General features: G+C 72.1%; 54 protein-coding genes and 1 pseudogene (1 of these 55 cut by a window edge). 21 read left to right on the plus strand and 34 right to left on the minus strand.

Annotated features, from left to right (window positions below; translation table 11 throughout):
- The 6 genes and pseudogenes from ACWIF2_RS19145 to ACWIF2_RS19170 form a co-directional block, all read right to left on the minus strand.
- Positions 1-1,771: pseudogene (locus ACWIF2_RS19145) on the minus strand (SGNH/GDSL hydrolase family protein); the annotation flags it as partial.
- A gap of 82 nt (positions 1,772-1,853) precedes the next feature.
- Positions 1,854-3,122, minus strand: a complete 1,269-nt coding sequence (locus ACWIF2_RS19150) for an ABC transporter permease (protein ID WP_454361688.1) — start codon at positions 3,120-3,122, stop codon at positions 1,854-1,856.
- Entirely contained in the window at positions 3,119-3,889 is a 771-nt protein-coding gene (locus ACWIF2_RS19155; protein WP_454361689.1) for an ABC transporter ATP-binding protein, read from the minus strand. Before ACWIF2_RS19155 ends, ACWIF2_RS19150 begins: the two co-directional genes overlap by 4 nt.
- On the minus strand, positions 3,886-5,199 hold the full coding sequence (locus ACWIF2_RS19160) for a peptidoglycan-binding protein (protein WP_454361690.1): 1,314 nt from the start codon (positions 5,197-5,199) through the stop codon (positions 3,886-3,888). Before ACWIF2_RS19160 ends, ACWIF2_RS19155 begins: the two co-directional genes overlap by 4 nt.
- Positions 5,200-5,254: 55 nt before the next feature.
- Positions 5,255-6,208, minus strand: coding sequence for a hypothetical protein (locus ACWIF2_RS19165; protein WP_454361691.1), 954 nt, complete (start codon positions 6,206-6,208; stop codon positions 5,255-5,257).
- A 43-nt stretch (positions 6,209-6,251) separates the two neighbouring features.
- Positions 6,252-6,785, minus strand: coding sequence for a hypothetical protein (locus ACWIF2_RS19170; RefSeq protein WP_454361692.1), 534 nt, complete (start codon positions 6,783-6,785; stop codon positions 6,252-6,254).
- A gap of 295 nt (positions 6,786-7,080) precedes the next feature.
- Here ACWIF2_RS19170 and ACWIF2_RS19175 point away from each other — a divergent pair, with 295 nt between their 5' ends.
- The 12 genes from ACWIF2_RS19175 (at position 7,081) to ACWIF2_RS19230 (ending at position 17,194) form a co-directional block, all read left to right on the plus strand.
- Complete coding sequence (locus ACWIF2_RS19175; RefSeq protein WP_454361693.1) at positions 7,081-7,653, plus strand: GNAT family N-acetyltransferase; 573 nt, start codon at positions 7,081-7,083, stop codon at positions 7,651-7,653.
- Between the two features lie 126 nt (positions 7,654-7,779).
- Positions 7,780-7,863: a putative leader peptide gene (locus ACWIF2_RS19180; RefSeq protein WP_310591794.1), complete on the plus strand. Its 84-nt coding sequence runs from the start codon at positions 7,780-7,782 to the stop codon at positions 7,861-7,863.
- 129 nt (positions 7,864-7,992) lie between these two features.
- Positions 7,993-9,690: a nitrite/sulfite reductase gene (locus ACWIF2_RS19185; protein ID WP_454361694.1), complete on the plus strand. Its 1,698-nt coding sequence runs from the start codon at positions 7,993-7,995 to the stop codon at positions 9,688-9,690.
- Positions 9,687-9,866 carry a hypothetical protein gene (locus tag ACWIF2_RS19190; protein WP_382496263.1) on the plus strand — a complete coding sequence of 60 codons (180 nt, stop codon included), beginning with the start codon at positions 9,687-9,689 and terminating at the stop codon, positions 9,864-9,866. Before ACWIF2_RS19185 ends, ACWIF2_RS19190 begins: the two co-directional genes overlap by 4 nt.
- Entirely contained in the window at positions 9,863-10,573 is a 711-nt protein-coding gene (locus tag ACWIF2_RS19195; RefSeq protein WP_454361695.1) for a phosphoadenylyl-sulfate reductase, read from the plus strand. Before ACWIF2_RS19190 ends, ACWIF2_RS19195 begins: the two co-directional genes overlap by 4 nt.
- A gap of 23 nt (positions 10,574-10,596) precedes the next feature.
- Positions 10,597-11,133: an adenylyl-sulfate kinase gene (gene cysC, locus ACWIF2_RS19200; RefSeq protein WP_454361736.1), complete on the plus strand. Its 537-nt coding sequence runs from the start codon at positions 10,597-10,599 to the stop codon at positions 11,131-11,133.
- Positions 11,130-12,065, plus strand: a complete 936-nt coding sequence (gene cysD / locus ACWIF2_RS19205) for a sulfate adenylyltransferase subunit CysD (RefSeq protein ID WP_454361696.1) — start codon at positions 11,130-11,132, stop codon at positions 12,063-12,065. Before cysC ends, cysD begins: the two co-directional genes overlap by 4 nt.
- A 2-nt stretch (positions 12,066-12,067) precedes the next feature.
- Entirely contained in the window at positions 12,068-13,402 is a 1,335-nt protein-coding gene (locus ACWIF2_RS19210) for a sulfate adenylyltransferase subunit 1 (RefSeq protein ID WP_454361697.1), read from the plus strand.
- Positions 13,403-13,624: 222 nt separating this feature from the next.
- Positions 13,625-14,728, plus strand: a complete 1,104-nt coding sequence (locus ACWIF2_RS19215) for an ABC transporter substrate-binding protein (RefSeq protein WP_454361698.1) — start codon at positions 13,625-13,627, stop codon at positions 14,726-14,728.
- A 35-nt stretch (positions 14,729-14,763) separates the two neighbouring features.
- Positions 14,764-15,552 (plus strand): ABC transporter ATP-binding protein, encoded by a 789-nt coding sequence (locus ACWIF2_RS19220; RefSeq protein ID WP_454361699.1) that lies wholly within the window; start codon positions 14,764-14,766, stop codon positions 15,550-15,552.
- On the plus strand, positions 15,539-16,435 hold the full coding sequence (locus ACWIF2_RS19225; protein ID WP_454361700.1) for an ABC transporter permease: 897 nt from the start codon (positions 15,539-15,541) through the stop codon (positions 16,433-16,435). The genes ACWIF2_RS19220 and ACWIF2_RS19225 overlap by 14 nt, the downstream gene beginning before the upstream one ends.
- A 6-nt stretch (positions 16,436-16,441) precedes the next feature.
- Positions 16,442-17,194 (plus strand): sirohydrochlorin chelatase, encoded by a 753-nt coding sequence (locus ACWIF2_RS19230; RefSeq protein WP_454361701.1) that lies wholly within the window; start codon positions 16,442-16,444, stop codon positions 17,192-17,194.
- Positions 17,195-17,207: 13 nt separating this feature from the next.
- Here the strand turns inward: ACWIF2_RS19230 and ACWIF2_RS19235 are convergent, their stop codons facing one another.
- The 9 genes from ACWIF2_RS19235 to ACWIF2_RS19275 form a co-directional block, all read right to left on the minus strand.
- Positions 17,208-17,492, minus strand: coding sequence for a gas vesicle protein K (locus ACWIF2_RS19235; RefSeq protein WP_454361702.1), 285 nt, complete (start codon positions 17,490-17,492; stop codon positions 17,208-17,210).
- 251 nt (positions 17,493-17,743) lie between these two features.
- Complete coding sequence (gvpJ, locus tag ACWIF2_RS19240) at positions 17,744-17,848, minus strand: gas vesicle protein GvpJ (RefSeq protein ID WP_454361703.1); 105 nt, start codon at positions 17,846-17,848, stop codon at positions 17,744-17,746.
- Positions 17,845-18,666: a GvpL/GvpF family gas vesicle protein gene (locus tag ACWIF2_RS19245; protein WP_454361704.1), complete on the minus strand. Its 822-nt coding sequence runs from the start codon at positions 18,664-18,666 to the stop codon at positions 17,845-17,847. Before ACWIF2_RS19245 ends, gvpJ begins: the two co-directional genes overlap by 4 nt.
- On the minus strand, positions 18,663-19,025 hold the full coding sequence (locus tag ACWIF2_RS19250) for a gas vesicle protein (RefSeq protein ID WP_454361705.1): 363 nt from the start codon (positions 19,023-19,025) through the stop codon (positions 18,663-18,665). Before ACWIF2_RS19250 ends, ACWIF2_RS19245 begins: the two co-directional genes overlap by 4 nt.
- Positions 19,022-19,273 carry a gas vesicle protein GvpG gene (locus tag ACWIF2_RS19255; protein WP_454361737.1) on the minus strand — a complete coding sequence of 84 codons (252 nt, stop codon included), beginning with the start codon at positions 19,271-19,273 and terminating at the stop codon, positions 19,022-19,024. The genes ACWIF2_RS19250 and ACWIF2_RS19255 overlap by 4 nt, the downstream gene beginning before the upstream one ends.
- An 11-nt stretch (positions 19,274-19,284) precedes the next feature.
- The gene (locus tag ACWIF2_RS19260) at positions 19,285-20,004 is read right to left on the minus strand and encodes a GvpL/GvpF family gas vesicle protein (protein WP_454361706.1); all 720 of its coding nucleotides are present in this window, start codon (positions 20,002-20,004) and stop codon (positions 19,285-19,287) included.
- Entirely contained in the window at positions 20,001-20,393 is a 393-nt protein-coding gene (locus ACWIF2_RS19265; RefSeq protein ID WP_184589132.1) for a gas vesicle structural protein GvpA, read from the minus strand. The genes ACWIF2_RS19260 and ACWIF2_RS19265 overlap by 4 nt, the downstream gene beginning before the upstream one ends.
- 125 nt (positions 20,394-20,518) lie before the next feature.
- Positions 20,519-20,815 carry a gas vesicle protein GvpO gene (locus ACWIF2_RS19270; RefSeq protein WP_454361707.1) on the minus strand — a complete coding sequence of 99 codons (297 nt, stop codon included), beginning with the start codon at positions 20,813-20,815 and terminating at the stop codon, positions 20,519-20,521.
- A gap of 209 nt (positions 20,816-21,024) precedes the next feature.
- The gene (locus tag ACWIF2_RS19275) at positions 21,025-21,573 is read right to left on the minus strand and encodes a DUF1697 domain-containing protein (protein WP_454361708.1); all 549 of its coding nucleotides are present in this window, start codon (positions 21,571-21,573) and stop codon (positions 21,025-21,027) included.
- Between the two features lie 316 nt (positions 21,574-21,889).
- Between ACWIF2_RS19275 and ACWIF2_RS19280 the strand changes: the two genes are divergently transcribed.
- Positions 21,890-24,142, plus strand: a complete 2,253-nt coding sequence (locus ACWIF2_RS19280) for an MMPL family transporter (protein WP_454361709.1) — start codon at positions 21,890-21,892, stop codon at positions 24,140-24,142.
- Between the two features lie 104 nt (positions 24,143-24,246).
- Here the strand turns inward: ACWIF2_RS19280 and mgt are convergent, their stop codons facing one another.
- The 3 genes from mgt to ACWIF2_RS19295 are packed head-to-tail and all read right to left on the minus strand — an operon-like array spanning position 24,247 to position 26,269.
- A complete protein-coding gene (mgt, locus tag ACWIF2_RS19285; RefSeq protein WP_454361710.1) occupies positions 24,247-25,512 on the minus strand; it encodes a macrolide-inactivating glycosyltransferase in 1,266 nt (421 codons plus the stop codon).
- Positions 25,509-25,643 (minus strand): hypothetical protein, encoded by a 135-nt coding sequence (locus ACWIF2_RS19290; protein WP_454361711.1) that lies wholly within the window; start codon positions 25,641-25,643, stop codon positions 25,509-25,511. The genes mgt and ACWIF2_RS19290 overlap by 4 nt, the downstream gene beginning before the upstream one ends.
- The gene (locus ACWIF2_RS19295; RefSeq protein ID WP_454361712.1) at positions 25,640-26,269 is read right to left on the minus strand and encodes a response regulator transcription factor; all 630 of its coding nucleotides are present in this window, start codon (positions 26,267-26,269) and stop codon (positions 25,640-25,642) included. Before ACWIF2_RS19295 ends, ACWIF2_RS19290 begins: the two co-directional genes overlap by 4 nt.
- Positions 26,270-26,408: 139 nt before the next feature.
- Here ACWIF2_RS19295 and ACWIF2_RS19300 point away from each other — a divergent pair, with 139 nt between their 5' ends.
- A complete protein-coding gene (locus ACWIF2_RS19300) occupies positions 26,409-27,287 on the plus strand; it encodes a DUF3152 domain-containing protein (protein ID WP_454361713.1) in 879 nt (292 codons plus the stop codon).
- A 23-nt stretch (positions 27,288-27,310) separates the two neighbouring features.
- Here the strand turns inward: ACWIF2_RS19300 and ACWIF2_RS19305 are convergent, their stop codons facing one another.
- The 3 genes from ACWIF2_RS19305 to ACWIF2_RS19315 are packed head-to-tail and all read right to left on the minus strand — an operon-like array spanning position 27,311 to position 30,356.
- Complete coding sequence (locus ACWIF2_RS19305) at positions 27,311-28,591, minus strand: ABC transporter substrate-binding protein (RefSeq protein WP_454361714.1); 1,281 nt, start codon at positions 28,589-28,591, stop codon at positions 27,311-27,313.
- Positions 28,591-29,424: a carbohydrate ABC transporter permease gene (locus ACWIF2_RS19310; protein ID WP_454361715.1), complete on the minus strand. Its 834-nt coding sequence runs from the start codon at positions 29,422-29,424 to the stop codon at positions 28,591-28,593. Before ACWIF2_RS19310 ends, ACWIF2_RS19305 begins: the two co-directional genes overlap by 1 nt.
- Entirely contained in the window at positions 29,421-30,356 is a 936-nt protein-coding gene (locus tag ACWIF2_RS19315; RefSeq protein ID WP_454361716.1) for a carbohydrate ABC transporter permease, read from the minus strand. The genes ACWIF2_RS19310 and ACWIF2_RS19315 overlap by 4 nt, the downstream gene beginning before the upstream one ends.
- Positions 30,357-30,524: 168 nt before the next feature.
- On the opposite strand from ACWIF2_RS19315, the gene ACWIF2_RS19320 reads away from it, so the two are divergent.
- Positions 30,525-31,388 carry a phosphotransferase enzyme family protein gene (locus ACWIF2_RS19320; RefSeq protein ID WP_454361717.1) on the plus strand — a complete coding sequence of 288 codons (864 nt, stop codon included), beginning with the start codon at positions 30,525-30,527 and terminating at the stop codon, positions 31,386-31,388.
- A gap of 19 nt (positions 31,389-31,407) precedes the next feature.
- Here ACWIF2_RS19320 and ACWIF2_RS19325 read toward each other — a convergent pair whose 3' ends face one another.
- From ACWIF2_RS19325 to ACWIF2_RS19340, 4 genes are all read right to left on the minus strand, one after another.
- Positions 31,408-32,130, minus strand: coding sequence for an exonuclease domain-containing protein (locus tag ACWIF2_RS19325; RefSeq protein WP_454361718.1), 723 nt, complete (start codon positions 32,128-32,130; stop codon positions 31,408-31,410).
- A gap of 152 nt (positions 32,131-32,282) precedes the next feature.
- Positions 32,283-33,524, minus strand: a complete 1,242-nt coding sequence (locus tag ACWIF2_RS19330) for an SAV2148 family HEPN domain-containing protein (RefSeq protein WP_454361719.1) — start codon at positions 33,522-33,524, stop codon at positions 32,283-32,285.
- Positions 33,525-33,638: 114 nt separating this feature from the next.
- Entirely contained in the window at positions 33,639-34,964 is a 1,326-nt protein-coding gene (locus ACWIF2_RS19335) for a copper amine oxidase (RefSeq protein WP_454361720.1), read from the minus strand.
- 46 nt (positions 34,965-35,010) lie between these two features.
- The gene (locus ACWIF2_RS19340) at positions 35,011-35,823 is read right to left on the minus strand and encodes a Tat pathway signal sequence domain protein (protein WP_454361721.1); all 813 of its coding nucleotides are present in this window, start codon (positions 35,821-35,823) and stop codon (positions 35,011-35,013) included.
- A 182-nt stretch (positions 35,824-36,005) separates the two neighbouring features.
- On the opposite strand from ACWIF2_RS19340, the gene glgX reads away from it, so the two are divergent.
- The gene (glgX, locus tag ACWIF2_RS19345; protein ID WP_454361722.1) at positions 36,006-38,135 is read left to right on the plus strand and encodes a glycogen debranching protein GlgX; all 2,130 of its coding nucleotides are present in this window, start codon (positions 36,006-36,008) and stop codon (positions 38,133-38,135) included.
- 126 nt (positions 38,136-38,261) lie between these two features.
- Entirely contained in the window at positions 38,262-40,631 is a 2,370-nt protein-coding gene (gene treY / locus ACWIF2_RS19350) for a malto-oligosyltrehalose synthase (RefSeq protein ID WP_454361723.1), read from the plus strand.
- Positions 40,632-40,682: 51 nt separating this feature from the next.
- Here treY and ACWIF2_RS19355 read toward each other — a convergent pair whose 3' ends face one another.
- Positions 40,683-41,633 (minus strand): LysR family transcriptional regulator, encoded by a 951-nt coding sequence (locus ACWIF2_RS19355; RefSeq protein WP_454361724.1) that lies wholly within the window; start codon positions 41,631-41,633, stop codon positions 40,683-40,685.
- Between the two features lie 83 nt (positions 41,634-41,716).
- Between ACWIF2_RS19355 and lpdA the strand changes: the two genes are divergently transcribed.
- Complete coding sequence (gene lpdA / locus ACWIF2_RS19360) at positions 41,717-43,153, plus strand: dihydrolipoyl dehydrogenase (protein ID WP_454361725.1); 1,437 nt, start codon at positions 41,717-41,719, stop codon at positions 43,151-43,153.
- Positions 43,154-43,327: 174 nt separating this feature from the next.
- The gene (locus tag ACWIF2_RS19365) at positions 43,328-44,578 is read left to right on the plus strand and encodes a M14 family zinc carboxypeptidase (protein WP_454361726.1); all 1,251 of its coding nucleotides are present in this window, start codon (positions 43,328-43,330) and stop codon (positions 44,576-44,578) included.
- A 13-nt stretch (positions 44,579-44,591) separates the two neighbouring features.
- Here the strand turns inward: ACWIF2_RS19365 and ACWIF2_RS19370 are convergent, their stop codons facing one another.
- The gene (locus ACWIF2_RS19370; protein ID WP_454361738.1) at positions 44,592-45,920 is read right to left on the minus strand and encodes a M14 family zinc carboxypeptidase; all 1,329 of its coding nucleotides are present in this window, start codon (positions 45,918-45,920) and stop codon (positions 44,592-44,594) included.
- A 176-nt stretch (positions 45,921-46,096) separates the two neighbouring features.
- Entirely contained in the window at positions 46,097-46,663 is a 567-nt protein-coding gene (locus ACWIF2_RS19375) for an FHA domain-containing protein (RefSeq protein WP_454361727.1), read from the minus strand.
- A gap of 173 nt (positions 46,664-46,836) precedes the next feature.
- Between ACWIF2_RS19375 and treZ the strand changes: the two genes are divergently transcribed.
- Positions 46,837-48,582: a malto-oligosyltrehalose trehalohydrolase gene (gene treZ, locus ACWIF2_RS19380; RefSeq protein WP_454361728.1), complete on the plus strand. Its 1,746-nt coding sequence runs from the start codon at positions 46,837-46,839 to the stop codon at positions 48,580-48,582.
- Positions 48,583-48,603: 21 nt separating this feature from the next.
- Here treZ and ACWIF2_RS19385 read toward each other — a convergent pair whose 3' ends face one another.
- Entirely contained in the window at positions 48,604-49,560 is a 957-nt protein-coding gene (locus ACWIF2_RS19385; protein WP_454361739.1) for an aminoglycoside phosphotransferase family protein, read from the minus strand.
- Positions 49,561-49,606: 46 nt separating this feature from the next.
- Entirely contained in the window at positions 49,607-50,734 is a 1,128-nt protein-coding gene (locus ACWIF2_RS19390; protein ID WP_454361729.1) for an aminopeptidase P family protein, read from the minus strand.
- A gap of 185 nt (positions 50,735-50,919) precedes the next feature.
- Here ACWIF2_RS19390 and ACWIF2_RS19395 point away from each other — a divergent pair, with 185 nt between their 5' ends.
- Positions 50,920-51,675, plus strand: coding sequence for a phosphodiesterase (locus ACWIF2_RS19395; protein WP_454361730.1), 756 nt, complete (start codon positions 50,920-50,922; stop codon positions 51,673-51,675).
- Here ACWIF2_RS19395 and ACWIF2_RS19400 read toward each other — a convergent pair.
- From ACWIF2_RS19400 to ACWIF2_RS19415, 4 genes are all read right to left on the minus strand, one after another.
- Positions 51,668-52,228 carry a PDZ domain-containing protein gene (locus ACWIF2_RS19400; protein ID WP_454361731.1) on the minus strand — a complete coding sequence of 187 codons (561 nt, stop codon included), beginning with the start codon at positions 52,226-52,228 and terminating at the stop codon, positions 51,668-51,670. The genes ACWIF2_RS19395 and ACWIF2_RS19400 overlap by 8 nt on opposite strands.
- A gap of 286 nt (positions 52,229-52,514) precedes the next feature.
- Positions 52,515-52,694, minus strand: a complete 180-nt coding sequence (locus tag ACWIF2_RS19405) for a zinc ribbon domain-containing protein (RefSeq protein ID WP_454361732.1) — start codon at positions 52,692-52,694, stop codon at positions 52,515-52,517.
- Between the two features lie 81 nt (positions 52,695-52,775).
- On the minus strand, positions 52,776-54,938 hold the full coding sequence (gene cyc2 / locus ACWIF2_RS19410) for a germacradienol/geosmin synthase Cyc2 (protein WP_454361733.1): 2,163 nt from the start codon (positions 54,936-54,938) through the stop codon (positions 52,776-52,778).
- Between the two features lie 105 nt (positions 54,939-55,043).
- Positions 55,044-55,615, minus strand: the final stretch of a protein-coding gene (locus ACWIF2_RS19415) for a damage-control phosphatase ARMT1 family protein (RefSeq protein WP_454361734.1). Its footprint extends 637 nt past the window's final position; the window shows 572 of its 1,209 coding nt (coding positions 638-1,209); the start codon falls outside the window, past its right edge — the gene reads right to left on this strand; its stop codon occupies positions 55,044-55,046.

Raw genomic sequence — 55,615 nt, forward strand, 5'->3', positions numbered from 1 at the left:
GCCAGTGGTCCTCGGGGGTCGCCGGGTCGTTCGGGTGGCCGTAGAAGCCGTTGGTGCTCGCGAGGGTGGAACTGGTCTGGCCGGGCAGGGCGCCGCCCTCGGCCTGCCAGAGGTTGGATTCCTGGGCCAGCACACCGAGCAGGACCTGGGCGGGTATGCGTCCGCCCGAGGTGCCGGTGAGTCCGGGCAGCGGGAACATGCCCTGCGGGTTCACCGTGCCGAGTCCGTCGGCCGTACGCCAGCCGCCCTGGCGGACCCAGGAGCTGGTCAGGTCGCCGCGCACGGCCATGTCGACGGCCCACTCGACCTGGTTGGGCGTCGGCTGGTAGGCCTGCTGCGCCGGGTCGTTGCGGGGCTGGGAGCAGGTCCGGTCGGTGTCGACGGTGGAGTCGGGGTCGCCCGCTGCCGCGGTGGTGACCGTCGCCGCGGACATCGCCGCCGACGACAGCGTCGCCGGTGCCGCGGTGCCGGGCTTGGGCCCGGTCATGGCGGTGGGCCTGGCCGCTGTCGTGGTGTGGGGCTCGGCCGCGGTGCTGGTGTGGGCGGCCGTGAGGGCGGGTGAGGCCTTTCTGCCCGCGGTCTTGGGGGTGACGGGGGCCGCTGCGACGGTGAACGCGACCTTCTTTCCGGTCGCGGGCACCTCCGTCTTGATCCGCAGCGGTGCGGGCGTGTTCCAGGCGGTGGCCGCCAGCGGGTTGCTGACGTGGCTGCGCAGGCTCGCGGACACCGCCTGGTCCACGGCGAGCGAGCCGGTGGAGGACACCGTGGCGTGTGCGGCCGCCTTCAGCCGGCGCACGGTGGAGGGCAGCCGCGCGGTGGTGGGCTTGCCGGTGAGGAAGACCCGCCCGGACGTTCCGGCCGCGAGGCCCAGCGAGCCCGTGGCGCCTTCGGCGATGGTGGAGGTCGTGGCGCCGGCGCTGCGGCGGGCGCGGGCCTTGCCGCCCGCGCCGTCCAGGAAGTCGACGCCGCCACCGCTGTCGGCGCGCAGCTCGAAGGCGGGTCCGGAGGTGGTGGCGAGCTGGGTGGCGTGGTTCTTCCGGTCGAAGCGGATCAGCCGTCCCGCCGCCGCGCCGACGATGGTGGTGCCGGTGGGGACGGCCGAGGTGACGCGGACCTTCGCGGTCTGCCGGTGGGTGACGGCGCCGGTGACGGTGTCCACCGTGAGCAGCCGGGTCTGGTCCGTGCGGTCGTCACCGACCTGGGTGAGCACGGCGGTCTCCCCCGTGCCGCAGCCCGGGTCGAAGTACGCCAGGGTCACCGTGTCGGCGAGCTTGGTGACCTTGCCGCTGGTCAGATCGACGACGGCCGCGAAGCCGCCCCGCTCCATCAGGTCCGGCCGGTTGGTGAAGTCCCTGGGTCCGTAGACCACGACCGCGCGTTTCCCGGAGCCGGTCACACAGGCGTTGCCGATCCACAGGTCGGTGCCGAAACCGGGTTCCGAGAGGGTGGCGACCGTGCGCCACTGGTAGGCGTCACGGCTCCTGGCGGTGAGCACATGCAGACCGGACCCGTCACCGGCCACGGTCACGGCGGTGTCCGTCGAGGTCTTCCAGGTCTTCGGCAGGACGGTGCCCGGGGAGAGCACCTTGGAGGACTGGTCCTGCCGCGGCGGCTTGGGATCGTTGTCCGCCGCACCCGGGGCCGCGGAGGCCGTCGCCTTTGACGAGGCGGGGGGCGCGGCCCAGGCCGGCCCGGTCTGCGTCAGGCCGGCGACCGCCAGTGCGGCGGCCAGCAGGGCGAAGGGGGTGCGGGGTCTGTGTCTCAGCCTCAAGGCTTCTCCAAGGTCCGGACGAACAGGGGGTCTTGACGGCGTGGTCTGCCGCGGGGCGGAGGCGGGTCGAGGGCCGGGCGGCTCAGCGGCGCAGTGCCACCAGGGGCTCGGTCCGGGCGGCCCGCAGGGCGGGGTACAGCCCCGCGAGCAGTCCGGTGACGGTGCCGACGAGCGGGGCCGGCAGGACGGCCGCGGGCTGGAGTACGGCCGTCCAGTCGCGGACCAGGGCGGTGCCCAGCACCGTGCCGACGCCCATTGAGGTGCCGATCAGGCCGCCGAGCGTGCCCAGGGTCATGGACTCGGTCAGGAACTGGGCGGTGATGTGGCGTGGCCGTGCGCCCAGGGCGCGCCGCAGCCCGATCTCGGCCCTGCGCTCCAGGACCGCGACCAGCGTGGTGTTGGCGATGCCGAACGCCCCGACGACCAGACAGATCACGGCCAGCACCAGGAACAGCCCGGACAGGTCGGTGTCGACCTGGTCCCGCAGGCCGTGCGGGTCGGGCGGCGGGGTCGCCCTGAGCAGGTCCGGCCGGTCCGGCCGCAGCGCCAGGGGTGCCTGCCGCGCGACCAGTTGTGCCGCTCCGGGGCGGGTCCGGATCAGCGCCTGGGCCGGGGAGTCCGTGGGCGCGCCGTACTCCCGCAGCGCGGTGGTCGTGGGGATGACGATGCCCAGCAGGGTCTGCGGCAGCCGTTCGGTGTCGGCGACGATGCCCACCACGCTGTACGAGGTGCCGTCGACGAAGACGGCGGGTTCGCCGTCGAGCCGGCTGATGCCCAGCAGCCGGGCCGCCGAGAGCCCCAGCAGGCACACCCGCTCGCCCCGGGCCTGGTGGAAGGCGCCGTAGAGGGTGCCGGTGGAGAGGGTGGGCCGCATGGCGCGCAGGGCGCCGGGGGACGCCGCGTACACACCGATGCCGGAGCCCTGGGTGCCGGCACCGGCGGCCGTGACGTCCGGCCGCGGCGAGATGAGCCGGTCGCGCACGGGCACGGTCCACCACAGCCCTCCGGACACCACGCCGTTCAGACGCTTCAGACGGGCGTCGGTGTCGGCCGGGAAACTGGTGGCCCGGGTGGTGCCGGGGGCCGCGTCCGCCACGGTGACGGTGGTCTCCTCCAGCAGGCTGAAGGACTTGGTGATCTGCCCGGTCGCCGTGGAGGTCAGGCCCAGCACCGCGACGAAGGCCCAGACGCCGAGGACGGTGCCCAGCATGGTCAGGGTCGACCGGCCCGGGCGCTGGACCAGGCCGGTGAGGGCCTCGGAGAGCAGGTCGCGCGCGTGCAGCCGGGTCGGGGCGGCGGCGACGGGGCGGCCGGTACGGGGCCTGGCCCGGCCGGGCCGGAGGGCCCTCATGAGGCACTGGCCTTCCCGGCCGTCGGGAGGCCGGCCCCGGCGTGCTCGTGGTGCTCGTCGCGTGCCAGGAGCCGGCCGTCGAGGATAGTGACGCGGCGGTGGGCGCGAGCGGCCACCGCCGGGTCGTGGGTGATGACGACGACGGTGACACCCGCCGTGTTGAGGCGCCCGAGCAGATCCATGACGGTGGCGGCCGTGGCGGAGTCGAGGTTGCCGGTGGGTTCGTCGCACAGCAGCAGGTCCGGCTCGTTGACCAGGGCGCGGGCGATGGCCACCCGCTGTCTCTCGCCGCCGGAGAGGGTGGTGGGCAGGGCGTGCAGACGGTGGCCGAGCCCCACCCGCTCCAGCGCGTCGGTGGCGGCACGGTCCCGGTCGGCGGCGCGGCCGGTGACGTAGAGCCGGGCCAGCGCCACGTTCTCCAGTGCCGTGCGGTACGGCAGCAGGTGGAACTCCTGGAAGACGAAGCCGATCCGGCGCCCGCGCAGCGCCGTCCGCTCCCGCTCGGGCAGCTGCGCCACGTCCACCCCGGCCAGGGTGAAGGTGCCCGCCGTGGGCCGGTCCAGCAGCCCGAGCAGATTCAGCAGCGTGGACTTCCCGGAGCCGGATGGCCCGACCACCGTCAGGTAGTCGCCGGCCCGCACGGTCAGGTCGGCCGCGCGCAGGGCGTGCACGGGTGGGGCCCCCGGGTACGTCTTCGAGCAGCCCGCCAGGCGCAGGACCACGGGCGGTTCGGCGGAGGCGGCCCGGTCCGTGGGTGCCGTCGTCATGTCCCGACCACGACCCGTGCGCCCGGTTCCAGGCCGGCGCCGACCGGCGTGATCTGCACCAGGCCGTCCGCGGACACCCCTGTCGTCACCCGCACGGTCCGCCGGCCGCCGGCGGCCGTGACCACCGTGACCGCCGTGTGGGTGTCCGCTCCGGCGGTGATCGCGGCCTCCGGGACCGCGAGGACCGCCTTCGCGGTCGCCGCGGCGGTCACGGTGATCCGTACGTCCTGGCCGGCGAAGGCCGCGCTCCACGTCTTGGCGGGCTTCACGGCCAGCGGCCGGTAGGCGCCGCCGCCCGCCGCGGCGCCGCCGGGGTCCTGCGTCCCGCCGGAGGCGTCCTTGCCGTCGCCGGGGGTGACGAGGGCGCCGACCGACTCGACGGTGCCCCGCGCCTGGGCGCCGGTGGCCTCGGAGAGCACGGACACCTTCATGCCGGGGGTGACGAGGCCGGACTGGGCCGGGTCCAGCTGCCCGGTGAGGGTCAGGCCGCCGCGCGCCAGGGTGAGGACCGGGCCCTTGACCGGATCGCCGACCCGGACCGGGACGGACACCACCCGGGCGGGCAGTGACGGCACGAAGAGCACCTCCGACGCCGGCACCATGGCGTGCTCGACGGGCTCGGCACTCTCCCGGGGTGTCGCCGCGCCGGCGCCGGCCGGTGCGGGCGACGCACCGGAGTCGCTCTCGTCCCGGCCGCCCGTGCCGGTGGCGGTGGCCGTGGCGGAGGCGTCCGCGCTGCCGTCGCGGGACACGGGCACGGGTGAGTCCAGGTGCCGGTAGAGGGCGCGCACCGCCCGCTCGGTGCCGGGGCCGAAGACGCCCCGGGTGTCGTGGCCGGTGCCGTAGCCGAGCGACGTCAGCGCCTTCTGCAGTTGCCCGACGTCTCCGCCCTGTTCGCCGAAGACCAGATCGCGGTAGGCGGGCACGGCTCCGGGCAGCGCGAACACCGGCCGCCCTGAGCACTCCACCAGGGCCTCGGCCGCCTTCACCCGGCGGCCCGGGCGGGTGAACACCCCGGTCACGACCAGCTGGGCGGGCCGCGAGGGGGCCTCGGTGTCGGCCACGGACGTCGGCTGGGCGGAGACCGTCCGTCCGTTGGCGAAGGTGCCGCGGAGCACCACGGTGGAGCGCAGTACCCGCCGCACCACCGGCGCGGTGATCACGCTCGGCGGTGGCGGGCGGGTGTCAGCGGCGGCCTGCGAGGGCGACCGCACCAGGCCCGACCCGGCCAGCCCGCCGACCGACAGGAGCCCGGCGGCGGCTGCCACGCCCACGACGGTGCGCCGCCGCCGGGCAGTACGCGATCCCATGGAAAAGGGAATTCCTTTCAGAGCAAAGCGATCGGGAGAACTCGGGATTTCTGGTTCACGAATTGCGCCCCAGGACCGCCGTCGCCGCTTTCACTTCCGTCGCGATCCGGTTTTTCAGCTGATTCAGCTGCAGCTGGTTCTGTTCGATCTGCCGGCGCTGGACGGCTGATTCGACGGTGTACCAGGTCTTGACCAGTCCGGTACGGCGCTTGCAGTCGATGTCGGTCAGGGCCGTGGTGATGTCCGCCTGGTCGGCCTGCCCGTGGCGGGTGTCGGGAGTGAGGTTCGCGGCGTCGAGGGGACTTGCGACGGTGTAGCCCTTCGCCTTCATGCAGCGCGACCAGGCGCCGATGACGGCCAGGACGCGGGGGTCGCTCTGCGAGCGGCGCAGGCTCTCGTAGTCCAGCCTGCTGGCCGGCGACTCGTCGATGCGCGGCCCGATCCTGCGGAGCGACTCCCCGAGGCACCCGTTCTCGGGGATGCGCCTGCCGTCGATCACCGCCGGGGCCTTCTTCGCGCCGGGGGTGACGGCGAGCCGCCCGGTGAGTACGGCCGTCTCGGCGGCCGTGAGCCGCGGTGCGGGCGGTGGCGTACGGCCGCCGTCGCCGAGGAAGTAGCCGTACCGGGCGGCCAGGTCCCGGTCGGTGATGCCGTAGCGCCGCGGCATGTTGGAGTCGTCGCTGCTGGGCGGCGGGGTCGTGCCGCGGGCCGGCGCGGTGTAGACGTAGCCGTACCGCTTCATGCACTGGGTGGCGAGCCGGTCGACCGCCTGCTGGATGGCCACGGTGTCCGCGTACGGCTCCATGTAGGCCTCCAGGGGCAGGACCAGGCCTTTGGCGAGCCCTGACCGGGGCGTCGTCGCGGGCCATGCGGGGGTGCCACTCCGTGACGGACCGGCACCTCCCGCCGGGGATTCGCCGGTTCCACCGAAGGGGGAACATCCGGCCAGGGCGAGCAGCGCGCCCGCCACCACGGCCACCAGGGGCCCTGCGGCCCTCGACCTGCGCATCTTCCTCTCCCCTGCCGCGACGAGCCGCTCGGTTGCGACGCCGTCAGGACCAGTGCTCCGAGGCGTCCTCGTTCTTCAGCGTGGAGTCGAAGTTGAAGTCCCCGTCGCAGAACTGGTCGGAGCCGAAGTACTGGGAGTGGCCGGTGTAGCCGGAGTTGTAGTAGATGCGGTAGCTGTTCACGCCGCAGGGGTCGGCGGAGGCCGCGTTGTTCTTGATCTTCTGTCCCGCGCCGGGCCGGTCGCCGGCGGTGCTGAAGACGAAGACGTAGACGCCGTTGCCGTCCAGGCCGGCGGAGTAGTCGTAGATGTCCCCGTACATGTCGGCGTACGCGCCGGGGGCCGGCTTGACACCGCTCTGGGGCGAGGAGTTGTAGTTGATGAAGAGGTCCGCCTCGCAGTCGGGGTCGAAGCCCCTGGAGTCACGGGAGATGCACGGCGAGGAGGAGTAGACGGGGGTGACCGCGTGGGCCTGGCCTTCGGTGGCGATCGTGGTGGCGCCCGCGCAGGAGACGACGGCGAGGGCGAGGGCCGCCGTCCGTCTGTTGACATTCCGCACCGCGGTGAGAGCACTGGCCATGATGACACTTCTTCCGATTCATCCGAATGCCCGGAGGCAGGGGTGGAAAGGGCGTGTGGGGGGAGGCCGTGCAATTGCTTTTCGAGCGGCCCGAGATTCGCATGATCACGAGCCCCGGGTCAACGCTTTTCCGAGACCCCGGTTCACTCTTGATCCCGTCTTTAGTTTTGCAATTCCGGCTTTGCGATGACGTGACCGAAGACGCCGCCGCACCGGGGCTCCGGCGCCCTCGGGCGGGCCCCGCGGCGGGCCGGGCGTTCGACAGGTCGTCATACCTGATGGTTTCCTGACCCTCATGCCGACCATCGCCGTGACCACCTGGTCCCTGGAGCAGACCGCCCCGACCGACCTGCTGCCGGCCGTGGCGCCGGAGGGGGACGTCCGGGTCGTCCGCTCCGAGGTGCCCTCGCCCGAGTTCAGCCGGTTCCTGTACGCGTCGGTGGGCGGCGACATCCGCTGGACCGACCGGCTGGGCTGGTCGTACGAGCGGTGGGTGGAGCACCTGGAGCGGCCCGGCGTGGAGACATGGGTGGCCTACGACCGGGGCACGCCCGCCGGGTACGTGGAGCTGGAGGCGCAGGACGACGCGGTCGTGGAGATCGTCTACTTCGGACTGCTGCCCGGCTTCCGGGGCCGGCGCATCGGCGGGCACCTGCTGTCGTACGGCACGGCCCGGGCCTGGGACCTGGCGGACCGCTGGGCGGGACTGACGCCGACGAAGCGGGTCTGGCTGCACACGTGCAGCAAGGACGGCGAGCACGCGATGGACAACTACCTGCGCCGTGGGTTCCAGCTGTTCGACACCAAGGTCGAGGAGGAAACGGACGTCGCCGCTCCGGGACCGTGGCCTGGGGCGTTCCCCGTCTGACCTGGTCGGACACCCCGGGGCGACCCGATGTGACCAAGGCCACGCGTGTCTTGGATTTCGAGACACGAGTGTCCGAATCTTGGACGAAGCTGGACTGTGTCCAGATCGCCGTGACACGCTTCCGTCATGTCTGGAACTGGAATTGCCTTGGTGAGTCGGCGGCACGTCGACCTCGGCCGCATGTCCAGCGCCATCTGTCCGGCGCGCTGAGAGCACTCACGCAGCCCGGCATCCCCCTTTCTTGTCTCCTTTCCTGCGCAATGACGCGCCCGTAGCAGCGTGCGCCCGCACGCGCAGGTCAGAGCCGCTTTCCCGCCTGTCCCGAAGGACGTATCAACCATGGCCGCCACCCCGCAGAAGCCTGCCGCCGCGACTCCCCGCCGCAAGGTGAGCCGTCACCGCGGTGAGGGTCAGTGGGCCGTGGGACACCACACCCCGCTCAACGGCAACGAGCAGTTCAAGAAGGACGACGACGGTCTCAATGTGCGGACACGCATTGAGACGATCTACTCCAAGCGGGGCTTCGACTCGATCGACCCCAACGACCTGCGCGGCCGGATGCGCTGGTGGGGCCTGTACACCCAGCGCCGTCCCGGGATCGACGGCGGCAAGACCGCGATCCTGGAGCCGGAGGAGCTGGACGACGAGTACTTCATGCTGCGCGTCCGCATCGACGGCGGGGCGCTGACCACTCAGCAGCTGCGGGTCATCGGTGAGATCTCGCAGGAGTTCGCGCGCGGCACCGCCGACATCACGGACCGGCAGAACGTCCAGTACCACTGGATCCGGATCGAGGACGTGCCCGAGATCTGGAACCGGCTGGAGGGCGTGGGCCTGTCGACGGTCACCGCCTGCGGCGACACCCCGCGCGTGATGATCGGCTCGCCCGTCGCGGGTATCGCCGAGGACGAGATCATCGACGCCACCCCGGCCCTGGAGGAGATGAAGCGCCGCGTCCTGAACAACCCGGCGTACTCGAACCTCCCCCGCAAGTTCAAGACCGCGATCTCGGGTTCGCCGGTGCTGGACGTGGTGCACGAGATCAACGACGTCGCCTTCGTCGGCGTCCGGCACCCCGAGCACGGCCCGGGCTTCGACGTGTGGGTCGGCGGCGGCCTCTCCACGAACCCCAAGCTGGGTGTGCGGCTGGGCGCCTGGGTGTCGATCGATGACGTCCCGGACGTCTACGAGGGCGTCATCTCGATCTTCCGCGACTACGGCTACCGCCGGCTGCGCACCCGCGCCCGGCTGAAGTTCCTCGTCGCCGACTGGGGCGCGGAGAAGTTCCGGCAGGTGCTGGAGGACGAGTACCTGAAGCGCAAGCTGGTCGACGGCCCGGCCCCCGAGCAGCCGTCCCAGCAGTGGCGCGACCACATCGGTGTGCACCGGCAGAACGACGGCCGCTTCTACGTCGGTTTCGCCCCGCGCGTGGGACGCGTCGAGGGCGCGACCATCACGAAGATCGCCGACCTCGCCGAGGCCCACGGCTCGGGCCGGGTGCGCACCACCGTCGAGCAGAAGATGATCGTCCTCGATGTCGAGGAGGACAAGGTCGAGTCGCTGGTCGAGGGCCTGGAGGCGCTCGACCTGACCGCCCGGCCGTCCACCTTCCGGCGCGGCACCATGGCCTGCACCGGCATCGAGTTCTGCAAGCTCGCCATCGTCGAGACCAAGCAGCGCGGCGCGCAGCTCATCGACGAACTGGAGCGCCGTCTGCCGGACTTCGACGAGCCGCTCACCATCAACCTCAACGGCTGCCCGAACGCCTGCGCCCGTATCCAGGTGGCGGACATCGGTCTCAAGGGCCAGCTGGTCGTCAACGGCGAGGGCGAGCAGGTCGAGGGCTACCAGGTGCACCTCGGCGGCGCGCTGGGCCTGGAGGCGGGCTTCGGCCGCAAGGTGCGCGGCCTGAAGGTCACCTCGGAAGAGCTGCCCGACTACATCGAGCGCGTCCTGAAGCGGTTCGAGGCGGAGCGCGAGGACGGCGAGCGGTTCGCCGCCTGGGCCGCCCGGGCCAGCGAGGAGGCCCTCTCATGAGCGAGCGCGCCGCCCCCTTCTACTGCCCGTACTGCGGTGACGAGGACCTGCGTCCGAGCGCCGAGGCACATGGCGCGTGGGAATGCGCGGCGTGCAGCCGGGCCTTTCAGCTGAAGTTCCTCGGCCTGCTGGCCCAGGGACTGAAGCGATCCGACTCCGGAGGGGCAGAGATATGACGACCACTCAGGAAGAGCGCGGCACCGAGGAACTGAAGGCGCTCGCCGAGCAGGCGGGCCGCGACCTGGAGGACGCCTCCGCGCTGGAGATCCTCCAGTGGGCGGCCGAGACGTTCGGCAAGCGCTTCTGCGTGACCTCCTCCATGGAGGACGCGGTGGTGGCCCACCTCGCCTCCCGCGCGATGCCCGGCGTGGACGTCGTCTTCCTCGACACCGGCTACCACTTCGAGGAGACCATCGGCACCCGTGACGCGGTCGACGCCGTGATGGACGTCAACGTCATCACGCTCACGCCGCGCCTGACGGTCGCCGAGCAGGACGCCGAGTACGGCCCCAAGCTGCACGACCGCAACCCCGACCTGTGCTGCGCGATGCGCAAGGTGCAGCCGCTGGAGGAAGGCCTGAAGGGCTATCAGGCCTGGGCGACCGGTCTGCGCCGCGACGAGTCCCCGACCCGGGCGAACACCCCGGTGGTCGGCTGGGACGAGAAGCGGCAGAAGGTCAAGATCTCCCCGATCGCCCGCTGGACCCAGGACGACGTGGACGCCTACGTCACCGAACACGGCGTCCTGACGAACCCGCTGCTGATGGACGGGTACCCCTCCGTCGGCTGCGCCCCCTGCACCCGCCGGGTGCTGGAAGGCGAGGACGCGCGCGCCGGCCGCTGGGCGGGCCGCAGCAAGACCGAGTGCGGGCTGCACGGATGACGACGACGACTCAGGAGAACGACGTGACGACCGGAGCCACCGTCTGGCTCACGGGTCTGCCGAGTGCGGGCAAGACCACCATCGCCCACGAGCTGGCCGGTCGGCTGCGCGCCGAGGGCCACCGCGTCGAGGTGCTCGACGGCGACGAGATCCGCGAGTTCCTCTCGGCGGGCCTCGGCTTCAGCCGCGAGGACCGGCACACCAACGTGCAGCGGATCGGCTTCGTCGCCGAACTGCTCGCCCGCAACGGCGTGCTCGCCCTCGTCCCGGTCATCGCGCCCTACCAGGACAGCCGCGAATCGGTGCGCAAGCGGCACCAGGCGAACGGGACGGCGTACGTCGAGGTGCACGTCGCCACGCCGGTCGACGTGTGCAGCGAGCGGGACGTGAAGGGCCTGTACGCCAAGCAGGCGGCGGGCGAGCTCACGGGACTCACCGGGGTCGACGACCCGTACGAGGCACCCGAGTCGCCGGATCTGCGCATCGAGTCGCAGAACCAGACCGTGCAGGAGTCCGCGGCGTCCGTATACGCCCTGCTCACCGAAAGGGGACTGGCATGACGACCGCCGCCACCGTTTCCGAGGAGACCGACAGCCCCTACGCGCTGTCCCACCTCGACGCCCTCGAGTCCGAGGCGGTGCACATCTTCCGCGAGGTGGCGGGCGAGTTCGAGCGGCCGGTGATCCTCTTCTCCGGCGGCAAGGACTCCATCGTCATGCTGCACCTGGCCCTGAAGGCCTTCCGTCCGGCGGCGGTGCCGTTCTCCCTGCTGCACGTGGACACCGGGCACAACTTCCCCGAGGTCCTCGACTACCGGGACCGCACGGTCGAGCGGCACGGGCTGCGGCTGCACGTCGCCTCCGTGCAGGACTACATCGACCGTGGTGTGCTCAAGGAGCGCCCGGACGGCACCCGCAACCCGCTGCAGACGCTGCCGCTGACCGAGAAGATCCAGGCGGAGAAGTTCGACGCGGTCTTCGGCGGCGGACGGCGCGACGAGGAGAAGGCCCGGGCCAAGGAGCGGGTGTTCTCCCTGCGGGACGAGTTCTCCCAGTGGGACCCGCGCCGGCAGCGCCCGGAGCTGTGGAACCTGTACAACGGCCGGCACGCCCCCGGCGAGCACGTCCGCGTGTTCCCGCTGTCCAACTGGACCGAGCTGGACGTGTGGCAGTACATCGCCCGCGAGGGCATCGAGCTGCCGCAGATCTACTACGCCCACGAGCGCGAGGTGTTCCAGCGCAGCGGCATGTGGCTGACCGCCGGCGAGTGGGGCGGCCCGAAGGACGGCGAGTCCGTGGAGAAGCGCCTGGTGCGCTACCGCACGGTCGGTGACATGTCCTGCACCGGAGCCGTCGACTCCGAGGCCGACACCATCGAGAAGGTGATCGTCGAGATCGCCGCCTCCCGGCTCACCGAGCGCGGCGCCACCCGCGCCGACGACAAGATGTCCGAAGCCGCGATGGAAGACCGCAAGCGCGAGGGGTACTTCTAGAGATGAGCACCATCACCACCGAGGAACTCTCGGAGACCACCCTGCTGCGGTTCGCCACCGCCGGTTCGGTCGACGACGGCAAGTCCACCCTGGTGGGCCGGCTGCTGCACGACTCCAAGTCGGTCCTCACCGACCAGCTGGAGGCCGTGGAGCGCGCTTCGGCGAGCCGGGGCCAGGAGGCGCCGGACCTCGCGCTGCTGACGGACGGTCTGCGGGCCGAGCGGGAGCAGGGCATCACCATCGACGTGGCGTACCGCTACTTCGCCACGCCCCTGCGGCGGTTCATCCTCGCCGACACCCCCGGCCATGTGCAGTACACGCGGAACATGGTCACCGGCGCCTCCACGGCCGAGCTGACGGTCATCCTGGTCGACGCGCGCAACGGCGTCGTCGAGCAGACCCGCAGGCACGCCGCCCTCGCCGCCCTGCTGCGCGTCCCGCACGTGGTCCTCGCGGTCAACAAGATGGACCTCGTCGCGTACGAGGAGAAGGTGTTCGCCGCCATCGCCGAGGAGTTCACGGCGTACGCGACCGAGCTGGGCGTCCCCGAGGTCACCGCGATCCCGATCTCGGCGCTCGTCGGCGACAACGTGGTGGAGCCTTCCGCGAACATGGACTGGTACGGCGGCCCGACGGTGCTGGAGCACCTGGAGACGGTGCCGGTCAGCCACGATCTGAGCCACTGCCACGCCCGGCTGCCCGTGCAGTACGTGATCCGGCCGCAGAACTCCGACCACCCGGACTACCGGGGGTACGCCGGCCAGATCGCGGCCGGTTCCTTCCACGTCGGCGAGCAGATCACGGTGCTGCCCTCGGGCCGCACCTCGAAGGTCGCCGGCATCGACCTGCTGGGCGAGCCGGTCGACGTCGCGTGGACCACGCAGTCGGTGACCCTCCTGCTGGAGGACGACATCGACATCTCGCGCGGCGACCTGATCGTGCCCACCAAGGACGCGCCCGCGACGACGCAGGACATCGAGGCGACCGTCTGCCATGTCGCGGACGCCCCGCTGACCGTCGGCCACCGGGTGCTGCTCAAGCACGGCACCCGCACGGTCAAGGCGATCGTCAAGGACATCCCGTCCCGGCTCACGCTCGACGACCTGTCCCTGCACCCGCACCCGGGACAGCTCGTCGCGAACGACATCGGCCGGGTGAAGATCCGTACCGCCGAGCCGCTGCCGGTCGACTCCTACTCCGACTCGCGGCGCACCGGCTCGTTCATCCTGATCGACCCGAACGACGGCCAGACCCTCACCGCCGGCATGGTCGGCGAGTCCTTCGCCTCCCCGGAGCCCGTGAAGGACGAGGCCGACGACGACGGGTGGGACTTCTGACATGAACTCCCCCGACTTCTACTCCACGTTCGCGAAGGAGGGCGGCCGCGTCGGCAGCGGTTCTCTCGGCAGCGGGCAGGGCGGAGTGGCGCGATGTGTGCGCTGACGTACGCGCACTGCCTGCGCGCCCTCACCCCCCACCGCCGTAGAAGAAGACCTGCCGACCTCCCGGCCACGACCTGAGAGACCGTGACCGCCGGGCCTCCGAGAGGAACACCTCCCGTGCCTGCATCATCCGCTCTGCGCCGATCCCTCGCGGTCATAGCCGCGCTTCCCCTGCTCACTCTGGCCGCCTGCGGCTACGGCTCCCAGGCCGAGGACGACGGGGGCGCCAAGGTCGCCGCCGGGGCGAAGAAGATCGACGGTCTCGACCAGGTCAAGATCGGTTACTTCGGCAACCTCACCCACGGAACCGCGCTGGTGGGCGTGCAGAAGGGCTTCCTCCAGAAGGCCCTGGGCGCCACCGAGGTCAAGCCGGCGATCTTCAACGCCGGTCCGTCCGAGATCGAGGCGCTGAACTCCAAGTCCATCGACATCGGCTGGATCGGCCCCTCCCCGGCGATCAACGGCTACACCAAGGCCGCCGGCAAGAACCTGCGCATCATCGGCGGTTCGGCGTCCGGCGGCGTGAAGCTGGTCGTCAACCCGGACAAGATCAAGTCCCTGAAGGACGTCAAGGGCAAGAAGATCGCCACCCCGCAGCTCGGCAACACCCAGGACGTGGCGTTCCTCAACTGGGCCGCCGAGCAGGGCTGGAAGGTCGACCCGCAGAGCGGCAAGGGCGACGTCACCGTCGTCCGCAGCGACAACAAGGTCACTCCGGACGCCTACAAGGCCGGGTCCATCGACGGTGCCTGGGTGCCGGAGCCGACCGCGTCGAAGCTGGTCGCCGAGGGCGGCAAGGTGCTGCTGGACGAGGCGTCGCTGTGGCCCGACAAGAAGTTCGTGATCACGAACATCATCGTGCGGCAGGAATTCCTCGAGAAGCACCCGAAGGTCGTCGAGGCCGTGCTCAAGGGCTCGGTCGAGACCAACAAGTGGATCAACGCCAACCCGGACGCGGCGAAGGCGGCGGCGAACAAGCAGTTGGAGGCGGACTCCGGCAAGGCGCTGCCGGCCGAGGTGCTGGACCCGGCGTGGAAGTCGATCCGATTCACCGACGACCCGCTGGCCTCCACCCTCAACACCGAGGCCGAGCACGCCGTGAAGGCGGGGCTGCTGGAGAAGCCGAACCTGGACGGCATCTACGACCTCGCGCCGCTGAACAAGGTCCTCAAGGCCGAGGGCGCGCCCCCGGTCGACGACGCCGGTCTCGGCGCCAAGTAGCCCGCATCCCGAAGAGTTCCCAGGAGGTGACGACCATGGCCACCACCCTCGCCAAGGCCGCCGACGGCACCGAGTCGGCCACACACGCCGCCCGGATCGAACACGTTTCGAAGTCGTTCGCGGGCCCCGCCGGGCAGCAGCTCGTCCTGGACGACATCACCCTCGATGTCGCGCCCGGCGAGTTCGTCACCCTCCTGGGGGCCTCGGGCTGCGGCAAGTCCACGCTGCTCAACCTGGTGGCGGGCCTCGACCGGCCCTCCGCCGGCGAGATCACCACGGACGGCCGCCCGGCGCTGATGTTCCAGGAGCACGCGCTGTTCCCGTGGCTGACCGCGGGCAAGAACATCGAGCTCGCCCTGAAGCTGCGGGGCGTCGCGAAGGCCGAGCGCCGCGAGCGGGCCGAGGAACTGCTCGAACTCGTCCGGCTGAAGGGCGCGCACGGCAAGCGGGTGCACGAGCTGTCGGGCGGTATGCGCCAGCGTGTCGCGCTGGCGCGCGCGCTCGCCCAGGAGAGCAAGCTGCTGCTCATGGACGAGCCGTTCGCGGCGCTGGACGCCATCACGCGGGACGTGCTGCACGACGAGCTGACCCGCATCTGGCGCGAGACCCAGCTGTCCGTCCTGTTCGTCACGCACAACGTGCGCGAGGCGGTCCGGCTCGCGCAGCGCGTGGTGCTGCTGTCCTCCCGTCCGGGCAAGATCGCCCGTGAGTGGAGGGTGGACATCCCGCACCCGCGCCGCATCGAGGACACCCAGGTGGCGGAGCTGTCCGTCGAGATCACCGAAGAACTGCGTGGGGAGATCCGCCGTCATGGCCAGCACTGATTCGACGACCGTCGCCAAGGACGGCAGCGATCTCGCCGGTCTGGAGGCGGGCCTCGACGCGCTGGAGTCGAGGCAGACGCACCGTACGCCGTTCCGGCAGACCTTCACCGAGAAGATCCTGCCGCCCGTACTCGCCGTCGCGCTGGTGCTGGCGGTCTGGCAGGCCCTCGTCTCGTTCAAGGTCGTCACTGACCCGACCAAGCTGCCCGCGCCGTCCGCCGTGTGGGATGTCGTCCACACGGCGTGGCTCGAGGGCGAGCTGCTCGGCTACATCTGGACCAGCGTCTCGCGCGGTCTGCTCGGCTTCTGCTTCGCCCTGCTGATCGGCACGCCGCTTGGCCTGCTGGTGGCCCGGGTGAAGGTCGTCCGCGCGGCCCTCGGCCCGATCCTGTCGGGCCTGCAGTCCCTGCCGTCGGTCGCCTGGGTTCCCCCGGCGGTGATCTGGCTGGGCCTGAACAACTCGATGATGTACGCGGTGATCCTGCTCGGCGCCGTCCCGTCGATCGCCAACGGCCTCGTCTCCGGTGTCGACCAGGTGCCGCCGCTGTTCCTGCGCGCGGGCCGCACGCTCGGCGCGACCGGGCTGCAGGGCATCCGGCACATCGTGCTGCCAGCCGCTCTGCCCGGCTATGTGGCCGGTCTGAAGCAGGGCTGGGCGTTCTCCTGGCGTTCCCTGATGGCCGCGGAGATCATCGCGTCCTTCCCCGACCTGGGGGTGGGCCTCGGGCAGCTGCTGGAGGACGGCCGCAACGCCAGCGACATGGCCATGGTGTTCGAGGCCATCCTGCTCATTCTGATCGTCGGTATCGCCATCGACCTGCTCATCTTCAGCCCGCTGGAGCGGTGGGTACTGCGCAACCGCGGCCTGCTGGTGAAGAGCTGAAGTCCCATGATCAACAAGCCTGTTCTCCTCGTCATCGCACACGGCAGCCGCGACCCGCGGCACGCCGCGACCGTGCACGCCCTGGTACGGCGGGTCCGCACCCTGCGCCCCGACCTGCGCGTGGAGACAGGCTTCCTGGAGTTCAACGTGCCCTCGGTACAGGGGGTACTGGAGTCCCTGGCGGTCCAGGGCGTCCGTGACGTCGTGGCCCTCCCCCTCCTCCTGACCCGGGCGTTCCACGCCAAGGCGGACATCCCGGCGGTTCTCGCGGACGCTCCCCCGCAGCTCCGCATCCACCAGGCGGAAGTCCTCGGACCGTCCCCGCTGCTGCTCGCGGCCCTGGAACGGCGCCTGCACGAGGCGGGGCTGTCCCCCGCCGACAAGTCCTCGACCGGGGTCGTCCTGGCCTCGGCGGGGTCCACCGACCCGGAGGCGATCGCAGTGATCGCAGAAATCGCGCGGGAGTGGCGGCACACCGGCTGGTGCGCCGTGCGACCTGCGTTCGCCTCCGCTGGTTCTCCCGCGGGGTTCCCCCGCACCGAGGACGCGGTCCGCGAACTCCGTGCCCTGGGCTGCTCCCGGGTGGCCGTCGCCCCCTACGTCCTCGCCCCCGGCTTCCTCCCGGACCGCATCGCACGCGGGGCCGCGGAGGCGGACGTCCTGGCCGATGTGCTGGGCCCGGCGCCGGAGGTGGCACGGGTGGTGCTGGAGCGGTACGAGGCGGCCCGGGTGCCGATGCCGGCGGCCGTGAGCGCCTGACAGCGCGAAGCCGTCACCGGTGTGACGGCAGCAGGGTGCCCAGCGGACCCAGGTCCAGGTTGAGGTCCTCCGGGCGCAGGTCGTAGCGCGCGCAGAGTTCTCGCATGCGGTCGTCGAGGAGCATCAGGGTCAGGCCGACGCGTTCCTCCTGTTCTTCTGTCAGGTCGCCGATGTCGACGCGGTGGAGGGCTTGGCGTTCCATGAGCTGGCGGAGGAGTTCGACGACGGTCAGGACGAGTTTGACCAGGTCGCGTTCGACCGTGTCGGGGTCGGTGGTCAGACGGCGGGCCGGGGGCATGGAGCCTCACTGATCTGGGAGAGTGCCGACGCGGCCACGGGGGCGATGACCGCGCGCAGGTCGATGCGGACCAGGTCGACGTCCGCGATGGACAGGACTAGGGGGCTTCTGATGGATCTCCGTGGAAGAAGGAGCGGCGTTCGGTGCGTGCTCTCGGCGTGCCGGGCGTAGGGCTTGTTCGCGGAGCAAGTCGGCCTTTTGTCCGGTGCGGCGAGAGTGCGTGCCGGGCGTCGCGACGCCGCGGAGATCCATCAGAAGCCCCCTAGGTCGCCGGTGACGACGACGCCGCCCTGGAGGAGCCGGTCCAGGAGGTCGATGAGGGCGACCGGACGGTCGGCGCAGGGGGCGACGGTCACGCGGCGGGCTCCGGCTCCGGCTGGAGGGCGAAGGAGTAGGGGGCCCACGGGCCGGTGACCTCCACGCGGAGGCCGGGGACGCCCTCGGCGGCCGCGAGGATGCCGGCGCGGAAGGCGTCGACCCGGCCGGCGGGGACGAGGTAGGCGTCGTTGCCCACGTTGGTGCCGGGGCCGGGCCCCGCGAGGCTGCCGCGCTGCGGGCTGTGTGCCACGCGGTCCACGGCGAGGGTGGCGGCCGTTTCGGTGAGGTGTGCGGCGGCCTGGGTGACCGTGCGCCAGGCTTCCTCGTTTCTGCGTTGTCTTCGGCGGCGGATCGACAGATAGGCGCGGCCGGCACCTAGGCCGGTGGGCTGTTCCTGCCCGGTGCCGGTGTCCACTTCGGGCGGGGTGATGTCGGGCGTGGCGTAGATCTTGACGCCGAGTTCCACATGGCCCGTGAGACGGTCCAGCAGGGACAGGAAGTAGTCGCGGCGGGTGTCGAGGGCCTGCCGGGCGCTGTCCTCGTCGTGGTAGACGGTAGCCAGGCGCAGAGGCAGTACGGCGGCGCCGCAGCCGACGAGCGCGGCCACGACGGCGTGGTGGGAGCGGACCGTGGACTCGAGCCAGTCCAGGTCGTCGAGGTGGGCCTTGAGGGGCGTCTCGTCGTAGTCGACGGCCGGGACGTGGCCGACGGCGAAGGCGAGCCGCGGCGTGCCGGCCGCCGGGTCGACCAGGTGGATCGGTTCTCCGGCGACTCCGCGCAGTCGCGTCACCGCCGCGGTGGCCTCGGGGGTGCGGCGCAGCACGGCGTAGGTGTACACGAGGTCGGTTCTGGTCATGGCTCCGGGCTCCTCTCGGCCGCCTTGAGCGCGGCGATCTCGGCACGCAGTCGTTCGTTCTCGTCGGCCAGGGACCGCTCGGGGCGGGCGGCCCGGGAGGAGAGGGACGGGTCGTGTTCCCACCAGTCGATGCCCATCTCCTTCGCCTTGTCGACGGAGGCGACGAGCAGGCGCAGCTTGATGGTGAGCAGTTCGATATCGAGCAGGTTGATCCGGATGTCACCGGCGATGACCACGCCCTTGTCGAGGACCCGTTCCAGGATGTCGGCGAGGTTGGCGGTCTGGCTGCCGGGCCCCTGGTCGTAGGGGGAGGGAAAGCGGGGCGGTCCGGCGAGGCCGCCTGCTGCCGGGTGGGTCATGGTCGGGGGCCTCGTCTCCGGGCGTTGATCTCGTCGAGCCGGTCCAGAAGTTCGTCCTCGCGGCGGTCGTACTCGGCCTCGTCGATCCGTCCGTCCAGCAGAGCGCGTTCCAGGTCGACGAGGGCCTGCCGGACGGGGGCCGGGTCGTAGTACTGCGTCTCGGCGGCGGCCTGGAGCTGCTCGGCGGCCCAGAGGGTGGTGCGCAGGGGCGCGAGCGGGAGGGTGAGGATGCCGGTGAGCAGGCCCATGGGTGGCCCCGTCAAGCGGCGAAGCTGTAGGGCGGCAGCGGACCGCGCAGCCGGAAGTCGTAGGCCTCGCCGTAGTCGTGGGCCAGGTCCCGGCCGGCCGCGGTGAACTCGTCGGCGCGGGCGCGTTCGACGAGGAAGGAGACGTTGAGGAAGTCGTCCTTGGCCGGGTCGGCCACGACGCTGGCCCGGGCCAGCCCGGACAGTCGTCCGACGATCTCGTCGGCCTGCCGCCGCTGCCGGGCCTCGACCTGGCGGGCCACGAGTTCGCCGAGGGCGAGGCGGTCCTCGTAGGCGCCGCTGCCCTCGCGGGTGTGCCGGTTGAGCCGGCGGGCCTCCTCAGAGTCGTCGAGCACCTCGCGCAGCAGGTCGTCCTGGGAGCGGGCGGCCTTGAGGTTGAACTCGGCGGTGCCGTGCAGTTCGCCGAGCCTTCGGGAGTACTCCTCGCCCTTGTGTTCCAGGGCGGTCTTGACGGCGGTGTCGTCGGGAGCGAGCAGGCCGAACCGCATGGGAAGGACCGATCCGTCGGCCATCAGGCGTTCCTGGAGTTCCTGATGGGCGGCGAGATCGCGGCGTTTGGGCCGCAGGCCCGGGGGCGCCGCGCTGACCACGGCGGCGAGCGGGCCGTGGACGAGTACGCGCGGCGGGTCGTCGGTCCCGCCGACGGTGCGCAGCCCGTCCAGCCGCAGGGGGTGGTCGGAGCGGGTGACGGCGTAGACGTAGACGCCGCTCACCGCTCCTCCTCGCGGTCCTTGTCGTCGCGGTCGAAGATGTCCCCGATCGCGTCGATGGCCCCGCCGATCGCGCCGCTGGTCTTGCCCCGGGCGCCGCTCTCGACGAGGTTGCCGACGATGTCGGTGAGTTTGTCGGGAGCCTTGCGGCCGGCCTCCAGGTCGAGGCGGTTGCAGGCCTCGGCGAACCGGAGGTAGGTGTCGACGCTGGCGATGACGATACGTATGTCGATCTTCAGGATCTCGATGCCGACCAGTGAGACTCGGACGAACACGTCGATGACGAGCCCCCGGTCCAGGATCAGTTCGAGGATGTCGAAGAGGCCGGCGGAACCCGAACCGCTGGAGGTGGCGGCGGGTTGCATCCCGCCGGACTGCGTCATGACGGTCACGTGGGCGATTCCTCTCGCGAGACTCGTTCTCGTGCCGCCCGTAGGTACGGGGGTGGCGGCGGGCGTGTTCACGTGAACACCAAAAGAGTTGCCGCGAGAGGGAGTTGAGGTGAGACGGGCCGGTGCTAGCGCTGTCGGTCGAGCTGGCCGCGGGCGTAGCGGCGCACCCGCTCGTAGCCGAGCAGCCGGCCCTGCGGGTCGAGGGTGACCCGGTAGGTCGCCATGATGGTCATGGTGTCGGGGACCCGCTCCAGCTCCACGACCTCCACGTCCGCCGTCCAGCCGTCGGGGGTCGGCCGGAGGGCGGAGACGGAGTCGGGGGTCGTGCCGAGGAGTTCGGCGAGCTGGGCCGCCGCGCCGCGCATGGCCTGGACGGCCGTCGTACGACCGGACGGAGTCGTCGGGTGATCGGTGCTCGTCATGGCCCTACCGTGCCAAGCTCCCGGGCCGCGTGGGGGCGATTCGGCCAAACGTCCGAGTGCTCGGTGTCGAAGGTGAGGTGGACGAGGTCGGGGGCCAGCCGTACGCCGCGCATCCGGGAAGTGACGACAGGCGGGGACTCCACGTCGGAGGTCCGGGCCAGGAGAGCGATGATGGCGACCCGGTCCCAGTGTCGACGGCGAACTCGTGCTCAGCCACCCGTCATCTCCACCAGCTTCACGACCGTGTTCCAGTTGCGGCTCGTGGCGATCACGCCCTTGTTGATCCGCGGCTTCGACAGGTGTTCGGCCAGCTTGGAGCGGCCGAGGCCGTTCGGGGCGTACAGGTACAGGGCGCGGTCGCCCAGGCGGAACTCCTCGGGGAGGTAGGCGGCCTGGTCGATCTCCGCGAAGCGGTCGGGGGCCACGGGCTCGGAGAAGTAGGTGACGTGGAGCTGCTTGGCCTCCAGCTCGGCGGCCGGGAAGGGGCAGGCGTCGGCGATCGCCTTCAGATAGGCGTGGTCGCGCACGATCACGTCGACGCCGAAGCCGAAGTGCCGCTCGACGGCGTGCGTGATCTCGGCCGCGTGCGACCGCTCGTCACCGTGGCCGGAAGTGAACACCGCCTGGCCGCTCTGCAGATACGTGCGCACGCCCTCGTGGCCGAGGTTCTCCAGGAGTGTGCGCAGGTCCGCCATCGGGACCTTCCTGCTGCCGCCCACGTTGATGCCGCGCAGCAGTGCCGCGTACGTCGTCGTCATCCGCACACCTTAGGACGGCCTTCGTGCCCCGTGGGGGTGGGCACGACGGCCGCCGGCGGGCGGCTGCCCGGCCCCGTAAATTACTCATCGGTCACCGAGGGGCACAACCATCTGCTCAGGATCCACACAGTATGTGTAAGGGGCCACGGTCCCTCGCGGTCCTCCCCAGTGGGGAGAGGGCGAGGTCCATGGGGATGAGTTCCGGCCCCGTCACTTCACCGGGCAGCACGAGGAGATGGTTTTATCCGCCCCATACCTTCGAAACGAAAGGGGGCGGCAGGGGGCCGCCACCGCTGCACGAGGGGGCGAGCCCGTCATGGGGAACGGAGAAGCGCGGGTGCGGGGCCTGGCCGCCCGGGCCGGCGGCTGGAGCGCCCGGCACCGATGGGCCGCCGTCGGCATCTGGGTACTGTTCGTCGTCCTGGCGATGGGGCTCGGTTCGGCCGCGGGCCGGGTCGACGTCAAGGACAGCGACCAGCTCAAGGGAGAGACGCACACCGCCGCGCGGATCATCGAGGACGCCGGGATCGACGAGCCGGCCGGTGAGACGGTCCTGATCCAGGCCAAGGGCGGTGAACTCAAGGCCACGGACGCGGAGTTCAGGGACGCCGTCGCCGCCGTGGTCCGGGCCGTCGAGGCGACCGGCCGGGTCACCGACGTGACCTCGCCGTACGACACGAAGACGATCTCGAAGGACGGGCGCAGCGCGCTCGTGCAGTTCGACATGCGCGGCGAGGCGGACACCGCAGGCGAGCGGGTCGAGCCGGTGCTGAAGGCCGTCGAGGGCGTCCAGAAGGACCACGCGTCGCTGCGGATCGAGGAGATCGGCGGCGCCAGCATGATGAAGACGTTCGACGACGCGTTCGGGGACGACTTCAAGAAGGCCGAGTACTCGGCGGTGCCGGTGGCTTTCGGCATTCTGCTCATCGCCTTCGGCGCGCTGGTGGCGGCCCTGTTGCCGATGGCACTGGCGGTCACCGCGATCATGGCGACGATGGGCCTGATGGGTCTCGTCAGCCACCTCCAGCCGATGAGCGACACCGCCAACTCCGTGATGCTGCTGGTCGGCATGGCGGTCGGCGTCGACTACTGCCTGTTCTATCTGCGCCGGGAGCGCGAGGAGCGCGAGGCCGGCCATGACGCGCGGACGGCCCTCAGGATCGCCGCCGCGACCAGTGGCCGCGCGATCGTCGTCTCCGGTGTCACGGTCTGCGTGGCCATGGCGGGCATGCTGTTCACCGGGCTCGCCGAGTTCGAGGCGATGGGCCTGGCCTCGCTGATGGTGGTGGCCGTGGCCATGGTGGGGTCCGTGACGGTACTGCCCGCGCTGCTGTCGCTGCTGGGCGAGCGCGTGGAGAAGGGCCGCATTCCGTTCCTGAACCGGCGCAAGCCGGGCGCCCGCCAGGACAGCCGGTTCTGGACGGCCGTACTGCGGCGTGTCCTCGCCCGGCCCGTGATCTCCGTGGCGGTGGCGGCCGGTGCGCTGCTGGCCATCACGGCTCCCGCGCTCGGCATGAAGACACAGCAGTTCACGCTGGACCAGGAGTTCGGCGACTCGCTGCCGATCGTGCAGACGTACAACCGGCTCAACGGCGCCTTCCCGGGCGGCTCGGAGCCGGCCGAGGTGGTCGTCAAGGCGGACGACATCAACGCGCCGGAGGTGAAGTCCGCGCTCGCCGACTTCCGCGACCGGGCGATCAGTTCGGGCGCCTCGCGCGGCCCGGTGGAGATCAAGCTGCACGACGCGCAGAACGTCGCGTTCGTCTACGTCCCGCTGGTCGGCGGCTCCGACCAGGACAAGGCGGGCGAGAGCCTGGACAAGCTGCGTGACGAGGTGCGCCCGGCCACGCTCGGCAGGGTCGAGGGCGTCGAGGCGCCGATCACCGGGCAGATCGCGGGGTCGAAGGACTTCAACGACCAGCTGGCCGGAGCGGTCGTCCCGGTCTTCGCGTTCGTCGTGGTCTTCGCCTTCGCGCTGATGCTGCTGTCGTTCCGCTCGCTGACGATCGCGCTCACGTCGATCGTGCTGAACCTGCTGTCGGTGGGCGCGGCCTACGGCATCCTCGTCGCGGTCTTCCAGCACGGCTGGGGCGCGTCCCTGGTGGGCGCGGAGGGCGTCGGCGCGATCATCACCTGGCTGCCGCTGTTCCTGTTCGTGATCCTGTTCGGCCTGTCGATGGACTACCACGTGTTCGTGGTCTCCCGGATACGGGAGGCGCGGCTGCGGGGTCTGGAGACCAAGGACGCGATCCGGCACGGTGTGGTCACCACGGCCGGTGTCGTCACCAGTGCCGCGGTCATCATGGTCGCCGTGTTCGCGATCTTCGGGACGCTGTCGATGCAGTCCATGAAGCAGATGGGCGTGGGGCTCGCGGCCGCGGTGCTCATCGACGCGACGATCATCCGGGGCGTGCTGCTGCCGGCGGTCATGGCGCTGCTCGGTGAGCGCAACTGGTACCTGCCGAAGTGGCTGCACCGGCTGCCGGACCTCACCCACGACGAGGCGCCGCAGGCGGTCGTCACGGGACCGGCGGCCCGGGACGACGAGGGCGAGCCCGTCAGGGTCTGATCCCCGCCGCTGGGGCTGTGCCCCGCCGCTGTCCGAAGGGCCCGTTGGTTGCCGGTGCAGCCAACGGGCCCTTTCAGTGGCGCAAGGGCAGAGGAGCGCCCCGACTAGCCCTGGCGAACGGGCAGTTCGGCCTCGATGAGGTCGGCCGCGCGGTGGGTGCCGCCCTCCTGGGCCAGCTCGGCCTGGAGGTCCTTCAGGCGGCGGGCGACCTCCGGGTCGCCGAGCAGGGCGAGGGCCGCCTCGCGCAGGGTGTCACCGGTCGCCTCCTCGGTGGGGACGCACCGGGCGACGCCGAGGCTCTGGAGAACCTCCGCGTTGCCGAACTGGTCCGCTGCCTGCGGTACGGCGATCATCGGCGTGGCGGTCGCCAGGCCCTCCTGGCTGCCGCCCGCGCCGGCGTGCGTCACGAACAGGTCCGCCTGCCTGAGGATCGCCGGCTGCGGAACCCAGGAGTGCACCTCGACGTTGGCGGGGACGTCCCCGAGTTCGGCCGGGTCTACGTGCTTGCCGATCGACAGCACCAGATGCCAGCCGGGCAGGTCGCCGAACGCCTTGACGCACTCCCGGTAGAAGCCGGGCTGCTTGGTGAAGGCGGACCCGAGGGAGACGAGCGCGACCTTCTCGGCACCGGCCGGCCGCTGCCAGTCGCCCTCGGAGGTGCGCCGGCCCTGGCACGCCCCGACGAAGGTGTACACACTCGGGTCGACCCGATCCGCGTTCCACTGGAACGCCCTGGGGATCAGGACGAGCGAGCGGTCGGGACGCCCCACGAACGGGTCGGGGTGCAGGGTGATCCCGTTCTCCTCCAGCCAGGCGTGGAACCGGGCGTAGTAAGCGCGCCCGCGCTCGGTCTTCTTCGGCTCCTCCCACATGGGCTCGGCGACCTCCTCCTCGTACCCCTCCCAGGCGACCATGGCCGGTGACAGGGAGATCGCGGGCACGCCCCAGCGGTGGGCGAGGACGCGGGCCGGGTAGGAGGCGATGTCGTGCAGCACGAGGTCCGGCTCGTCGCCCTCGTAGGACTCGATCAGCTGCGGGAGGGCCTGGATCGCGTCGTCGAGGAACGGCTCCACGTTGTCCAGCAGCGTGCTCCCCCACGCCTCGGGGTCGTCGTCGGGCGAGGGCAGAGTGGAGTTCCAGCGCTTCACCTCGGCACCGGTGTCCGCGACCTTCTCCGCGAAGACCGGCGGGATCGCATAGGTCACCCGGTGGCCGCGCGCCACGAGCTCGCGGATCACCTCGAGGCTCGGGTTCACGTGGCCGTGGGCGGCGATGGAGAACATGGCGATGTGCGCGCGACGGGTCATGCGCCGACCGTACGCGAGACGAGACGTCTCGTGCAACTTATTCAGGTCGCCGATATCGATCATGTGGCGGGGCAGCGCGCCGCCGTGCCCTCGACACGGCGGCCGTCCCGGCCCACGACCGTGACCGTCACCGGGTCGTCCCCGGGGTTCGACAACCGCGCGGCGGCGCCGGCGGTGCAGATCAGCTGGGTCACCGCGAGGTCAGGCAGATCGCCGGCGGAGGACAGGGACAGCTCGATGGACACCCGGTTGTCCCGCGTCGTGACCTTCGCGAAGTCCGTGGCCGGGGAGGCCCGCGGGGCCTTTGTGGCCGGTGCCCGCGAGGCCTCCGTGGCCGGGGGCCGGTCTGGATCGGCCGGGACGGCCGACGGCAGGTCCGCCCCGGCGCGGGACGGGCTCGGGCCTGCCGTCCGCCACGAAGTAGACCCAGAGCGTCGGCACGACCCCGCCGGCGGGCCGTCGCCCGGCGCAGGACGGCCCGGATGCGCGCCTCGAGGACCCGGGCCTGCACGGGCTTGACGACGTAGTCGTCGGCCCCGGCCTCCAGCCCTACGACGATGTCCACGTCGTCGCCGCGCGCGGTCGCCATGAGGATCGGCAGCGTCTGGTCCAGGGCACGCATGGCGCGGCACACGTCCAGGCCCGGCATGCCGGGCAGCATCAGGTCGAGCACCACGACGTCCGGCCGGAAGGACCGCAGCCGCTCCAGCCCCTCCTCCCCCGTCTCGGCGGCGGCGACGTCGTGTCCCTGGCGGCGCAGGGCGAGGGCGACTCCTTCACGGACGGCGCGGTCGTCTTCGATCAGCAGAACTCGTGGCATGGGCTCAGTATCCGCAGGCCCGCGCGCGAACGGACTCCTGTTACCGGATGATCACACAGGCCTTTCGGCAGATCTTCGTTATATTCCTGTTACCCTTCGCGCCATGTTCGATCACATGACCCCCGCAATCTGAACGACCATGACCGCGCACTCCACACCTCCGTCCCGCAGCCGCCGCAGGAACGGACGACCCTCGCACTCCGCCGGGCGGCGCGGCCGCAAGGGCCCACTGTTAGCGGGCCTGTCCGCGCTGGCGCTGCTAGGAGCAGCCGGAATCGCGGCGGTGGAATGGACATCGGCGAAGCCCGGGGGAACGGCGGCCGAGGCCGGCTCGGGCCCCGCGACCGAGCCCGCGCCGGGCTCCCCGGCCACCACCACCCCGGCCAGGCCCCTCCCGCCGTCGGACCCGTCCACCCCGACCGCCTCGCCCTCCCCCTCCGCACGGCCGGAGATCCCCGCCACCGGCCCCGGCACCTTCGCCGTCGCCCCCGGCTCGGGCCCCAAGGCGGGGCAGGGCAGGACCCTGCGCTACCGGGTCGACGTCGAGGACGGCATCGACCTGTCCGCCTCGGACGTCGCCGAGCAGGTGGAGAACGTCCTGGCCGACCGGCGCGGCTGGACGGCGGACGGCCGTTCGGCGTTCCGCCGGGTGTCGAGCGGGCCCACCGACTTCGTCGTGAAGGTCGCCACCGCCGGGACCGTGGACAAGATCTGCGGACACTACGGCCTGGACACCGGCGGCGAGGTCAACTGCAACGTCGCCAAGAACGTCATGGTCAACCTCAAGCGCTGGCTCCTGGCAACTCCCGTCTACGCCAAGGACGTCAAGGCATACCGGGCCCTCATCATCAACCACGAGGTCGGCCACTTCCTCGGCCACGGCCACGTCGGCTGCCCCGGCCCCGGCAAGCCGGCCCCCGCGATGATGCAGCAGATCAAGGGCATGCGCGGCTGCGCGCCCAACGTCTGGCCCTACGACGAGCGGGGCCGGTACCTCACGGGCCTCGCCGTGCCTTGAACGGAGCCGGACCGGCGACGCCGTCAGCGCTGATAGCGCGCCAGCACCAGGTTGCCGTCCTCCTCCAGCCGTTCGCGCAGCTCGCCGAGTCCGATGGCGCCGCTGTAGTACTCCTGCAGGGCCGGGGTCGCCACCTTGTCCTTCCACTCGGGGTAGCCCCGCACCGTCTGCGCGAGCGCCGGGCGCAGGTGCTCGGCGAGGGCGGTGCCGGTGGCCCAGCCGTGCTCGGACGTGCGCAGGGCCGGGTCGGCCAGCGCCCGGGTGCCGGTGGGCAGCATCCAGTCCCCGAGGGCGAGGCGGACCATGTTGGGCGGTCTGAGGAGGAAGTCGATGAAGGCGGCGGCCTCCTTCTTGTGCGGGCAGTCCTCGGCGACGGAGAGGGTCTGCGGGCTGACGCCCTGGGTGAGCCCTCCGGCGCCGGCCGGGGCGGGCAGCACCTGCCAGTCGAAGCCCTTCGGCGCCTGCTGCACGATCTGCTGACGGTAGGAGAAGCCGAGCGGGACCATCGCGTATCTTCCGCCGAAGAAGCCGGGCAGGGTGTCGCCGCCGCCGCTGCCCAGGGTCGTGGGCGAGGCGCTGCGGTCGGTGCCGACCTGCTCCTGGATGGTGCGCGGCACCACCTGGTCGGCCGTCCCGAACCGGACAGTCACCTTGCCGTCCGCCCCACGGTGGAAGAGCTGTCCGCCCGCCGACAGGGAGAGGTTGAGCGTGGCGGAGACGGGCTCCTTCAGCGGCCAGGCGATGCCGTACTTCCCCCGGTCGCTGAGGCGTTCGGTGATCCGCCGGAACTCGGCCCAGCTCCACGGCTTCTCCGGGGTCGGGATCCGCACCCCGGACTGCCGGAGCCACTTCGCGTTGGCCATCAGCACCCGTGGCTCCTGGAGGAACGGCACGCCGTAGATGCCTTCCCCGAAGGTCGTCGTCTCCCAACTGCGCCGCGGGATGTCCGACTTCAGCCGCGCGGGCAGCAGGTCGGTGAGATCGGCCAGGTAACCGCCGTAGGCGAAGTCCGCCAGGTCGTCGGAGGCGTCATGGATGATGTCGGGTGCCTCGCCGCCCTCGAAGGCGGTGAGGAGCTGGTCGTGGACACTGTCCCAGGAGCCCTGGACGTACTCGACCCGGACGTCCGGGTGGGTGGCGTTCCACTCCTTCACCAGCGCCTTGTTGGCCTCGACGGACTCCTCCTGCCAGGCCAGGGACTGGAAGCGCAGGGTGATCCGGCCGTCGTCTCGGGTGCCGCCGGAGGAGCAGCCGGCGAGGAGCAGCAGAAGGGCCAGGACCAGGGCCGGCAGACGGGCGCGCATCAGCTCTTCACCGCCCCGGTGAGCATGCCGCCCGTGATCCGCCGCTGGATGAGGGCGAAGACGACCAGCGAGGGCAGCGTCGCGAGGAACGCGGCGGCCGCGAGCGGGCCGAGGTCGGCGGCGCCCTCGGCCCCGATGAAGTGGGTGAGCACCACCGGCAGGGTCTGCTTCTCCGGGGTCTTGAGCAGCACCAGCGCGAAGAAGAACTCGTTCCACGCCGTGATGAACGCGAACAGCCCCGTCGCCACGATGCCCGGCGCGAGCAGCGGTGCCGTCACCGACACCAGCGTGCGCACCCGGCCCGCCCCGTCGACCGCGGCCGCCTCCTCCAACTCGGGCGGTACGGCCCGCACATACCCGGCGAGCATCCACAGCGCGAAGGGCAGCGCCCACACCACGTACACCAGCACCAGCCCCGGCACGGAGTTGATCATTCGGAGGTTCTTCAGCACGAGGAACAGCGGGATGATCAGCAGCACGAACGGGAACGCCTGGCTGACCACCACCCAGCCCGTCACCGCCTTCGCCAGCCGGGTGCGCCGCCGGGCGATGACATAGGCCATCGGCGTCGCGATCAGCACGGCGATGACCGCCGCTCCGAGCGCGGCGAGCAGGGAGTTGAGGGCGGCGTGCAGCAGCGGCTGTTCGTCGAAGGCCTGCCGGAAGTTGGCGAGGGTGGGGTCCTCCGGGATCCACGTCGGATGCAGACTGCCCAGCTCGCGCGGCGGCTTGAACGCCGTGGAGAGAAGCCAGAGGAACGGGAAGGCGAGGAAGACGAGGTACGCGAGCAGCGCGGTGTACTGGCCGACGCGGGCCGGGGTGCTGGTCCTCACGCGTCGTCACCTCCCCTGAGGCGCCCGGCGAGGAACACTGCCAGGGCGATCGAGATCACGGCCACCATCACGCAGCCCATCGCCGCCGCGTAGCCGAACTGCCCGTAGCGGAAGGCCTCCTCGTAGGCGAAGAGCATGGGCAGCCGGGTCCGGCCGCCCGGACCGCCGTTGGTGAGCACATAGACCAGGGCGAAGGAGTTGAAGTTCCAGATGAGGTTGAGCGCGGTGATGGCGAGGGCGATGGGTCTGAGGGCGGGCCAGGTGACCGTGCGGAAGCGGCGCCAGGCACCCGCCCCGTCGACCGCCGCCGCCTCGTGCAGTTCCCGCGGGGTGTTCTGCAGCCCGGCGAGCAGCGCCACCGTCGTCTGCGGCATGCCCGCCCAGACGCCGACGAGGATCACGGCGGGCAGCGCGGTCGCCAGCCCGCTCAGCCAGTCGCGTCCGCCGCCCACGCCGATGTCGCGCAGGGTCTCGTTGAGGATGCCCGCGTCCGGGTTGTAGACGAGCCGCCACATGATGCCGACGACGACCTCGGGCATGGCCCAGGGGATGATCGCCAGGGCGCGGGCCAGCCAGCGCAGCCGCAGCTCCTGGTTGAGCAGCAGGGCGAGGCCCAGCGCGAGCAGGAACTGCGGCACGGTCACCCCGACCGCCCACACCAGCCCGATCCGGAACGACTCCCAGAACAACGTGTCGTGCAGCAGGTCCCGGAAGTTGAGGCCGCCGATCCACCGCGTGGCCTCGGTGCGGCCCGACTGGGCGTCGGTGAAAGCCAGCAGGATCCCGTACACCAGCGGGCCGACGCTGAGGACGAGGATGGGGATCAGGGCGGGCAGTACAAGGAACCAGGCGCCGTGGTCCACGGCCCGGCGGGGCCTGGCCCGGCCCGGTGCCGGATCGGCCGGCTTCCTCACCTCGGTCACCGACGTCACGGCATCAGCCCCTTCGCTCGGCTCGGACGGGCCACGTCATGGTCGTGAAGACGGCCTGCCTCGTCAAGGCACCGCGCACACGGTCCCACCTGTGCGAATGGGACACTGACGGACGGATGGCCGGAACCCGACGGCGACACACAAGGACCTGGACGACGGAGGCGGACGATGGACGAGGCACGGGCGCGGGAGGTACTGGCCGCGGCGGGCGTGCCGGGCAGTGCGGCCCACGAGGCGCGACTGCTGGCGCTGGGCGAGAACGCGGTGTTCGCCGCCGGTGACCTGGTCGTCAAGGTCGGCCGTGACGCCGAGCTCCTCGACCGGGCGCGCCACGAGCTGGACGTCGCGGTGTGGCTCGCGGAGGCGGGCGTGCCCGCGGTGCGGGCCGCCGAGCCGAAGGCGCTGCTGGTCGAGGGGCACCCGGTGACGGTGTGGCACCGGCTGCCCGATGCCGTACGGCCCGCCGAGCCGAGGGATCTGGCCGAACTGCTACGGGTCGTGCACACCACGCCTCTTCCTCCTTTCGAACTGCCGGCCCGCGATCTGCTGGGCGGTGTGGAACGCTGGCTGCGGCACGCGGGCGATGCCATCGACCCCGCGGACGCGGCGTATCTGCGCGAGCGGCGGGACGGCTTCGCCGCGGAGGCCGCCGCCCTGACGCCGCGGCTGCCGCCCGGCCCGATCCACGGCGACGCGCTGCCCCGCAATGTGCATGTCGGCCCGGACGGGCCGGTTCTGGTCGACCTGGAGACGGTCTCCGCCGACCTGCGCGAGCACGATCTGGTGGTGATGGCGCTGTCGCATGACCGGTACGGACTCGCGGACGAGGCGTACGCGTCCTTCACCGAGACGTACGGGTGGGATGTCCGGGAGTGGGACGGGTGCTCGGTGCTGCGCGGCGCCCGGGAGACGGCCAGTTGTGCTTGGGTGGCCCAGCACGCACCGAGCAACCCGAAGGCACTGGCCGAGTTCGAGCGGCGAGTGGCGTCGCTGCGGGAGGGCGACGAGACGGTGCGGTGGTATCCGTTCTGAGGGCCGGGGCCCCGCCCGGTCAGACCGGCTCGTCCGCCAACTCCCGCAGGGGCCACGCCCCGTCCACCACAGCGGTCGCGTCACCCTTGCCGCGCAGGAAGCTCTGGAAGTCCGCCGCCCATTCCGCGTACCACTCGATCTGGCGGTGGTGCAGGTCCGCCGGGCCCAGGCCGGCGATCTTGGGGTGGCGGTCGGCTATCGCGCAGGCCAGCCGGGCCGCCGCCAGGGCGTCGGCCGTCGCGTCGTGGGCGGAGTCGAGGACCACGCCGTACTCCGAGCAGACCGCCTGGAGGTTGCGCTTGCCGCGGCGATAGCGGTCGACCCAGCGGTCGATGGTGTACGGGTCGATGACCGGGGCGGGGTCCACTCCGCCCAGTCGGTCGCGCAGGGACGGCAGTCCGTACCTCCGCAACTCGGCGGAGAGCAGGGTCAGGTCGAAGGCCGCGTTGTAGGCGACGACCGGCACGCCCGACTTCCAGTAGGAGGTGAGGACGTCGGCGAGGGCGTCCGCCACCTGGTCGGCCGGTCTGCCCTCGGCCGCCGCGCGTTCATTGCTGATGCCGTGCACCGCCACCGCGTCCTCGGGGATCGGCACCCCCGGGTCGGCCAGCCACTCGCGGCGGCCCATCGGCTCCCCGTCCCTGACCTCGATCACGGCCCCCGTGACGATGCGCGCCTCGCGCGGATCGGTGCCCGTCGTCTCCAGGTCGAAGCCGATCAGCAGCTCCCGGTGCCAGCCCATGGGCGGTCCCCCTTCTTGTGGTGCGTCCCCCGGTGGTGTCCCCCAGTGGTCTCCACCTTCGCATGCGCCACTGACAATCCGAGGAACGCGTTCCGCTTACGCCCGGCGGCGGCCGGGTGAACCGGCACAACCGCCCCACAGCGGGGCACCGTTCACGACACCGGCCGCGAATCCGCCCACATCACCTCGAACTCCTCGCGATAGGTGGGAAAGAGGCCGCTTTCGTCGATCTCGCCCGGCTTGACCGTCTTGCTGCCGTTGCGCAGCACGAACACCGGCGCCTCCATGCCACGGGTCCGGCGCAGATAGTTCTGCACGACCGCGATGCCGTCCGCCCCGTCGCCGTCGACCAGATACGCCGTGAAGCGGGGCGTCTCGTCGAAGACCTGGATCTCGAAGGCACCCGGGTCGCGCAGCCGGGCGCGCACCCGGCGCATGTGCAGGATGTTCATCTCGACGGCCCGGCTGAGCTCGCCGCGCTTGATGCCCAGTTCGCGCTCGCGCCGCTTGACCGCGCTGGAGGCCGGGTTGAGGAACAGCAGCCGCACCCGGCAGCCCGACTCGGCCAGCCGCACCAGCCGGCGGCCGGAGAAGTTCTGCACGAGCAGGTTGAGGCCTATGCCGATGGCGTCGAGGCGGCGGGCGCCGCCGAAGATGTCCTCGGCCGGGAACTGGCGCATCAGCCGCACCCGGTCCGGGTGGACGGCGACCACGTCGGCGTACCGGTCGCCGACCAGGTCCTCGACGGCGTCGACGGGCAGCCGGCGTGCCGACGGCACGTCACCGTCGGCGCCGAGCATCTCCAGCAGCCGGGCCGAGGCGCGCTCGGCCTGGTTCAGAACGGCCTCGGACAGGGCCCGGTTGCGGGAGACGACGTTCCGGGTGACCTCCAGCTCGTCCAGGGCGAGCTCGACATCCCGGCGGTCGTCGAAGTAGGGCTCGAAGCAGGGCCAGTGCTGCACCATCAGCTCGCGCAGCTGGGGCAGGGTGAGGAAGGACAGGACGTTGTCGTCGGCCGGGTCGAGCAGATAGCCCTTGCGGCGGCTGACCTCGCGTACGGCGACGGCGCGCTGCACCCATTCCTGCCCGGCGGGTCCGGCGGCGGCCACCACCCAGTCGTCGCCGTGGACGGGTTCGTAGATGGGCCGCAGTACGGCGGCCACGACCGCGCGCAGCCGCTGTTCGACGAGGTTCAGCCAGATGTAGGCGCGGCCGGCCCGCTGGGCGCGGGTGCGCACCTCGCGCCAGGCGTCGGCGTCCCAGTCCAGTTCCGGGCCGATCGAGCCCGTCGCGTCCATCGGCCGCGCCAGGGACACGGCACCGGTCGGGACGTCTGTGGAGTTCCCCTCGTGACCCTCGTCACCAGGGGGCAGCTCCAGCCCTCCCGAGCCCACCCGCGCACCGCCTTCCGCTCCCCCGAGCCTCCCGAGGGGCCTGGCCCCACCCAACGATCAAGGAAGGGTACTCCGGGAGCGGTCGGCGGTGCAGCCGGATGGGCAGGGTAGTTCTCAACCCCGGGGCTGCCAGTGCCCGTTCTGCCAGCCGAGCTCGGCCGGAGTGAGCGGATTCATAGCCGTGACGTCGCGCGGGGCGATGGAGAATCCCTGCCAGTGGACGGGCATGGGCTGCTGGTCCTCGTCCCGGGCTATGTGGTGGAAGCCGATGTTCGTCCAGACCACCGGGTGCTTGAGGGCCTGTCCGTTCACCCACTTGTCGACGGAGTCGCCGGCTCCGGCACCGCAGTCGCCGGGGTTGTGGCTGGCGAACAGCTCGCACTTGTTGTACTCGGTGAAGTACACGTCGTGCTTGGTGTAGCCGCGTCCCGGGTACTTGGTCGTCGGGCCGGGGACGATCTCGTAGGAGCGCGGGTGCCCGTCCTTGTTCTTGCCGGTCCCGCTGACCACACGCCACCAGCGGTAGTTCTTGCTGTCCCCGGCGAGTTCCTTGGTGACCTCGGTGCGGGTCGTCTTGGTGCTCGGGGCGCGCTGACCCGTGGCCGGGGCGGTGACGGTCGAGTCGTACTGCTCGATCTTGTCGGCGGTGGAGCCGTCGAGGGCGAAGTCGAGCCGCCAGAAGGCGTTGTGGCTGTGGCTGGTGGCCTTGGCGGCGCTCGCGCCCTTGCCGATCGGCCAGCCGCGGCCGTCCCCGGCGTCGTAGTCGTCCCACGACAGGCTGCCGGTGGCGCCGACGTTCATGGTGATCGTGCCGTCGTCCTGGAAGCGCCACTCGGTCATGTACTCGTACCAGCCGACCTGGTTCACGGTGTAGACGAGCAGGTCCTTGCCCTGGGCCTGGTAGACCTTGTTCGCGGTGTCGCCCTGCATGCGGTAGGCGTGGCCGCGGGAGCGGGTGGTGGTGCACAGGCCCTTGACGTTCGGGTCCTCGTTCCAGGAGTCCGGGACCTTGACCGTCTTGATGGTGCCGCCGGGGCACTCGCCGGGCGCCAGGTTCATCAGGCCCTGGGCGAAGTCGAACCCGGTCAGGTCGTCGTACTCGACGTTCCCGTCGTCGTACGGGACGTGGATCTGGCCGAGCCTGGCGCTGTTGAGGACCTTGATCGGCTTGGCTTCGCCCTTGGGCTGGTACGAGATGTTCTCCAGGACGAGGCCGGCCTTGCCGTCGTAGCGCCAGCACATCCGCCAGGTCGTGCCGGTGGAGAGCTTCTGCTCGATGCGGTGGGCGGCGCCGCAGTAGGGCGCGGCCGGCGCCGCGGGGGCGGCCTTCGGCTGGGCGGTGGCGGGTCCCGCGCCGGCCGTGACACCGGCGGCGAGCGTGGCCACGGTCAGGCCCGCGGCCGCCAGGGTGCGGACCTTGCTGTGTCTGTTCACGCGCATGACGAGATGACTCCCTGACATTGAGAGTGAGAGCGAGGAGAGCAGGTCAGCGGTCGAGCCGGGCGGCCTTGCGGGCGCTCAGGTCGATGACGATCGACCTCGCGTCGACCCACGGACCGTTCTTGATCTTCGGGAACAGCCGGACGCAGCGGTGCTCGCCGCACTGGTCGAGCACGGCGGGCTGGGCGCCCGGCGCGGCCCGGTAGACGGCGCCGCTGAGCTGCAGCTGGTCCGGGGAGGTGAGCTCCTTGCCGGTGGCGTCCCGGTAGTCGGCCTTCAGGTCCGCGCCCAGCGGGTCGGCGATCAGCAGCCTGGCCGCCTCTGCCTTCTCGTCGCCGCTCAGGGGCGGCTGGACGCCGTGCTGGGTGCCGGTCCGCACCACCTTGCCGGTGCCGAGGTCGACGGTCCTGGTGACGAGGGTGTCGTCCCGGTAGTCGTAGAACGTCACGTCGGCGCGTCGCGGCGCGTCCGGGTCGCCGACCTCGTCGGCCTCCGGTTCGGCGAGATCGACGCCGAGACGCTGCGGGCCGCGTTCCCCGTCGACGCCCTCACTGCTCTGGAGCAGCTGCCGGTTCAGGGCGATCTTCGCGACCCGTTCGATCTCGTCGTCGGTCAGCGGGTCGCGGCCCGTGCCCTTCTCCCCCTCGGCGGGCGCCTCCTCCACCACCCCCGGCGACACGGCCCGGTCCGCGCCGGACTCCTGCCGGACGGACTGCCCCGCCTGACCCGCCCTGGTCCCCGTTTCGTCCGCCCCCGCCGTGCCCGGCAGCGTGATCCCCACCATCACGGCTGTCCCGGCCACCGCGATGGCCGTACCGGCCACCAGCTTCCCCAAGTGACGGTGCACTATCTTGCGCACATCATCCCCTTACTCCCCTCATCAGCCCCGGGAGTGTGTTCTTTCCCCATTGATTCGGCATATCGCGTACGCACTGGTCACTCGGTAAGAGGGACATAAGTCATAGGAGGTTCCCTCACTTTCGGGGAGACTCGGGCCCAAGGCGTCCCCACCGGCGCCGCACACCTGAAAGAGTCGTATCCATGCAGGTCTGGCCTGGAGAGGCGTATCCACTCGGTGCCACGTACGACGGCGCCGGTACCAATTTCGCGGTCTTCACGGAGGCCGCGGACCGAGTAGAGCTGTGTCTGCTGCACGACGACGGCTCGGAGACGGCGATCGAGCTCCGGGAGAGCGACGCGTTCGTACGGCACGCGTACGTGCCGGGCATCATGCCGGGGCAGCGCTACGGCTTCCGGGTGCACGGCCCGTACGCCCCGGAGCGGGGGCTGCGCTGCAACTCCGCGAAGCTGCTGCTAGACCCGTACGCGCGCGCGATCAGCGGTTCGATCAGCTGGGGTGAGGAGGTGTACGGCTACCACTTCGACGAGCCCGACCGGCGCAACGACCTGGACTCGGCGCCGCACACGATGACGTCGGTCGTGGTCAACCCGTACTTCGACTGGGGCGACGACCGGCTCCCGCGCACCGGGTACCACCACACGGTGATCTACGAGGCCCATGTCAAGGGCCTCACCATGCGCCACCCTGGCCTGCCGGAGGAGCTGCGCGGCACCTACGCGGCCCTCGCCCACCCGGCGGTCATCGAGCACCTCACCGAGCTCGGGGTCACGGCCCTGGAGCTGATGCCCGTACACCAGTTCGTGAACGATCACCGACTGGTCGACATGGGCCTGAACAATTACTGGGGCTACAACACGATCGGTTTCTTCGCCCCGCACAACGCCTACGCGTCCTGGGGCGACCGGGGCCAGCAGGTCCTGGAGTTCAAGTCGGCGGTGAAGGCGCTGCACGAGGCCGGGATCGAGGTGATCCTCGACGTGGTCTACAACCACACCGCCGAGGGCAACCACCTGGGCCCGACGCTGTCCTTCAAGGGCCTGGACAACCCGCGCTACTACCGGCTCACCGACGACCCCCGCTACTACATGGACACGACAGGGACAGGGAACTCCCTGCTCATGCGGTCCCCGCACGTGCTCCAGCTGATCATGGACTCGCTGCGGTACTGGGTCACGGAGATGCATGTCGACGGGTTCCGCTTCGACCTCGCCGCGACGCTGGCCCGGCAGTTCCACGAGGTGGACCGGCTGTCGTCGTTCTTCGACCTGGTGCAGCAGGACCCGGTGGTCTCGCAGGTGAAGCTGATCGCCGAGCCGTGGGACGTGGGCGAGGGCGGCTACCAGGTGGGGAACTTCCCGCCGCTGTGGACCGAGTGGAACGGCAAGTACCGGGACACCGTGCGCGACCTGTGGCGGGGCGAGCAGCGCACCCTCGCGGAGTTCGCCTCACGGCTGACCGGCTCGTCCGACCTGTACCAGGACGACGGCCGGCGCCCGCTGGCCTCCATCAACTTCGTGACCTGCCACGACGGCTTCACGATGCACGACCTGGTGTCCTACAACGACAAGCACAACGAGGCCAACGGCGAGGACAACCGGGACGGCGAGAGCCACAACCGGTCCTGGAACTGCGGGGTCGAGGGCGAGACCGACGACCCGGACGTGCGGCGGCTTCGGGCCCGGCAGATGCGGAACTTCATCGCGACGCTGATGCTGTCCCAGGGCGTGCCCATGATCAGCCACGGCGACGAGTTCGCCCGCACCCAGCGCGGCAACAACAACGCGTACTGCCAGGACAACGAACTGGCCTGGGTCGAGTGGCCGGAGGGCGACGAGGAGGAAGGGGGACTCAAGCGGGAGCTGCTGGCCTTCACGCGCGCGATGGTGTGGCTCCGCCGGGACCACCCGGTCTTCCGCAGGCGGCGCTTCTTCCACGGCCGGCCCGTGGAGGGCACGCACGACGACCTGTCCGACATCGCCTGGTTCACTCCGGAGGGCCGGGAGATGACCCAGCGGGACTGGGACTCGGCGCGGGCGTCGGCGCTGACCGTGTTCCTCAACGGCAACGCGATCTCGGAGCCGGGCGCGCGCGGGGAGCGCATCTCCGACGACTCGTTCCTGCTGATGTTCAACGCCTCGCCGAAGACGCTGGAGTTCGTCGTGCCGGTCGACCACGGGCGGCAGTGGCAGGTCGTGGTCGACACGGCTCGTGCCGACGGTGTGCCGGAGGACAGCGGCGAGAAGGTGCAGGCCGGGGACCGGCTGACCCTGACCGACCGGAGCCTCACGGTGCTCCAGCGGCCCGTGTAGCCGCACCCGCGGCCTCGCCTCGCGCCGGCGGCGCGTCGTCCGGAAAGGGCCACTCGTCCGGGCGACGCGCGGCGCACCCGGCGCGGGCGATGACAGATACGGCGGCGGGGCGGGTACGTACGGTTCATGACACCTGAGCGTCCTGACCCGGTGGTGCCCACGGCCACGTACCGGCTGCAGCTGCAGCCCGACTTCCCCTTCGGGGCCGCGGCGGCCGTGGTGCCGTACCTGGCCTCGCTCGGCGTCTCGCATCTGCATCTGTCCCCCGTCCTGGAGGCCGTGCCGGGCTCGACGCACGGCTATGACGTCGTCGACCACGCGCGCGTGCGTGCGGAGCTGGGCGGCGAGGAGGGGCTGCGGGCGCTGGCCCGCACGGCGCGTGAGCACGGGCTCGGCCTGGTGGCGGACATCGTCCCGAACCACATGGCCATGGCCCCGCGCCACAACCGTGCCCTGTGGGAGGTGCTGCGCGAGGGCCCCAAGTCGCCGTACGCCCGCTGGTTCGACATCGACTGGGAGGCGCAGGACGGCCAGGTGTTGCTGCCGGTGCTCGGCGGACCGCTGGGCGAGGTGCTCGGGGAGCTGCGCGTCGACGGTGACGTCCTGCGCTACTACGACCATGTGTTCCCGCTGCGCGAGGGCACCGAGGACCTGCCGCTGCCGCATCTGCTGGACGCGCAGTGGTACCGCCCGGTGTGGTGGCGGCTGGCCCGGACCGAGCTCAACTACCGGCGGTTCTTCAGCATCTCGGAGCTGATCGGGGTGCGGGTGGAGGACCCCGAGGTGTTCGAGGCCACCCACGGCAAGATCCTCGAGCTGCTGCACGAGGGCGTGATCGACGGGCTGCGCGTCGACCATCCGGACGGGCTCGCCGACCCCGACGGCTACCTCAGGCGGCTGCACGAGGCGACGGGCGGCCGCTGGACGGTGGTGGAGAAGATCCTGGCCGACGGTGAGCACCTGCCGGCGTCCTGGCCCGTCGCGGGGACCACCGGCTACGACGCCCTGCGGCATGTGGACGGGCTCTTCACGGACCCGGCCGGGTTCGGGGACCTCCTGGGGCAGTACCGGCGGTTCGCTGCCCCGCAGACGGACCGGGGCGGGCAGTGGGAGGCGACGGTGCGGCGGGCGGCGTACAAGGTCCTCACGCACGAGCTGGCCACGGAGATGGACCGGCTGACCCGGGTGGCGGGCCGGCTGTGCGCGACCTCGCCGGAGCCCGCCCTGCGCGACCGCGCGCCCTGGGCGCTGCGCACGGCGCTCCAGGAGCTCCTGGTCCGCATGGACGTGTACCGGCCCTACGAGTCGGGCGACGCCGCGTCCGTGGTCACCGAGGAGGCCGCGGCAGAGGCCCGGCAGGCCTTCGCCGTGCCCGAGGAGGCTGGCGCGGTGGACGTCGTACGGGACCTGGTGCTGGGGCGGTACGGCGACGGGCCCGCGCAGGTGGAGTTCCGGACCCGGTTCGCGCAGACCTCGTCGGCGCTGCGGGCGAAGTCCGTGGAGGACACGGCGTTCTACCGGTACGTGCCGCTGCTGTCGGCGACCGAGGTGGGCGGGAATCCCGGCGCTCCCGCGCTGTCGCCGGAGGAGTTCCACGCGTACTGCGCGCGCGTGCAGCGCGACTGGCCGGTGGGCGGGACGGTCGCCTCGACCCACGACACCAAGCGCAGCGGCGATGTCCGGGCGGCGCTGAACGTGCTCACCGAGTGCCCGGACCGCTGGGCGGACGTCCTCGCCGAGGTGACGCGCACCGGCGAGGGCGTGCCGGACGCGCAACTGGCGTGGGCGGCCTGGCAGACGGTGTTCGGTCTTGGCCCGGAGCCGGGGTCGCCCGAGCGGGTGCAGGGCGCGCTGCTGAAGCATGTGCGCGAGGCGGGCCTGTACACGAGCTGGACCGAGCAGGAGCCGCCGTACGAGGAGGCGGTGGCGCGGTTCGTGGCGGCCGGGCCGTGCGGGGCGCCGGCCGAGCGGGTGGCGGCCTTCCGGGAGGCCCTGGAGCCGCACATCCGGGCGAACGTGCTGGGCACGGCCCTGGTCCAGCTGACGATGCCGGGGATCCCGGACGTCTACCAGGGCACGGAGGCCGAGTACCGGGCGCTGGTCGACCCCGACAACCGGCGGGCGGTGGGCTTCCCGCCCGAGGAGCCGGACGGGACCTCCGGGGAGAAGGCCGCGGTGACACGGGCGGCCCTGGGGCTGCGGGGGCGGCGGCCCGATGCCTTCGGTGACACGGCGACGTACACGCCGCTGGCCGCCGAGGGCCCGGCGGCGGCGTACTGCGCGGCGTTCGCCCGCTCCGGCGAGGTGCTCACGGCCGTGACGCGGCTGTCGCTGCGGCTGGCGGAGGCGGGCGGCTGGCGGGACACCTGGCTGCCGCTGCCGCCGGGGCGCTGGGCGGATGCGCTGGAGCCGGGCCGTGAGTTCACCGGGCACGCACGCGTGGAGGAGCTTTTCGCGGTGCTGCCGGTGGCTCTGCTGGAGCGGGTGGGCGATTGAGGGCGGGCTGATCGCGGCGTGGCAAAGAACATCGCGCCCCCAGCGCCCCGCTCAGGCAACCGCCGGGCCGTCCTCGGGGCAGTCCTCGTACGCGCGCAGCGGTGCGGCGGGAGCCATGCGCGGGTGGGGCCACGCCGAGCGCAACAGGTCGATGAAGGCCGCCGCCGCGCCGGTCGGTGGTACGCGGGAGAAGACCGTCAGCGTGCGCTTCCACGGCGGTTCGTGGGCCAGGACGACGCAGTCCTCACCGACCGCGTCGCGTACGAGGTGGGAGGGCACGGCGCAGACGCCGACCCCGGCGGCGGCCATCCGTACCGCCGTGGAGCTGTGCTCGGTGAACACGGCGGTGCGCGGCGTGAATCCGGCCCGGCCGCAGGCCCAGTCGAGGAATCGCTCGCCCTGGACGACGGGTTCCATGGCGCAGCGCACCCAGGGCCGGTCGGCGAGTTCGGGCAGCGTCACCGTCGTCCGGCCGGCGAAGCGGTCGTCGAAGGGCACGACCAGGACGATGTCCTCCTCGCCGACCGCCACGACGGTGCCGGGCCAGCCGGCGGGTGCCGGGCCGACGGCGAGGTCGGCGGTGCCCCGCTCGACCTGTTCCTCCAGAGCCTCGGAGGAGGCGTACTCGTGCAGGTGCAGCAGGACGCGCGGGTGGGCGGCGCGCCAGCGGGCGAAGACGTCCGGGAGGACGCCGACCGCTACGGAGTGGACGGCGGCGATGTGCAGTTCGCCGCCCTCGGCGCCGGCGGCGGCGCGGGCCGCGCGGCGGGCCTGGGCGGCGCTGCGCACGGCGAGCTCGGCGTGCGGCAGGAAGGCCCGGCCCATCGGCGTCAGCCGCACGCCGCGCGGCAGGCGCTCCAGGAGCGCACCGCCGACCGAGCGTTCCAGGGCCTTGATCTGGTGGGAGAGCGCGGGCTGTGAGACATGCAGGACCTCCGCCGCCCGGGTGAAGGACGCCTCTTCGACGACGGTCACGAAGTACTCCATCTGCCGCAGGCTCAAGACCCCTCCCATAAACGCCCTGCATCGACCCCACAAGAACATTGCCTTGGACTCATGGCAAGGGACGGGCGGAGGCTGAGGGCATGAACTCATCGGACGCCACCTCGTCGGACGTCATCGTCATCGGCGGCGGCACCGGCGGCTACAGCACCGCCCTGCGTGCCGCCGCCCTCGGTCTCGACGTCGTGCTCGTCGAGCGGGACAAGGTCGGCGGGACGTGTCTGCACCGCGGCTGCGTCCCGAGCAAGGCGATGCTGCACGCGGCCGAACTCGTCGACGGCATCGCGGAGGCACGCGAGCGCTGGGGGGTGAAGGCGACCCTGGACGCGGTCGACTGGCCGGCGCTGGTGGCCACGCGCGACGACATCGTCGCCCGCAACCACCGGGGCGTGGAGGCCCATCTCGCGCATGCGGGCGTGCGGGGTGTGAGGGGCAGCGCCCGGCTGACGGGACCGCGTTCCGTGCGGGTGGAGGGCGCTGCCGCCGGCCGGGGCGCGCGGGACTTGACCGCCCGCCGCGGCATCGTGCTCGCGACCGGCTCACGCCCGCGCGCGCTCCCGGGGCTGGAGCCGGACGGCCGGCGTGTGGTGACCAGCGACGACGCCCTCTTCGCACCCGGGCTCCCGGCGTCCGTGCTGGTGCTCGGGGGCGGCGCGATCGGCGTGGAGTACGCCTCGTTCCACCGCTCCATGGGCGCGGAGGTCACTCTGGTCGAGGCCGCCGACCGGATCGTCCCGCTGGAGGACGCCGACGTGAGCCGTCATCTGACCCGCGGTCTGAAGAAGCGCGGCATCGACGTCCGGGCGGGCGCCAGGCTCCTGGACGCCGAGGTCCTCGACGACGGCGTGCGCGCACGGGTGCGCACCGCGCGGGGCGAGACCGTGAAGGTCGAGGCGGAGCGGCTGCTGGTGGCGGTGGGGCGGGCCCCGGTCACCGACGGCCTGGACGTGGCCGCCGCGGGCCTCACCACGGACGAGCGGGGTTTCGTCGTGCCGGCCGACTGGGCCCGGCTGGAGACGGCCGTGCCCGGGATCCACATCGTGGGCGACCTGCTGCCGCCGCCGTCGCCGGGGCTGGCCCACGCGTCGTTCGCGGAAGGGCTGCTGGTGGCCGAGACGCTGGCCGGTGTGCCGTCCCTCCCGGTGGACTACGCGGCCGTGCCCCGGGTCACGTACTCGTCGCCGCAGACCGCGGCCGTGGGGCTGAGCGAGGCCGAGGCACGCGCGCGTGGACACGACGTGGTGGCGAACAGCATGCCGCTGACCGCCGTCGCGAAGGGCATGGTGCACGGGCAGGGCGGCATCGTGAAGGTGGTCACCGAGGGGGGCGGCGGGCGGGTGCTGGGTGTACACCTGGTGGGCCCGCACGTGTCGGAGATGATCGCCGAGAGTCAGCTGATCGTCGGCTGGGACGCCGAACCCTCGGACGTGGCCCGGCACGTCCATCCGCACCCGACCCTGTCGGAGGCGGTCGGCGAGGTGTTCCTGACCCTGGCCGGACGCGGGCTCCACCAGCAGTGACACCGCTCCGGTGACGCCACGCCCTCAGCAGGGGCCACACACCGTTCACGGCTCCCGCCGCACTCCCGCCGTCGGTGCTTCCGGGCGCCCCCTGGAGGCTCCCCGGCCGTGCTCTTGACACCGCACCATGGCCGTGGGGTACTGCGACTGCGAACTCGGGCGGATGTGACGGGGGTGAGTGTCCTGCCGGAGCTGCGCTACCCGACGGTGACCGAATTGGTCTCTGCTGCCCGGGCGTTGACCGCTCACCGCCCTGGAGTGTGCACCCTGCGGCAGGTGGGTGCCTCGCGGGCCGGCAGACCTCTGCACCTGCTGTCCGTGGGCCACGCCCGCCGAGCCGTACTGGTGGTCGCCGGCGCCCACGCCAACGAGCCGACCGGCTCCTGCACCCTGCTCGCACTCGCCCGGCGGGTGCTGGCGCAGCGGGAGTTGCGGGACGGCATGTCCTGGCACTTCCTGCTGTGCGCGGACCCCGACGGGGCGAGCCTGCATGTGACACCGGCGCCGCGCAGCCTGTTCGACTACCACCTCGGCTTCTTCCGCCCCGCGGGCCCGGAGCAGCCGGAGTGGGCGCCGTCCGTGCTGCCGCCCGACCGGCTGCCGCCCGAGACCCTGGCCCTGACGGGCGTCATCGACGAGTTGCGGCCCTATCTCCAGGTGACCCTGCACGGCACGGATCTGGGCGGCAGCTGGGTGCAGCTGACGAAGGACGTGCCCGGGCTGGCCGAGCCGTTCGTCAAGTCCGCCGCGGAGTTGCACATCCCGGTGGAGACCGGTGCCTCGGACGCCGCGGGCTGGCCGGCCTCCGGGCCGGGGGTGCATGTGATGCCCGCGCCGGGGATCGGTCCGGCGTACCCGAGCCTGCCGGACGACGCGCGGCACAGCACCTGGTTCCACGCCCATCGGTACGGCGGTCTGACCGCGGTGGTCGAGGTGCCGATGTGGGCGAGCGACCTGGTGGACGACCCGGCTCCGCATCCGGCCCCGGCGGCGGCGATCGGCCGGCTCGCGGGCCGGCTGCAGCGCGACGCGCTGGAGGTGACGCGCGTGCTCGACGGCGCGCTGCCCCGGCTGGCGGACCTGGACGGGCCGTTGCTGCGGGCCGCGCAGTGGGGTCTGGAGCTGGTGCCGGGGCTTGCCGCCGACCTGGTCCACACCCCGCCCGCCGACCGCACCATGGCGTACGTCGGCAGTGTGGACGCGTTCGTGCGGCGCGTGCCGCTGCGGGCGGCGGCCATGCTGCTGCGGGTGCTGCGCGGGACCGACGAACGGGCGGCCAAGCAGCTCGAGGAACTGGTCGCGACCTGGAGCGACGCTTTCGCGGAACGTTTCCGCGCCCGCTGGGTGCCCTTGGAGCACCAGGTCGAGCACCAGTCCCGCACGGTGGTCGCGGCGGCGCTGCACGCGCGCGAGGGGGCGTCGTAGGCCCCTGCGGCGTTCAGTCGCGCCGCATCGGCACCGCCGCCCCGGCCTCCCGGGCGCCTGTGTGCCGCGCGGCCAGCTCGGAGGCACAGAGCACCACGCGTGCCTGGTACTCCGCCTGGCGTGCCACCGGGATCCAGCGCGCCCCGCAGCCGTCGCGGTAGTCGGCGCAGCACTCGTCGATCAGCCGGTCCAGCTCCGGCAGGGCCCCGGCCGGGTCGCGGCCCGCCGCCCGCACGAGCTGGTGCAGCAGCCCCGCGGTGCGCAGCACCAGCCGTCGCCCGGAGATGCGCAGGGCGGCCAGGTGGGCGGTGGTCAGGGGCGGGAGGGGGTGGGCCGCGCCGTCGCCGGTCTCGGGGTCCCAGGCGTCGGCGAGGCCGGGGCAGACCAGTAAATAGTCGTCGACCGGGGCGAGCAGGCGCGCCGCTTCGGGCACGTGGGCCAGGTGCGGGCGGATCCGGGCCAGCAGGTGCCGCAGGAGCCCCGTGTCATGGCGCAGGGCGCGGCTGACGGCCCGTAGCACCGCGTCCTGGTCGGCGGGCGGGGAGCCGTCCGACACGGCCGCCACGCCCCACATGGGCGCCTCGACGACCGCGGTGACGGTGCCGTGCCGGTGCGGGTGGAACCACGTCGACTCGACGGCCGCCTCCGTGATGGCCGCGGCGAGGCCGGCCCGGCGCGGCGGCGGGATCCGGTAGACGGCGGGCCCGAGGCCGGGCCAGTACAGGGCGTCGTACGCGCCGAGTTCGCGGGGAATGCCGAGCCGGGCGGCGATGCGGGCGAGACGCGGGGCGAGGCCGGGCAGGTCGCGGGTGAGCTCGACGAAGCCGCCGCCGATGTCCACGCCGTGCAGGGAGCACTGGAGGAACGGGCGCAGCTCGTCCTGGACGTCGAGCAGCGCACGGGTCTCGGGCAGGGCGGCGCCGGCCGCGCCGTCGGGCAGCCACTCGGGCTGTTCGAGGAAGCCGGGCCGGAAGAAGTTCCGGAAGTACCGGCCGAGGGTGTACGGGCCGGTGAGCCAGCCCTCGTTGCGGCGCAGCCCGTCCGGGTCGAGGCAGAGCAGCAGGTTCCAGGTGGCGTCGGCGCCCTCGGTGAGCCGTGCGTCGGCCAGGGCACGCTCGGCCAGGCGCAGCACGGTGGCGCCGCCCACGGGTTCGTTGGCGTGCGGGCCGGCGACGACCAGGGCCTGACGGCTGCCGTGCCCGACGGAGAGCAGCCACAGGGGGGTGCCCGCGCGGGAGGTGCCGATCCGGCGCAGCCGGGCGTCACGGGGGTGGCGGGCGACGAGGGCTGCGGCCCGGGCGCCCAGTTCGTCGACGGTCGGAAAACGCGGGAGGGGCGGCAGGGCACACCTCCCCCATGCGGTGCCGTCGCTTCACCAGGTGTAGATGGCGTACGCACAGTGAGTCACGACTTCAGGGGTACGTCAACACCATGGACGGCAACGGGTTTTGAGCCACCCCTGACGGACGGGCAGCCGACAACTCCCAGGCCGGAGCCCGGGAGTGCCTCGGTTTCAGGTCAGCCGGACGCCGGCCGGACCCCGGTCAGCCGGAACGTCATCTGCCCGAAGCCGACCTGGTCGCCCTCGCGGACGAGGGCCGCGCCGACGACCCGCCGGCCGTTCACGGTCGTGCCGTTGGTGGAGCCGAGGTCGCGCAGGACCCACATGCCGCCCTGGTGGCGGAGTTCGGCGTGCACGCGGGAGACGGTCTCGTGGTTGAGGCGCAGCCCGCTGGCGGGGTCGCGGCCTATGCGCAGCGGATGGCCGTTCGCCGGGTGCGGCAGCAGCAGCTTGGGCAGCCGCTCGGCCTGCCAGGCCCGGCGCAGCCGCACGGTGAACCCGGAGACCGCCTCGACGGTGCCGAACACCATCCGGGAGAGCCGGCTCTCCGTGGGCAGGTCCGCGGTGAGCACGGCGAGCTCGTCCGGGCGGCGGGCGGCCAGCGCCAGCTCCATGCGACGGACGAACGTGTCGTGGGACAGGCGGCCCATGGCGACGCCGTCACGGAGCACCTTCAGCGCCCTGTCGCGCTCCACGTCGGAGAGCCGCGCGGGGTACGTGTTGAACTCGAAGGACGACGTCACGCTGGTGATTGTCGGGCAGCGCGGCCGGGCTGTCCAGAAAACGGGAAAACGGCCGCCACGCGCGCGTACCCGGCGACACCTGCCGCAAAAGGGAGGATGCGCCAGCGGATTGATCTCTTTTGACGCACCATGGACGGGCTACATCACGGTGAGCAGACGAAGGGGAACCGTCCGTGCAGTTCGAGGTGTGGGCACCGCAGGCCGGCCGAGTGACGCTCCAGTGCGACGGCGTGACGCACGCGTTGGAGCGCGATCCGGAACGGCCGGGGTGGTGGCGGGGCGAGACCGAGGCGCGCGACGGGTCCCGGTACGGCTTCGCGCTGGACGAGGGGCCCGTGCTGCCCGATCCGCGCTCGCGGCGGCAGCCGGACGGCCCGGACGGGCTGAGCGCGGTCGTCGACCACGAGCGGTACGCGTGGCGCGCGCGGTGGACCGGGCGGCCGCTGCCCGGCGCGGTGCTGTACGAGCTGCACGTGGGGACGTACACGCGCGAGGGCACCCTGGACGCGGCCGCCGAGCGGCTCGGCCATCTCGCCGAACTGGGCGTCACGCATGTGCAGCTGATGCCGCTGTGCCCCTTCCCCGGCACGCACGGCTGGGGGTACGAGGGCGTCTCGCTGTGGGCGGTGCACGAGCCGTACGGCGGACCCGAGGCGCTGAAACGCTTCGTCGACCGGGCCCACGAACTCGGCCTGGGCGTGGTCCTCGACGTGGTGCACAACCACTTCGGCCCGTCCGGCAACTACCTGCCGGTCTTCGGGCCGTATCTCACGGACACGCACCACACGCCCTGGGGCGCCGCGGTCAATCTGGACGCTCCCGGGTCGGACGAGGTGCGCGCCTTCCTCGTCGGCAGCGCGCTGGCGTGGCTGCGCGACTACCGGATCGACGGGCTGCGCCTGGACGCGGTGCACGCGCTGGTGGACACCCGGGCGCGGCACTTCCTGGAGGAACTGTCGTCGGCCGTGGACGCTTTGGCCGCCGAGGTGGACCGGCCGCTGTTCCTGGTCGCCGAGTCGGACCTCAACGACCCGCGGCTCATCACCTCCCGCTCGGAGAACGGCTTCGGGCTGCACGCGCAGTGGAACGACGACTTCCACCACGCCCTGCACACCACGCTGACCGGCGAGTCGCAGGGCTACTACGCCGACTTCGCGCGCGCTGGGCTCGGCGGGCTCGCCAAGACCCTCAGCGGCGGCTGGTTCCACGACGGGACGTACTCGAGCTTCCGCGAGCGGCACCACGGACGCCCCCTGGACCGCACGCGCGTGGCCGCGCACCGGCTCCTCGGCTACAGCCAGACCCACGACCAGGTCGGCAACCGCGCCCAGGGGGACCGGCTTTCGGCCCAGCTCTCCCCGGGGCTGCTGGCCTGTGCGGCGACGCTGACGCTGACGGCGCCGTTCACGCCGATGCTCTTCATGGGCGAGGAGTGGGCGGCCGGCACGCCCTGGCAGTTCTTCACCGACCACACCGACCCGGAGCTCGCCGACGCCGTACGGCGGGGCAGGCGGCGGGAGTTCGCGGCGCACGGCTGGAAGGAGGAGGACGTGCCCGACCCGCAGGATCCGGCGACCCGAGACCGCTCCTGCCTCGACTGGTCCGAACCGGAACGCGAGCCGCACGCGCGCGTGCTGGCCTGGTACCGGCGGCTTCTCGCCCTGCGTCACGAGCAGCCCGATCTGACCGACCCCGACCTCGCCGACACCAAGGTGGCCTGCGACGAGCAGCGTCGCTGGATCGCCTTCCGGCGCGGGGACGTCCTCGTCGCGGTGAACCTGGCGCGGGAACCGGCGACGCTGTCGCTCGGCGTGGCGCACGCGCGCGTCCTGGCCGCGTGGGAGCCGGTCGAGACGCCCGGGGCCGACGGGGTGGTGCGGCTGCCCGGGGAGTCGGGCGTGGTGCTGCTGCAGGAGTGAGGCGGCTGCGGCGGCGCCCGGCTACAGGGCGTCGTCGTCCGTCTCGCGCAGGTCCGTCACGCGTTCCAGCAGGATCGGCTCCCAGGCGTGGCGCAGCCGCGTCCGCGACACCGTGAGCCGGCCCGCGTCGCCGCCCGTGAGGGCCTCGGCGAGCTGGACGACGGTGTCGCAGCGGGCGAGCCACAGGCCGCGCAGACAGGGCCGGGCGCCGTAGCCGGCGAGGGTGGCGGCGCGTACGGCGGCGGGTGAGCCGACGGCGAGCGCGAGTCCCGCGATGTCCTCGGCCGGGTCGCCGACGACCGCGCCGGCCCAGCCGAGGACGCCGCGCACCCGGCCGTCGGCGCTGACCACGAGGTGGCCGCCGGTGAGCGCGTGGTGGGTGAGGACCGCCGAGCCGGACTGTGCGGCGAGCTGGGCCGCGGCCGCCTGGGTGAGCTGGTGCAGGCGTGCGGCGTCGAACTCGTCGGCGTCGGCGCAGAGTTCGGCGGCGCGTACGGCGGCCCGGCGCAGCGCCTCCAGGGAGCGCGGCGCGGCGCGCGGCACACCGAGGGTCTCTGCCTGCCGGACCGGCACCTCGCGCAGCCCGGTGAGCAGTGCCGCGAGGTCGGCCTCGCCGACGGCGGACACATCGTGCTCCTCCCCCGAGCCGCCGGGCACCTTGGTGTCCAGGGTGTAGGTCAGCCCGGCCGCCCACTCGCCGTGCGCCACGCTGGCCGGCACCGCGACCGGGATGTGCGGGCGGACGAGGTCGCGCAGGCGCAGTTCGCGGCGCTGGCGCACGGTGGCGTCGCGGTCGGGGGCGAGGCGCAGCACATGGCGGGTGCCGACCCACCAGGTGGCGGGTTCGGCGCCCTGGGTGGCGGGCCGGACGTCGGGTCCGGTGCCTTCCCTTCCCTGCTTGGTCTCCTTGCCGTCCTTGAGGAGGGAACGGACCAGCCGGCGGACGGTGTCCGCGGTGGGTGTCGGTGCCTGGGTCATGGTCGCGCCGTTGCCGTTCGGGAGGCGTGGTGGGGGCATGGTGGCGTCACTCCACTATGACCAGCTCGCGGGAGGTGGTGTTCAGGCGCCGCCCGCCGTCCTCGGTGACGGTCACGATGTCCTCGATGCGCACGCCGAACCGGCCCGGCAGGTAGATGCCGGGTTCCACGGAGAAGCACATGCCGGGCACGAGGGGCCGCCGCTCGCCCTCGATCATGTACGGCGGTTCGTGGGTGGTGACGCCGATGCCGTGTCCGGTGCGGTGGATGAAGTACTCGCCGTAGCCGGCGTCGGCGATGACCGCGCGGGCGGCCCGGTCGACGTCCTGGCAGCCTGCGCCCGGCCGCACGGCGCGGAAGCCGGCCTCCTGGGCGGCGCGCACGATGTCGTGCACGCGGCGTTCCTCGTCGGTGGGTTCGCCGACGTGGACCGTGCGGGAGGTGTCGGAGCCGTAGCCGTCCCGCAGGCCGCCGAAGTCGAGCACGACCATGTCGCCGCGTTCGATGACGCGGTCGCCCGCCTCGTGGTGCGGGTTGGCGCCGTTCGGGCCGGAGGCGACGATGGTGAAGTCGACCTGCTCGTGTCCGTGCCGGCGCAGATGCCGGTCGAGGTCCGCCGCCACCTCGGATTCCCGGCGGCCGGCGAACGGGACGTTCCGGATCTCCTCGAACGTCGCGTCGGCGGCGGCTCCCGCGGCCGCCATGAGCTCCAGTTCGGCCGCGTCCTTGACGGCGCGCAGCATCGGCAGGGCCTCGGTGAGCGAGGCGTAGGAACTGGCGGGCATGGCCTGCCGCAGCGCCAGCAGGTGCAGGGCCCAGGCGTTGTCGCTGATGCCGAAGCGGCCCGAGGCGTCGAGGAGGGCGGCGGTGGCGGCGTAGGGGTCCTTGCCGTCGGTCCAGTCGCGCAGGGTCAGGGCGGGCGCGCCGGCCGCCTTGTGCGCGTCCGGGGCCTCCAGGGCGGGGACGACGAGGACGGGTTCCTGCCCGGCGGCGAGGACCAGCAGGGTGAGCCGTTCGGTGACCGCGGGGGGCGTGTAGCCGGTGAGCCAGACCAGGTCCGGTCCGGGGGCCACCAGCAGGCCCGCGAGACCCGCCTCGGCGGCGTCCCGCGCGGCGCGCTCCATGCGGGCCCTGTAGTCGTCGGCGGTGAAGGACGCGGCCGTGCTTCCGGTCATCCGGGCCTCCCAGGACGGGCGAAGGGGCTACGGGCAGACATCCTGCCCGGCCGGAGGGGGCGGCGCGAGCCGTCTGCGGACATCATCCGAACATCACCACTAACGGCAGATGATTGCCCATCCATTAGCGCTAATGCTTAGATTCACTGCATCCATTACCCGCTCGAACGAGGGGACGTACGGCCGTGCTCGTACTCGCACACATCAGCGATCTGCATCTGGACGGGAGCGCGCGGGCGACGGAGCGCGCCGAGCGCGTCCGCGACCGGTTGCGGGAACTGCCGGGCCGGGTCGACGCGCTGCTGGTGACCGGGGACATCGCCGACCACGGCACGGAGCCGGAGTACGAGGAGGCGGCCCGCCTGCTCGGGCTGCGCGACGGCGACGCCCCGTTCCCCGTGCTGACCTGCCCGGGCAACCACGACAGCCGCGTGCCCTATCGCAAGGCGCTGCTGGGCCTGCCCGGGGCCGAGGGGCCGGTCAACAGCGTGCAGGTCTTCGACGACGGCGCCGTGCTGATGTGCGACTCCAGCGTCCCGGGGAGCGACGACGGGGAGCTGGACGAGGAGACGTACGACTGGATCGAGGCGACCCTGGACGAACTCGACGGGGACCTTCCGGCCCTGCTCGCCTTCCACCACCCGCCGGTGGCGCTGCACCACCCCCTGCCCGACTCCTGCCGGCTGCGTCATGCCGACCGGCTGGCCGGCCTGCTGGCACGCCGGCCCGAGATCGCCGGCCTGATCACCGGCCACGCCCACACCCCCGCCGCCACCTCGTTCGCGGGGCGGCCGCTGGTCACCGGCCCCGGCGTGACGTGGACGCTGCGGCTGCCCTGGGAGGGCGATCAGGTCGCGGACCGGGACGCGCCGCCCGGACTCGCCTTCCACGTCCTGGACGACACGGGGCGGCTCACGAGCCACTTCCGGGTGGTCACGTGACGACGGCCGGTACGACCGTCAGCTGCTCGTAGCCACCGCTGCGGTGCCGCACCGTCAGCCGGACCTCGGAACCGGGCCGGGCACGGGCGACGGCCCGGGCCAGGTCGGCGGCCGTGTCGATGCGGGTTCTGCCGAAGACGAGGAGCAGGTCGCCGCGCTCCAGGCCCGCCGCGTGTCCCGGGCCGGGGACATGGATCCCGACGACCACGGCTCCCGGCTTCCCGGCGTCCATGACCTGCACGCCGAGGGTCACGGCGGCGGGCAAGGACGCGGCGGCGGACGGCGAGGGGCCGGGGGCCGTCGGCTTGCGCCACCCTCGCGGGTCGAGGACTCCGCCCGTGCCGGTCATCGTGACGCCCGCTACCCCGAGGCCGATCCCGGAGAGGACGAGGACCGCGCCCAGGAAGGCGGCGAACAGCGCGTTGACGAGCCGCCGGCCGCGCCGCCGGGCGGTGCGCGGGCGCGGCCGGGCCGGACCGGCCTCAGTGGCCGCCGCCGTCGCGTCGGGTTCCTGACCGGGCATCGGCTTGGGTCGCAGCGCGGTCTGTTCCATGGCTCGCCTCCGGGTGGTGCCGATCGCCTCCGGCGGATGCGGAACGATCACGGCTGGTGCTCTACCCGGCACCTCGGCACGCGACGAGCCACGAACGAGTGAGACTGACCGGCGCCGGAAGCGGCCATGGAGTCCTGTCAGGGGATCGGATCAGCCCGTGTGGCCCTCCCCGTGGCCGCCCTGGGCCCCGCCATGGTCGAACCGCATCATGCCCATGTCCTCGTGAGGGGGATTCCAGCCCATGTGGGCTGAGGTTCACGGGCGCTCGAACGGCGAGTGGCCGTTGTCACCCCTCCAGCACCGGCTGTTCGCCGGGGGCGGGGGATCCCGCCCTGTCCTGCCGCGAGTTGATACTGGCGTTGGTGTCCGCGTTGCAGGTGAAGCCGCAGGAGGAACAGACGAACTCGGCTTGGCTCTTACGCGAGTTGCAAGGTGGAAACCCCCGTGTGGTGCGTTGTCTGTTCACCTCACACAGGAAGACCCCCGGCGCGCCGCCGGGGGGTCCGTGATGCCCCGTTCCGAGTCGATCTGGCCTGAAAACGCCGCCTCAGCCGAGAGCGGGCACGGGCACGGCGGGGGCCCGGTCCGGGAGGAACCCGTGGGCGCGCCGGGCCAGCCAGGGTGCCTTGTAGCGGTCCACCTCGCGGTGCCAGTGCAGGATGCCCGCCAGCCAGTTCCGCAGGTCCGCGACGTACTCCCCCATGATGGCGCGGGCCTCGTCGGAGAGCTGGAAGTCGTCGTACAGGACGGGCAGTTCGTGCTCGACCACATGCTCGAACTGTCGCATGCGCTGGCTCATCAGGTCGTGCACGATGCCGAGCGCGGCCGGGTAGTCACAGCCGAAGAAGGACTGCACGACGAGGATCGCGTTGTGGATCTCGCCCTCGTACTCGATCTCCTTCTGGTACGAGAACACGTCGTTGGTCAGGCACGCGAAGTCGATCGCGGCGTTCTCCAGGGAGCGGACCGGGCCGCTGCGGTAGACCTCGGGCGGGACGGCCGGGCCGTGCCCCATCCGGCACAGGCTGAGGGTGAGGTCGGAGCCGAAGGTCGCGCGGCGCATCTCCAGGTAGTCGACCGGGTCGGGGACGCGGTTCTGCAGCTGGTTGGACAGTTCCCAGACCCAGCTCTCGGTCATGACGTTGACCGAGTCCTTCAGGGTGCGCCGCGCCTCGGGCGTCATGTCCGCGGTGGTGCGCAGCCACAGGTCGACCAGCCCGCGCTCCATGGCGTCGGCCGGGACCGGCGGCGTCTCGCCGTCGACCGGCATGCAGTCGGACAGCCGGGCCGTGGTCAGCCGGGCGGCGGCCAGATCACGCCGGTGGCCGTAGACCAGCGGGTAGTAGTCGTCGCCGTAGGTGCCCCAGGCGAGCCACTGCGCGCTGAGGTCGAGGGCCTCGGGTGTGGCGTCGGGGTCGAGGCCCGCCGAGCACAGCGCGAGGTCGTAGGCCCTGAGCTTGTCCTCGTCCCAGACGCCCTCGGCGAGGATGCCCATCCGGTCCGCCCAGTGGCGCAGATTCCGGCGGGCGTCGTCGAGGTGCGGGCTGAGTCCCAGCGGGAACGGCATGCGGATGTCGGGGATCCGGGACGGCCCGACCTTCTGGTACGGCACGTGCGTGTACGAGCGCAGCCGCTCGACGCCGGTGGCGGCGAGAAGGGTTCGGACGTCGGCGGCGGAGGTGCCCATGCCGCTGCAGCCCGGCCAGGGCTGGCCGCCGCGCGCGTTCTCGTTCATGTAGCGGCTGGAGCGCAGATGCCACTCGTGGCCGCCGGACTGCCAGTCCTGCAGCCCCTTCGTATACGCCGCGACGGCCGCCACCTCGTCCGGGGTGAGCCCCTTGTCCAGGGCCACCGCGGGCACTTCGGTGAACGCCGTGTGCTCGAACTGGTGGAGGCGGGAGGTGAGGACGTCGTTGACGGTGTCGGCGGCCTCCTGGGTGGTGCAGCCGAAGAAGGTCTCCAGGACGAGCACGCCGTTGCTGAGCTCGCCCTCGTCCTCGACCTCCCGCTGGTAGGAGAACAGGTCGTTGCGCAGATGCACGGCGTCGGAGAACGTCTCCATCAGCACCCTCAGCGGCCGCGACCCGGCGACGGCGGCGGGCACTTCGGCGGTCGCGTACTCCACGAGCCCCGCCGACCAGGGGGCGCCGCCCACCTTGCGGCGCATCTCGATGTACTCGACGGGGTTGGAGATCCGCCCCTCGTTGATGTTGGACAGCTCCCACATGGACTCGTTCAGCAGATGCTCGGTGGCCACGGCGAAGCGGCGCCGCCAGCCCTCCGACATCTTCGGCACGGTGCGCGCCCACAGATCGGCCAGGCCCGCCTCGACGGGGTTCTGCGGTTCCGGTACGGGAGTCGAGAGGTCCAGCGGCATGAACAGGGGCAGCCGGTCCAGGTGGGCCTTGCCGGCGAGGCGGTCCTGGCTGCGCTTGTACATCTCCAGGAAGTGGTCGTCGAAGAAGAAGACCCACACGTACCAGTCCGTGATGAGGGAGAGGGCCGGGCCGTCGCAGTCGGGGTGGGTGTAGGCGCAGAGCAGGCCGTAGTCGTGCGCGTCGAGGTCGGCCTGCTCCCAGACGCCGGACCCCTCCAGCATGCCCATCTCGCGCGCCCATCCCGTCGAGTGGGCGCGGGCCTCTTCGAGGTGAGGGTTCAGCCGCGCGGGGTGCGGCATGTAGAAGTGCGGGAGTTCGAACGGCTGCGTCATGGCCGGGCCCTACCCGGCGCCCCGCGGCGGCATCCGCGGGGCGGCACATGATCACACCATCGCGTGAATCGAACGTGAACGCAGGTGCTTTGGAGATGGCTCGGCCTAGCCGGGGATCCTCACCTGGATCAGCGCGTGGGTACCGCTGGTGCGCCAGCGCTGGTCCTCCGTCGCGACCAGTTCGGCCTCCGTGCGGCTGTCGAGTCCGGTGATCACGTCGGACTTCAGGGTGCGCAGGGCGGCGACCGGACCGGGGAAGTACGCGGTGACGTCCGTGAAGGGGGTCGTCGGGGACCAGAGCCGGTCGCCCACCAGGCGGCGGTAGTTGAGGTCGCCCTTGAAGATCGTGAGCGTGGCCGAGGCGAACTCGGCGCGCAGGTCCGCGGGCATCTCCTCGTACGGCAGCGGGGCGCTGGAGAAGGGGTGGGCGCGCAGGACGAGGCGGCCGTCGGCCAGGGCCGACCACAGCTGCCGTCCGAAGTCGGCGGCCGCTCCCCCGGCTCCGGTGAGCCGGCGCAGTGCGTCGACGACGTCGGCGGTGGTGGCGTCGGAGACGTAGTAGGGGTACGGCTTGACGTGCAGGACCGCCCGGCCGATCCGGCCGTGGGCCAGGAGGTGGGCGATGAGCAGCAGGTCGGGCACGAGTTCGCGGCCCGCGTTGTCGGCGACCAGGCACA

It is taken from the genome of Streptomyces sp. NPDC055506 (assembly GCF_053643595.1).

Excerpts from the sequence above, each read along its gene's own strand:
- ACWIF2_RS19185 (WP_454361694.1), top strand. The coding sequence starts at position 7,993 with ATGGCCGCCACCCCGCAGAAGCCTGCCGCCGCGACTCCCCGCCGCAAG.
- ACWIF2_RS19255 (WP_454361737.1), bottom strand. The coding sequence starts at position 19,273 with ATGGGCCTGCTCACCGGCATCCTCACCCTCCCGCTCGCGCCCCTGCGC.
- ACWIF2_RS19225 (WP_454361700.1), top strand. The coding sequence starts at position 15,539 with ATGGCCAGCACTGATTCGACGACCGTCGCCAAGGACGGCAGCGATCTC.
- ACWIF2_RS19325 (WP_454361718.1), bottom strand. The coding sequence starts at position 32,130 with ATGGGCTGGCACCGGGAGCTGCTGATCGGCTTCGACCTGGAGACGACG.
- ACWIF2_RS19295 (WP_454361712.1), bottom strand. The coding sequence starts at position 26,269 with ATGCCACGAGTTCTGCTGATCGAAGACGACCGCGCCGTCCGTGAAGGA.
- ACWIF2_RS19190 (WP_382496263.1), top strand. The coding sequence starts at position 9,687 with ATGAGCGAGCGCGCCGCCCCCTTCTACTGCCCGTACTGCGGTGACGAG.
- ACWIF2_RS19335 (WP_454361720.1), bottom strand. The coding sequence starts at position 34,964 with ATGCGCGTGAACAGACACAGCAAGGTCCGCACCCTGGCGGCCGCGGGC.
- ACWIF2_RS19280 (WP_454361709.1), top strand. The coding sequence starts at position 21,890 with ATGGGGAACGGAGAAGCGCGGGTGCGGGGCCTGGCCGCCCGGGCCGGC.
- ACWIF2_RS19210 (WP_454361697.1), top strand. The coding sequence starts at position 12,068 with ATGAGCACCATCACCACCGAGGAACTCTCGGAGACCACCCTGCTGCGG.
- glgX (WP_454361722.1), top strand. The coding sequence starts at position 36,006 with ATGCAGGTCTGGCCTGGAGAGGCGTATCCACTCGGTGCCACGTACGAC.
- ACWIF2_RS19300 (WP_454361713.1), top strand. The coding sequence starts at position 26,409 with ATGACCGCGCACTCCACACCTCCGTCCCGCAGCCGCCGCAGGAACGGA.
- ACWIF2_RS19160 (WP_454361690.1), bottom strand. The coding sequence starts at position 5,199 with ATGGGATCGCGTACTGCCCGGCGGCGGCGCACCGTCGTGGGCGTGGCA.
- ACWIF2_RS19250 (WP_454361705.1), bottom strand. The coding sequence starts at position 19,025 with ATGACCCACCCGGCAGCAGGCGGCCTCGCCGGACCGCCCCGCTTTCCC.
- ACWIF2_RS19175 (WP_454361693.1), top strand. The coding sequence starts at position 7,081 with ATGCCGACCATCGCCGTGACCACCTGGTCCCTGGAGCAGACCGCCCCG.
- cyc2 (WP_454361733.1), bottom strand. The coding sequence starts at position 54,938 with ATGACGCAGCCGTTCGAACTCCCGCACTTCTACATGCCGCACCCCGCG.
- ACWIF2_RS19195 (WP_454361695.1), top strand. The coding sequence starts at position 9,863 with ATGACGACCACTCAGGAAGAGCGCGGCACCGAGGAACTGAAGGCGCTC.
- ACWIF2_RS19305 (WP_454361714.1), bottom strand. The coding sequence starts at position 28,591 with ATGCGCGCCCGTCTGCCGGCCCTGGTCCTGGCCCTTCTGCTGCTCCTC.
- ACWIF2_RS19165 (WP_454361691.1), bottom strand. The coding sequence starts at position 6,208 with ATGCGCAGGTCGAGGGCCGCAGGGCCCCTGGTGGCCGTGGTGGCGGGC.
- ACWIF2_RS19155 (WP_454361689.1), bottom strand. The coding sequence starts at position 3,889 with ATGACGACGGCACCCACGGACCGGGCCGCCTCCGCCGAACCGCCCGTG.
- ACWIF2_RS19170 (WP_454361692.1), bottom strand. The coding sequence starts at position 6,785 with ATGGCCAGTGCTCTCACCGCGGTGCGGAATGTCAACAGACGGACGGCG.
- lpdA (WP_454361725.1), top strand. The coding sequence starts at position 41,717 with ATGAACTCATCGGACGCCACCTCGTCGGACGTCATCGTCATCGGCGGC.
- ACWIF2_RS19220 (WP_454361699.1), top strand. The coding sequence starts at position 14,764 with ATGGCCACCACCCTCGCCAAGGCCGCCGACGGCACCGAGTCGGCCACA.
- ACWIF2_RS19150 (WP_454361688.1), bottom strand. The coding sequence starts at position 3,122 with ATGAGGGCCCTCCGGCCCGGCCGGGCCAGGCCCCGTACCGGCCGCCCC.
- ACWIF2_RS19275 (WP_454361708.1), bottom strand. The coding sequence starts at position 21,573 with ATGACGACGACGTACGCGGCACTGCTGCGCGGCATCAACGTGGGCGGC.
- ACWIF2_RS19235 (WP_454361702.1), bottom strand. The coding sequence starts at position 17,492 with ATGCCCCCGGCCCGCCGTCTGACCACCGACCCCGACACGGTCGAACGC.
- mgt (WP_454361710.1), bottom strand. The coding sequence starts at position 25,512 with ATGATCGATATCGGCGACCTGAATAAGTTGCACGAGACGTCTCGTCTC.
- ACWIF2_RS19320 (WP_454361717.1), top strand. The coding sequence starts at position 30,525 with ATGGACGAGGCACGGGCGCGGGAGGTACTGGCCGCGGCGGGCGTGCCG.
- ACWIF2_RS19270 (WP_454361707.1), bottom strand. The coding sequence starts at position 20,815 with ATGACGAGCACCGATCACCCGACGACTCCGTCCGGTCGTACGACGGCC.
- treY (WP_454361723.1), top strand. The coding sequence starts at position 38,262 with ATGACACCTGAGCGTCCTGACCCGGTGGTGCCCACGGCCACGTACCGG.
- ACWIF2_RS19230 (WP_454361701.1), top strand. The coding sequence starts at position 16,442 with ATGATCAACAAGCCTGTTCTCCTCGTCATCGCACACGGCAGCCGCGAC.
- ACWIF2_RS19180 (WP_310591794.1), top strand. The coding sequence starts at position 7,780 with ATGTCTGGAACTGGAATTGCCTTGGTGAGTCGGCGGCACGTCGACCTC.
- ACWIF2_RS19390 (WP_454361729.1), bottom strand. The coding sequence starts at position 50,734 with ATGACCGGAAGCACGGCCGCGTCCTTCACCGCCGACGACTACAGGGCC.
- ACWIF2_RS19400 (WP_454361731.1), bottom strand. The coding sequence starts at position 52,228 with ATGGAACAGACCGCGCTGCGACCCAAGCCGATGCCCGGTCAGGAACCC.
- ACWIF2_RS19385 (WP_454361739.1), bottom strand. The coding sequence starts at position 49,560 with ATGACCCAGGCACCGACACCCACCGCGGACACCGTCCGCCGGCTGGTC.
- ACWIF2_RS19245 (WP_454361704.1), bottom strand. The coding sequence starts at position 18,666 with ATGACCAGAACCGACCTCGTGTACACCTACGCCGTGCTGCGCCGCACC.
- cysD (WP_454361696.1), top strand. The coding sequence starts at position 11,130 with ATGACGACCGCCGCCACCGTTTCCGAGGAGACCGACAGCCCCTACGCG.